The organism is Stenotrophobium rhamnosiphilum (genome assembly GCF_003052265.1).
GTDB classification, from domain to species: Bacteria; Pseudomonadota; Gammaproteobacteria; order Nevskiales; family Nevskiaceae; genus Stenotrophobium; species Stenotrophobium rhamnosiphilum.
Genome location: NZ_QANS01000005.1, coordinates 288358 through 346028 on the forward strand (window position 1 = coordinate 288358; position 57671 = coordinate 346028).

52 protein-coding genes and 1 other RNA gene (2 of these 53 only partly in view) are annotated in these 57671 nt (G+C 54.3%); 25 read left to right on the forward strand and 28 right to left on the reverse strand.

Annotated features, from left to right (window positions below):
• Together CJD38_RS14280 and CJD38_RS14285 are read right to left on the reverse strand one after the other, a co-directional pair.
• On the reverse strand, positions 1-237 hold the 5' portion of the coding sequence (locus CJD38_RS14280; protein ID WP_107941029.1) for a (2Fe-2S) ferredoxin domain-containing protein. 78 nt of this gene lie to the left of the window's left edge; only the first 237 of its 315 coding nucleotides appear in the window; it begins with the start codon at positions 235-237; its stop codon lies off the left edge, out of view.
• Between the two features lie 32 nt (positions 238-269).
• The gene (locus CJD38_RS14285) at positions 270-989 is read right to left on the reverse strand and encodes a DUF481 domain-containing protein (protein ID WP_107941030.1); all 720 of its coding nucleotides are present in this window, start codon (positions 987-989) and stop codon (positions 270-272) included.
• A gap of 62 nt (positions 990-1051) precedes the next feature.
• Between CJD38_RS14285 and CJD38_RS14290 the strand changes: the two genes are divergently transcribed.
• On the forward strand, positions 1052-2287 hold the full coding sequence (locus CJD38_RS14290; RefSeq protein WP_107941031.1) for a (Fe-S)-binding protein: 1236 nt from the start codon (positions 1052-1054) through the stop codon (positions 2285-2287).
• Here CJD38_RS14290 and CJD38_RS14295 read toward each other — a convergent pair.
• On the reverse strand, positions 2235-2807 hold the full coding sequence (locus CJD38_RS14295; RefSeq protein ID WP_170107374.1) for an LPS-assembly lipoprotein LptE: 573 nt from the start codon (positions 2805-2807) through the stop codon (positions 2235-2237). The two genes, CJD38_RS14290 and CJD38_RS14295, sit on opposite strands and share 53 nt — an antisense overlap.
• Positions 2808-2827: 20 nt before the next feature.
• Entirely contained in the window at positions 2828-5284 is a 2457-nt protein-coding gene (gene leuS / locus CJD38_RS14300) for a leucine--tRNA ligase (protein WP_107941033.1), read from the reverse strand.
• A 396-nt stretch (positions 5285-5680) separates the two neighbouring features.
• Between leuS and CJD38_RS18805 the strand changes: the two genes are divergently transcribed.
• From CJD38_RS18805 to CJD38_RS14380, 16 genes are all read left to right on the forward strand, one after another.
• Positions 5681-6112 (forward strand): pilin, encoded by a 432-nt coding sequence (locus tag CJD38_RS18805; protein ID WP_107941034.1) that lies wholly within the window; start codon positions 5681-5683, stop codon positions 6110-6112.
• A 243-nt stretch (positions 6113-6355) separates the two neighbouring features.
• Entirely contained in the window at positions 6356-6796 is a 441-nt protein-coding gene (locus CJD38_RS14310; RefSeq protein WP_107941035.1) for a pilin, read from the forward strand.
• Positions 6797-6898: 102 nt separating this feature from the next.
• Positions 6899-8884 carry a hypothetical protein gene (locus tag CJD38_RS14315; protein WP_107941036.1) on the forward strand — a complete coding sequence of 662 codons (1986 nt, stop codon included), beginning with the start codon at positions 6899-6901 and terminating at the stop codon, positions 8882-8884.
• Positions 8874-10811: a hypothetical protein gene (locus CJD38_RS14320; protein WP_206363012.1), complete on the forward strand. Its 1938-nt coding sequence runs from the start codon at positions 8874-8876 to the stop codon at positions 10809-10811. Before CJD38_RS14315 ends, CJD38_RS14320 begins: the two co-directional genes overlap by 11 nt.
• Before the next feature lie 103 nt (positions 10812-10914).
• Positions 10915-12087 (forward strand): DegT/DnrJ/EryC1/StrS family aminotransferase, encoded by a 1173-nt coding sequence (locus CJD38_RS14325; RefSeq protein WP_107941155.1) that lies wholly within the window; start codon positions 10915-10917, stop codon positions 12085-12087.
• 13 nt (positions 12088-12100) lie between these two features.
• A complete protein-coding gene (locus CJD38_RS14330; protein ID WP_107941037.1) occupies positions 12101-12331 on the forward strand; it encodes an acyl carrier protein in 231 nt (76 codons plus the stop codon).
• Positions 12328-13386 (forward strand): ketoacyl-ACP synthase III, encoded by a 1059-nt coding sequence (locus CJD38_RS14335; protein WP_107941038.1) that lies wholly within the window; start codon positions 12328-12330, stop codon positions 13384-13386. The genes CJD38_RS14330 and CJD38_RS14335 overlap by 4 nt, the downstream gene beginning before the upstream one ends.
• Positions 13373-14419, forward strand: coding sequence for an aromatic ring-hydroxylating oxygenase subunit alpha (locus tag CJD38_RS14340; RefSeq protein ID WP_107941039.1), 1047 nt, complete (start codon positions 13373-13375; stop codon positions 14417-14419). The genes CJD38_RS14335 and CJD38_RS14340 overlap by 14 nt, the downstream gene beginning before the upstream one ends.
• Entirely contained in the window at positions 14334-15146 is an 813-nt protein-coding gene (locus CJD38_RS14345; protein WP_146165994.1) for an SDR family NAD(P)-dependent oxidoreductase, read from the forward strand. The genes CJD38_RS14340 and CJD38_RS14345 overlap by 86 nt, the downstream gene beginning before the upstream one ends.
• Positions 15143-15769: an acetyltransferase gene (locus CJD38_RS14350; RefSeq protein WP_107941041.1), complete on the forward strand. Its 627-nt coding sequence runs from the start codon at positions 15143-15145 to the stop codon at positions 15767-15769. The genes CJD38_RS14345 and CJD38_RS14350 overlap by 4 nt, the downstream gene beginning before the upstream one ends.
• Positions 15762-16736 (forward strand): 3-oxoacyl-ACP synthase III family protein, encoded by a 975-nt coding sequence (locus CJD38_RS14355; RefSeq protein WP_107941042.1) that lies wholly within the window; start codon positions 15762-15764, stop codon positions 16734-16736. Before CJD38_RS14350 ends, CJD38_RS14355 begins: the two co-directional genes overlap by 8 nt.
• An 18-nt stretch (positions 16737-16754) precedes the next feature.
• Positions 16755-18212, forward strand: coding sequence for a lipopolysaccharide biosynthesis protein (locus CJD38_RS14360; RefSeq protein ID WP_107941043.1), 1458 nt, complete (start codon positions 16755-16757; stop codon positions 18210-18212).
• Positions 18209-19246 (forward strand): glycosyltransferase family 2 protein, encoded by a 1038-nt coding sequence (locus tag CJD38_RS14365; protein WP_107941044.1) that lies wholly within the window; start codon positions 18209-18211, stop codon positions 19244-19246. The genes CJD38_RS14360 and CJD38_RS14365 overlap by 4 nt, the downstream gene beginning before the upstream one ends.
• On the forward strand, positions 19243-20169 hold the full coding sequence (locus tag CJD38_RS14370; protein ID WP_107941045.1) for a glycosyltransferase family 2 protein: 927 nt from the start codon (positions 19243-19245) through the stop codon (positions 20167-20169). Before CJD38_RS14365 ends, CJD38_RS14370 begins: the two co-directional genes overlap by 4 nt.
• A 25-nt stretch (positions 20170-20194) precedes the next feature.
• Positions 20195-21292, forward strand: coding sequence for a UDP-galactopyranose mutase (gene glf, locus CJD38_RS14375; RefSeq protein WP_107941046.1), 1098 nt, complete (start codon positions 20195-20197; stop codon positions 21290-21292).
• 2 nt (positions 21293-21294) lie between these two features.
• Complete coding sequence (locus tag CJD38_RS14380) at positions 21295-22419, forward strand: glycosyltransferase family 4 protein (protein ID WP_107941047.1); 1125 nt, start codon at positions 21295-21297, stop codon at positions 22417-22419.
• Between the two features lie 127 nt (positions 22420-22546).
• Here the strand turns inward: CJD38_RS14380 and CJD38_RS14385 are convergent, their stop codons facing one another.
• Positions 22547-23749 carry a glycosyltransferase gene (locus CJD38_RS14385; protein WP_206363013.1) on the reverse strand — a complete coding sequence of 401 codons (1203 nt, stop codon included), beginning with the start codon at positions 23747-23749 and terminating at the stop codon, positions 22547-22549.
• Positions 23742-24596, reverse strand: coding sequence for a glycosyltransferase family 2 protein (locus CJD38_RS14390; protein ID WP_107941048.1), 855 nt, complete (start codon positions 24594-24596; stop codon positions 23742-23744). The genes CJD38_RS14385 and CJD38_RS14390 overlap by 8 nt, the downstream gene beginning before the upstream one ends.
• A 263-nt stretch (positions 24597-24859) precedes the next feature.
• On the opposite strand from CJD38_RS14390, the gene pilB reads away from it, so the two are divergent.
• The 6 genes from pilB to CJD38_RS14420 all read left to right on the forward strand — a co-directional run bounded on the left by pilB (position 24860) and on the right by CJD38_RS14420 (position 30484).
• Positions 24860-26578: a type IV-A pilus assembly ATPase PilB gene (pilB, locus tag CJD38_RS14395; protein WP_206363014.1), complete on the forward strand. Its 1719-nt coding sequence runs from the start codon at positions 24860-24862 to the stop codon at positions 26576-26578.
• A 25-nt stretch (positions 26579-26603) separates the two neighbouring features.
• Positions 26604-27845: a type II secretion system F family protein gene (locus CJD38_RS14400; RefSeq protein ID WP_107941049.1), complete on the forward strand. Its 1242-nt coding sequence runs from the start codon at positions 26604-26606 to the stop codon at positions 27843-27845.
• Between the two features lie 100 nt (positions 27846-27945).
• Entirely contained in the window at positions 27946-28815 is an 870-nt protein-coding gene (locus CJD38_RS14405; protein WP_107941050.1) for a prepilin peptidase, read from the forward strand.
• A 7-nt stretch (positions 28816-28822) separates the two neighbouring features.
• Positions 28823-29431, forward strand: a complete 609-nt coding sequence (gene coaE / locus CJD38_RS14410) for a dephospho-CoA kinase (protein WP_107941051.1) — start codon at positions 28823-28825, stop codon at positions 29429-29431.
• Between the two features lie 69 nt (positions 29432-29500).
• Entirely contained in the window at positions 29501-30277 is a 777-nt protein-coding gene (gene zapD, locus CJD38_RS14415) for a cell division protein ZapD (RefSeq protein ID WP_107941052.1), read from the forward strand.
• A 24-nt stretch (positions 30278-30301) separates the two neighbouring features.
• Entirely contained in the window at positions 30302-30484 is a 183-nt protein-coding gene (locus CJD38_RS14420; protein ID WP_107941053.1) for a DNA gyrase inhibitor YacG, read from the forward strand.
• Here the strand turns inward: CJD38_RS14420 and CJD38_RS14425 are convergent.
• The 22 genes from CJD38_RS14425 to rnpB all read right to left on the reverse strand — a co-directional run bounded on the left by CJD38_RS14425 (position 30457) and on the right by rnpB (position 56641).
• The gene (locus CJD38_RS14425) at positions 30457-31407 is read right to left on the reverse strand and encodes a Nudix family hydrolase (RefSeq protein ID WP_161554252.1); all 951 of its coding nucleotides are present in this window, start codon (positions 31405-31407) and stop codon (positions 30457-30459) included. The genes CJD38_RS14420 and CJD38_RS14425 overlap by 28 nt on opposite strands.
• The gene (gene argJ / locus CJD38_RS14430) at positions 31404-32624 is read right to left on the reverse strand and encodes a bifunctional glutamate N-acetyltransferase/amino-acid acetyltransferase ArgJ (RefSeq protein WP_107941055.1); all 1221 of its coding nucleotides are present in this window, start codon (positions 32622-32624) and stop codon (positions 31404-31406) included. The genes CJD38_RS14425 and argJ overlap by 4 nt, the downstream gene beginning before the upstream one ends.
• A gap of 240 nt (positions 32625-32864) precedes the next feature.
• Positions 32865-35600 (reverse strand): preprotein translocase subunit SecA, encoded by a 2736-nt coding sequence (secA, locus tag CJD38_RS14435; RefSeq protein ID WP_107941056.1) that lies wholly within the window; start codon positions 35598-35600, stop codon positions 32865-32867.
• A gap of 133 nt (positions 35601-35733) precedes the next feature.
• Complete coding sequence (locus CJD38_RS14440) at positions 35734-36663, reverse strand: M23 family metallopeptidase (protein WP_240783637.1); 930 nt, start codon at positions 36661-36663, stop codon at positions 35734-35736.
• A 390-nt stretch (positions 36664-37053) separates the two neighbouring features.
• The gene (gene lpxC, locus CJD38_RS14450) at positions 37054-37971 is read right to left on the reverse strand and encodes a UDP-3-O-acyl-N-acetylglucosamine deacetylase (RefSeq protein WP_107941058.1); all 918 of its coding nucleotides are present in this window, start codon (positions 37969-37971) and stop codon (positions 37054-37056) included.
• A gap of 121 nt (positions 37972-38092) precedes the next feature.
• Positions 38093-39298 (reverse strand): cell division protein FtsZ, encoded by a 1206-nt coding sequence (ftsZ, locus tag CJD38_RS14455; protein WP_107941059.1) that lies wholly within the window; start codon positions 39296-39298, stop codon positions 38093-38095.
• A 216-nt stretch (positions 39299-39514) separates the two neighbouring features.
• Entirely contained in the window at positions 39515-40750 is a 1236-nt protein-coding gene (gene ftsA, locus CJD38_RS14460) for a cell division protein FtsA (protein WP_107941060.1), read from the reverse strand.
• On the reverse strand, positions 40747-41505 hold the full coding sequence (locus tag CJD38_RS14465) for a cell division protein FtsQ/DivIB (RefSeq protein WP_107941061.1): 759 nt from the start codon (positions 41503-41505) through the stop codon (positions 40747-40749). The genes ftsA and CJD38_RS14465 overlap by 4 nt, the downstream gene beginning before the upstream one ends.
• The gene (locus CJD38_RS14470; RefSeq protein ID WP_107941062.1) at positions 41495-42439 is read right to left on the reverse strand and encodes a D-alanine--D-alanine ligase; all 945 of its coding nucleotides are present in this window, start codon (positions 42437-42439) and stop codon (positions 41495-41497) included. Before CJD38_RS14470 ends, CJD38_RS14465 begins: the two co-directional genes overlap by 11 nt.
• Positions 42432-43313 (reverse strand): UDP-N-acetylmuramate dehydrogenase, encoded by an 882-nt coding sequence (murB, locus tag CJD38_RS14475; protein ID WP_107941063.1) that lies wholly within the window; start codon positions 43311-43313, stop codon positions 42432-42434. The genes CJD38_RS14470 and murB overlap by 8 nt, the downstream gene beginning before the upstream one ends.
• Positions 43313-44746 carry a UDP-N-acetylmuramate--L-alanine ligase gene (murC, locus tag CJD38_RS14480; RefSeq protein ID WP_107941064.1) on the reverse strand — a complete coding sequence of 478 codons (1434 nt, stop codon included), beginning with the start codon at positions 44744-44746 and terminating at the stop codon, positions 43313-43315. Before murC ends, murB begins: the two co-directional genes overlap by 1 nt.
• Positions 44740-45822, reverse strand: a complete 1083-nt coding sequence (gene murG, locus CJD38_RS14485; RefSeq protein ID WP_107941065.1) for an undecaprenyldiphospho-muramoylpentapeptide beta-N-acetylglucosaminyltransferase — start codon at positions 45820-45822, stop codon at positions 44740-44742. The genes murC and murG overlap by 7 nt, the downstream gene beginning before the upstream one ends.
• Positions 45819-47054 (reverse strand): putative lipid II flippase FtsW, encoded by a 1236-nt coding sequence (ftsW, locus tag CJD38_RS14490; protein WP_107941066.1) that lies wholly within the window; start codon positions 47052-47054, stop codon positions 45819-45821. The genes murG and ftsW overlap by 4 nt, the downstream gene beginning before the upstream one ends.
• Positions 47051-48385 (reverse strand): UDP-N-acetylmuramoyl-L-alanine--D-glutamate ligase, encoded by a 1335-nt coding sequence (gene murD, locus CJD38_RS14495; protein WP_107941067.1) that lies wholly within the window; start codon positions 48383-48385, stop codon positions 47051-47053. Before murD ends, ftsW begins: the two co-directional genes overlap by 4 nt.
• Before the next feature lie 6 nt (positions 48386-48391).
• Positions 48392-49477: a phospho-N-acetylmuramoyl-pentapeptide-transferase gene (gene mraY / locus CJD38_RS14500; protein ID WP_107941068.1), complete on the reverse strand. Its 1086-nt coding sequence runs from the start codon at positions 49475-49477 to the stop codon at positions 48392-48394.
• Positions 49477-50844, reverse strand: coding sequence for a UDP-N-acetylmuramoyl-tripeptide--D-alanyl-D-alanine ligase (locus tag CJD38_RS14505; RefSeq protein WP_107941069.1), 1368 nt, complete (start codon positions 50842-50844; stop codon positions 49477-49479). The genes mraY and CJD38_RS14505 overlap by 1 nt, the downstream gene beginning before the upstream one ends.
• A complete protein-coding gene (locus CJD38_RS14510; RefSeq protein WP_107941070.1) occupies positions 50841-52337 on the reverse strand; it encodes a UDP-N-acetylmuramoyl-L-alanyl-D-glutamate--2,6-diaminopimelate ligase in 1497 nt (498 codons plus the stop codon). Before CJD38_RS14510 ends, CJD38_RS14505 begins: the two co-directional genes overlap by 4 nt.
• On the reverse strand, positions 52334-54097 hold the full coding sequence (locus CJD38_RS14515; protein ID WP_107941071.1) for a peptidoglycan D,D-transpeptidase FtsI family protein: 1764 nt from the start codon (positions 54095-54097) through the stop codon (positions 52334-52336). The genes CJD38_RS14510 and CJD38_RS14515 overlap by 4 nt, the downstream gene beginning before the upstream one ends.
• Entirely contained in the window at positions 54094-54390 is a 297-nt protein-coding gene (ftsL, locus tag CJD38_RS14520) for a cell division protein FtsL (RefSeq protein ID WP_107941072.1), read from the reverse strand. The genes CJD38_RS14515 and ftsL overlap by 4 nt, the downstream gene beginning before the upstream one ends.
• Positions 54387-55328, reverse strand: a complete 942-nt coding sequence (gene rsmH / locus CJD38_RS14525; RefSeq protein WP_107941073.1) for a 16S rRNA (cytosine(1402)-N(4))-methyltransferase RsmH — start codon at positions 55326-55328, stop codon at positions 54387-54389. The genes ftsL and rsmH overlap by 4 nt, the downstream gene beginning before the upstream one ends.
• A gap of 57 nt (positions 55329-55385) precedes the next feature.
• Positions 55386-55829 carry a division/cell wall cluster transcriptional repressor MraZ gene (gene mraZ, locus CJD38_RS14530; protein WP_107941074.1) on the reverse strand — a complete coding sequence of 148 codons (444 nt, stop codon included), beginning with the start codon at positions 55827-55829 and terminating at the stop codon, positions 55386-55388.
• A 452-nt stretch (positions 55830-56281) separates the two neighbouring features.
• Positions 56282-56641, reverse strand: an RNA gene (gene rnpB, locus CJD38_RS14535) — RNase P RNA component class A.
• Positions 56642-56709: 68 nt separating this feature from the next.
• On the opposite strand from rnpB, the gene CJD38_RS14540 reads away from it, so the two are divergent.
• Positions 56710-57150, forward strand: a complete 441-nt coding sequence (locus CJD38_RS14540; RefSeq protein ID WP_107941075.1) for an SRPBCC family protein — start codon at positions 56710-56712, stop codon at positions 57148-57150.
• A gap of 15 nt (positions 57151-57165) precedes the next feature.
• Positions 57166-57671, forward strand: the 5' portion of a protein-coding gene (locus CJD38_RS14545) for an ABC transporter substrate-binding protein (RefSeq protein ID WP_107941076.1). 253 nt of this gene lie beyond the right edge of the window; only the first 506 of its 759 coding nucleotides appear in the window; it begins with the start codon at positions 57166-57168; its stop codon lies off the right edge, out of view.

A 57671-nucleotide genomic window follows, 5' to 3' on the forward strand; every position in this document is an offset into this window, starting at 1 on the left:
AACGTATGTGTACCAAATTTCCTGCGGGTACACGACGAGCACCGGGCCTTCTTCGCAACGCTCAAGGCAGCCCGCCATATTGATGCGGACTTTCCCTGGCGCAGCCAGACCCAACGACTTGATCTTTTTCTTGGCGTAATCACGCACACGCGTTGCGCCCTTGTCATTACAACAAGTGCGCTCGCCTGGGGCGCGCTGGTTACAACAGAAAAATACGTGGTGTTGGTAATAGCTCATCGGCGTTCTATGAAAGACATCCAGCGCGCACTTTACTTCGCGCCGAAGGCGTAAGAAAGGTTAAGCGCAGTGATGGTGTCAGTTTTGCTCGTGCCTGCTGGCACCGTTGTGTTGTTACGCAAGGTGTAGGACGCACTGGCGAAGACATTGCCGACCACATTCACCTTTAATTCCGTAATGGACTCGGTGAAGGTATTGTCATCGCCGGTTTCAACCTTAAGCACTTCGCTGAAGGTGCTGGTCTCAGAAATCTTCCAGCTGTACTTGCCCGCAAAGCGACCGATGATGTCCTTATTGCGTTCATTGGTGACGTTGACTGTCTCCTGACGAGCACCAACGCCTGCTTCCAAATCCAGAACATGCACAGGCCCAGTTAATACATGACGGCCATAGCCCAGTGATTCCACTATGCGTTGTCCAATTGGGCCTTCCAAATCTTTAGCCCACTCAACACTGGCCAGTACGTAATCGTTGGGCGTGAAGTTGTAAGCCAACTTGTCTGAAGCGCCGTATTGCTCGCCGGTGGATTCACCGTCGCTTGAGCTGCCCATGGCCGAAGCCAGAAAGGTGTTTTGCCACGCGTCCTGCGTGTAGATCAGCGACAACTTGGCGTTAGCTGTACTGGATTTTGTATTGCCATTGCTCGCGATATAACCCAGACCTGCATCGCCAGACCAACCATTCGGCGCAGCAAGCACAACACCCGGCGCGACAAGGCAAGCGATCAGCGCTAGCGCTTTAAACTTCAGCATGATTTCTCCTGCAAATAAAATGAGACAAACAACTACTCACCTACACAGATATTATAGGCGGCATGTCTTCGCTCTCCTCTATAGCTATCGCGTCCGAATTTCCTTACGCGGATGCTGACCTTTGCGTGAAGTGCGGGCTGTGTTTGCCGCATTGCCCAACGTATGAGCAAACGCAGAACGAGGCTGATTCACCACGCGGCCGCATCGCTTTGATGCAGGGACTCGCGAACGGTTTGATTCAACCGAGTAATGGATTGAACGCGCATCTCGATGGTTGCCTGTCTTGCCGCGCCTGCGAAACGGTGTGTCCGGCCAAAGTTCCTTACGGCCGCTTGATCGACTCGGGTCGCGCTTTGCTGCATCAGAAAAGTCCTCGCCAGAATACTGCAATCCGCCTGATTAGCTTTTGGCTGACGAAAGCATCTGCACGAAAATTTGCAGCGACATTTTTGTGGCTTTATCAGCGCAGCGGAATGCAAAGCGTATTGCGACACACGCATTTACTCGGCCGCGGGCGTATCGCCCGTCTCGACTCATTGCTGCCGCGCATTAGTCTTCCACGACCACTGCAAAACAACGCCAGAAAAGCTCTGACATCCGTTTCACTTTTTACCGGCTGCACCGGCGAACTTGCTGATCGACAAACGTTGCAAGACGCATTGCATGTGCTGTCGAAGCTCGGCATCAGCGTTGATATTCCTGCTCGCCAGGGTTGTTGCGGTGCGCTGCATCAACACACCGGTTATCCCGCAGAAGCTGCCAAACTCGCACAAAACAATGTGCAGGCATTTGGGAGCAATACCACCATTCTCAGCAGTGCCAGCGGCTGTGGCGCAACGTTGATGGAATATCCGGAAATACTTGGCGCATCTGGCGCGGCTTTCTCACAGCGAGTGCAGGATCTGAGTACGTTTTTACTCAGCAAGTGGCCGAATGATTTAGCACTCAAGCCCTTGAAGATGCGCGTGGCGATTCATACGCCCTGCACTTTGAAAAATGTGATGAAAGGCGGCGATGCCGTTCGCGCATTGCTTGAGAAAATTCCCGGCGTAGAAATTGTTGCACTCGATAGCAAAGACCGTTGCTGTGGCGCAGCCGGAAGTTACTTCATCACTCAGCCAGAAATGGCCGATCAACTCTTGGCAGAAAAACTGGTGATGACACGCGTATTAGTGCCCGACATCATTATCAGCAGCAACATCGGATGCTCAATGCATCTCGCCGCAGGGCTGCGGCGCGAAGGAATTAAGGCCGAACTACTGCATCCAGTGAGCCTGCTGGCTCGACAGTTGGGATAGCCGTAGTAGAAGTCTCAGCGACACTGCGGCCCAACACCGCTTCCATTCGCAGCAACAACAGTTCTGCCAACTCGTTTTGAATGAACTGGCGCAGACGCGCTTCTTCAGCGTCTTTAGCCAACACTTGCTGCGCGTTAAAACTGTAGCTGCGCGACAGGCTCAGCGTGTCGGGTGGCATCAGCACCTTATCGCCGACGTTCACTTGGTAAGTCACGCTTGTCACCAACTGGAACTCAAGCACCTTGCCGTCAACGCCAATCGACAACACCAAGCGTGACTCTTTGAGGTTGGACAGTTTGATGATCGAACGCGCGCCCTCGGGGCTGCTCTTCACGAGCCCACCGCGACGCTGAATGAGCGTACGCAGTGACACTTCTAGCGGCGGCTCCGAAACGCGGTACGGCGCAATCACGTCGATATACGTGGTCTTCAATGGCTCAGGCAGCGGTCGACTACCGGCCAGATGAAAACCGCAGCCCGCCAGCAAAGTGGCCAGCAGAATAGCTAAGGTGATGCGCACGCTTGTGGCTCGAGTGTTTTTCACACGACGAAGCTTACAAGTTTTCCGGGCACAACGATTTTCTTTTTCAGCTCCAGCCCGTCGACAAACTTGTGCACGCCAGGTTCAGCCAAAGCAGCGGCGATGATCTGCTCCTGCGTGGCGCCTGCGGCGACCTGAATCTGTCCACGCAATTTGCCGTTGACCTGCACGGCGAGCGTGATTGAATCGGACAGCAAGGCATCGGCTTCTGCCTGCGGGAAGCGTGCGTCGATCACCGCTTCTTTATGGCCCAGTTGCTGCCAGAGTTCGTGACTGAAGTGCGGCACGATGGGCGCGAGACCAGCGACGAGACCATCCAGCGCTTCTTGCAATACAGCGCGTGCATTGGGCGTACGGTCATCGAATTTGTAGATCGCGTTAACCATCTCCATCGCCGCGGCAATCGCGGTGTTGTAGCTGTAACGACGGCCCATGTCATCGCCAAACTTTTGAATGGTTTGATGCAGCTTGCGACGCAGATCTTTTTGCGGACCGGTGAGCGCAGCCTTATCCAAAGCTTGCACGGGGCCCGCAGCAACATGATCGAATACCAAGCGCCACAAACGCTTGAGGAAACGACCCGCGCCATCGATACCCGCATCGCTCCACTCCAAGCTCTGCTCGGGCGGCGCGGTAAACATCATGAACAGGCGACAAGCATCAGCACCGTGTGATTTCAGAATTTCTTCTGGATCGACGGTGTTGCCTTTGGACTTGGACATCTTGGCGCCGTCTTTTAGCACCATGCCTTGCGTGAGCAAACGCGTGAACGGCTCGTTCGCAGCAACGGGCAAGCCACAATCGCGCATCAACTTCTGGAAGAAGCGCGCGTAAAGCAAATGCAGAATCGCGTGTTCGATACCGCCGACGTATTGATCGACTGGCAGCCAGTACGCGGCGCGCTCATCGAGCATGGCCTTGTCGCTATCCGGACAAGCGTAGCGGGCGTAGTACCAGGAGGATTCGAAGAAGGTATCGAAGGTGTCGGTTTCACGACGCGCAGGCGCGCCGCACTTCGGACATGCGCATTCATAGAACGACGGCGTCTTGGTCAGCGGGCTCGCAGCGCCATCTGGCATCAAGCCTTCTGGCAATACGACAGGCAACTGCTCTTCTGGCACCGGTACGGCGTCACAAGTTTTGCAATAAACGATTGGGATCGGACAACCCCAATAACGCTGACGCGAAACGCCCCAATCACGCAGACGATAGTTGACGCGCTTGCGGCCTTGTCCAATCGCGACGAGCTTGGCGGCGATGCCATCGAAAGCTTGTTGGAAATTCAGACCGTTGAATTCAGCAGAGTTGATGCAGATGCCGTCTTCAGTGAATGCCGCAGCGCTGATATCTGGCGCTTGCGCGGAGGCATCCGCAGCAATCACCGTCTTGATCGGCAGGCTGTACGCCTTCGCAAATTCGTAATCGCGCTGGTCATGCGCAGGCACGGCCATGACCGCGCCACTACCGTAGCTCATCAACACAAAGTTGGCGGCCCACACCGGCACTTTTTCGCCAGTGAGCGGATGGATGACGTCGATGCCGAGGGCAACGCCCTTCTTCTCCATAGTCTCTAGCGTAGCCTCGGCAACGCCCATTTTCTTGGCGTCTTCGATGAACGTAGCGACTTTTGAGTCACGCTCTGCAGCAGCGAGCGCCAATGGATGCTGCGCGGCAACGCTAACGAAGGTCACGCCATACAAAGTGTCTGGGCGCGTGGTGTAGACGGTGAGATTGCCTTCGCCTGATGCGAGCTTGAAATCAATCTCGACACCTTCGCTGCGACCGATCCAGTTTTCCTGCATCGTCTTGACCGCGTCGGGCCAGCCTTGCAGCGTCTTCAGATCAGTCAACAACTCATCGGCGTAAGCAGTGATCTTGAGGAACCACTGCGGAATCTCGCGCTGTTCAACGAGCGCGCCAGAGCGCCAACCGCGGCCATCAATGACCTGCTCATTGGCGAGCACGGTGTTGTCCACCGGATCCCAATTGACGATCGAGTTCTTGCGGTAGACCAAGCCCTTTTTATAGAGCTGAATAAACAGCCACTGTTCCCAGCGGTAGTAGTCCGGCTTGCAGGTGGCGAGCTCGCGGCTCCAGTCATACGCCAGACCAAGCTGCTTGAGCTGGTCGCGCATGTAGTCCATGTTGGCGTACGTCCACTCAGCTGGGGGCACGCCCGATTTCATTGCCGCGTTTTCGGCAGGCAGGCCAAAGGCGTCAAAGCCCATCGGCTGCATCACGTTTTTGCCAAGCATGCGCTGATAGCGCGCGATCACGTCGCCGATGGTGTAGTTGCGCACATGGCCCATGTGCAGACGGCCAGACGGATAAGGGAACATCGCCAGGCAGTAAAACTTCTCGCGGCTCTTGTCCTCGACTGCTTTAAAGGACTGGCTAGATTCCCAAAAACTTTGGGCGGCGCGCTCGACGTCGGCGGGTTGATACTGCTCTTGCATGATCAGGCGTACGACTAATAAGAGGAATAGCCGCCTAGTTTATCAGCACGCTCTTTTTACCGGCTTTTAAACAATGGTTTTGGTTAATGAAGCGGAAGCGCTTTTATCACCGTAAACACTAAAGTTCTGTAAGAAATCAGACATAAAAGTTGCCCAAATGCGCTAATGACTGCCGAATTTTGTCAGCTTGCCTGAACGGATTGCGCGCTATTGCGCCGCATAAAGACGTGGGTCAGGCCCAACTATTAGCCTTACCATCATTATGTTTTATAAGTACTTTATAAAATAAACACACTTCATAAGCGCCTATTCCCGTCGAACTCCCAACCTTTGGGATTCACACGGCACAAGGCTTGCAAACTTGCACCTAAGCCGTAACTTATAAAGGGCAGTTAAATGCGCGCACTACAACGCGGTTTTACCTTGATTGAACTCATGATCGTGATTGCCATCATCGGCATTCTCGCTGCGATTGCGATTCCGGCTTATCAGGATTATGTGATTCGCTCGCAGGTTGCTGAAGGACTCTCGCTTGTTGATGGCGCTAAAGGCGCAATCTGGGACTTTGAATCGAATACAGGCGAGTGGCCGACAAACAATGACTCTGCAGGCCTAGCCAGAAACACCAGCATTAATGGCAGCTACGTAAGCAAAGTAGATGTTTCAGGCGGCATCATTGTTGTCACATACGACGGACCTAAAATTAATCGCGCAGTAGCTGGACTCACCCTCATGTTGTCGCCGGTCACAACACCCGGCAGCATTCCTTGGAAGTGCTACTCCACAACAATTACGAACAAATATCTTCCGACCAACTGCCGCAGTTAGCACACTAGGAATACGCACTTTTCAGGCCGCCTCTGGCGGCCTTTTTATTGGACAAAGCACCCGCCGAACCGAAAGTGACAATAAATGTCAGCAGTGGACTAAGTTGGCCAAATTTAACTCTTAAGATGGTTTTGTAAGTATTTGAATATAAATATAATGATATATGGCACGACATCTGCTAAAAGAACAACGGGGGGAAGGATCATCCCTTTTTACAATCCAAAAACGTTTATGGAGCAAGGCATGAAAAAGAATATGCAGAAAGGTTTTACCCTGATCGAACTTATGATCGTCATCGCGATCATCGGCATTCTGGCCGCTATCGCTATCCCGGCTTACCAGGATTATGTGATTCGCTCGCAGGTTTCTGAAGCACTGTCGCTCGCTGACGGCTCCAAGACCGCAGTTGCAGAGTTCTACAGCAACACCGGCGAACTCCCAGGCAACAACGAATCAGCTGGCCTTGCACCACCTTTAAGCATCACCGGCAACTATGTAACTCAAGTTGACGCTACGGGCGGCGTAATTGCTGTCACCTTGGGCAACAAGGTTAACAAGGCTGTGAAGGACAAAATTTTGTCTCTCTCGGCTATCACGACCAGCGCGGGTTCGACTCAGTGGACTTGCAAATCGGCCGACATCGCCAACAAGTACCTGCCAACCAACTGCCGCTCAGCGAATTAATTCGTAGCAGTTAAAGTGTTGTAGGTCTTAGAGGGCCGCTTCGGCGGCCCTTTTTATTGGGAGCACGATTTGCGTCAACGGATACTCATCTACGCCGGGTTCTTGATTGCGTTGAGCGCAATCTGGCTGGCTTATGAACCCGGTCTTGCCGGCGGTTTCCTGTTTGATGATTTTGCCAACCTTCCTTCGCTCGGCGCGACGGGCCCCATCGATAACGGTCCCGCGCTTGCGCGCTATCTGACTTCAGGAATAGCAGATCCCACTGGCCGCCCCATCACTGTTGCTAGCTTCCTGATTGACGCACAGAACTGGCCTGCAGACCCACTATCGTTCAAGCGTACAAATCTTTTAATCCATCTGCTGAACGTCACACTCCTTGCCTTTCTATTATTGGCATTAGGACGTCGCAGTGGCCTTACCGACAAACTGGCGCACAACGCCGCCCTCCTAGGCGCGACAGTCTGGGGCATACATCCCTTCTTTGTTTCAACCACGCTATACATCGTGCAGCGCGAAGCAATGCTGCCTGTTACTTTTACGCTCGCTGCATTATTGGCGTGGCTAACAGGACGAGATCGTCTAGCAAAAGGGCAGTTGGCACTCGGCATTGCACTTGAACTCACCGGGCTAGGTCTCGGCACTTTATTGGCAACGCTCAGCAAGGCCAATGGCGCTTTGCTGCCGTTCTATGCATTGCTAATTGAACATCTACTACTGCGCCCACGAGATACACAGCCTTTACCTCGAGCGCATTACGTAGTGGTTGGCTTGCTATGGCTGCCAGCACTCGCAGTAATCGGATATCTCATCCATAGCGCAGTTACCTTGCTAGGTGTCGGCAAACCTTTTGGTCGTGACTGGACAGAAGCACAACGCCTACTCACCGAACCACGCGTGATGTGGGATTACTTGCGTCTGCTCTGGCTGCCACGCCCATTCACAACTGGACTGTTCAACGATCAGTTCCGCGTATCTACGTCCTTGCTACAGCCGTGGACGACGCTACCCGCACTCCTTGGTATTTTTGCACTGATCACAATGGCTTGGTCCCTCCGAAAACGTGCGCCACTATGGTCACTGGCGTTTCTGTTCTTTTTCGCCGGGCATCTTATCGAGTCCACCTCAGTTGCTTTGGAATTGTATTTTGAACATCGCAACTACTTGCCGGCTCTTCTTCTGTTCTGGCCACTATCGATATGGTTACTTGCCCCCGGCAAAATACAACACAGCCGTATTGCGCTTGCACTAGTTATCGTGTGCGGGCTCGGATGGATGACACACGAACGGGCCAAAGTCTGGGGCAACACAACGGAACAAGCAGTGCTATGGGCAAAGCTCAATCCGGAATCGCCGCGCGCTCAATCATATGCCGCACAAATTATGATGGCGAACAACCAGCCACAATGGACTCAGGCAAGACTGCGGCCACTTTTGAAACAAGCTCCGAGCGAAATTCAAATTGCTTTTAATCTTTTGGGCACGGACTGCAGGCTTGGTGGAGTGCCCCCTGCGGATTTAGAAGCAACACGACAGGCTCTCCTAAGTACTCGGCGACTTGGCCTTCTTAGCTTTCAATGGCTATCCGACGCCATTGTGCAAGCAAGAAATAAAGAATGCAGCGGCCTCACCATGCTCGCAGTGAAAAGCCTAATCGATGCAGCTTGGGACAACCCAGCCACACGCAATCAAGCGAACTGGCAGCAAGATATTCTTAATCTGCGCGGTCAATATGCTTTGGCAGAACAACAACCGCATAGTGCATATCAACACTTTTCCGCGGCACTGTTGACTCAAGTTAAGCCTGCGGTTGCGTTAGAACAAGCAGCAACGCTTGGATCCGCTGGCCAACAAAAATTGGCGTTATGTCAATTGGAGTTATGGGAACAGCAGCCCAAAGAAAAAGCCCGCATTGGCTTTTCCATGCCAAGCCTGCATGAGTGGGTGCTGCAAAAACAAAATTATTGGTCGCATGAAATCATTAGCTTGAAAGCAGCACTACAACGCGACCTCCCCACCAATCAACGCAATATGAATTGCCCTACTTTGGCACCAACTCCAGTGCTCGCGACGATCCCAAATGCTCACTAATCAAATTGACCGCTCGTCACGATTTCAAATCACGCCTGTTGCTGGACTGATCTTAGCCCTGATCATTACCGCCGCAATGTATTGGCCTGGACTCTATGGTAGTTATTTGTTTGACGACTACCCCAATATCGTCAACAACACTGATTTACAGATCAGCGCACTCACTGTTCCAGATGTAACGCGCGCTGCACTTTCGTCACCGTCCAGTGAATTTAAACGCCCACTTGCTTCACTAAGCTTTTCTGCAAATTATTTCTTGACCGGTCTGAACCCGTTCTGGATGAAACTCACCAATCTGTTGATTCATCTTCTCAATGGCGTGCTGACTTATACGCTGGCGTTAGCCTTAATCCGAAACGCAAGCAGCCACACAGCTACAACAAGTAATGCAAGAGATCCTCGCTGGATCGCTTTGTGGATATCAGCAGCTTGGTTGTTGCTACCGATCAATCTCACTGCTGTACTTTATGTTGTGCAGCGCATGGAGAGTCTGGCGAATCTCTTTGTACTACTCGGTTTGGTCGGCTATGTGCACGCACGCCAGCAGATGCAAACGAGCAACCAAGGATTCGTCGCCGCTGTTGGTTCATTGCTCTTAGCCTCCAGCCTAGGACTTCTCTCCAAAGAAACTGCGGTTATGACGCCACTGTATGCGGCGACAATCGAGTGGGCTCTATTTGGCGCGCGCAGCGCAAACCAACGTCGCGACTACCGCATCATTGCTCTGTTCCTTATTGTATTAGCGATACCACTTGTCATCGGCCTAATTTGGCAATTGCCGAGACTGTTGAACTCCGGCGCGTGGGCGAACCGTAATTTTGATCTGCCACAGCGCTTGCTCACCGAAGCGCGCATCGTTGTCGACTATATACATTGGACGCTGTTACCCACGCCGAAAGCACTATCGTTCTATCATGATGACTACTTAGTCTCCACCGGCTGGCTAAAGCCGTGGACGACCTTGCTCTGCGCATTCATTCTTGCGGCGCTTACTGCCTTGGTAATTGGCTTACGCAAACGCGCGCCTTTGATCTCTTTGGGTCTCGGATTGTTCCTAGGCGGGCAACTGCTCACAGCAACGATCCTCCCGCTTGAACTTGTATACGAGCATCGTAATTACTTTGCTAGCTTTGGCTTACTGCTTGCTTTGATTCCACTGCTAACTGCCGGCTCGGAACATCTACCTGCAGCTAGTGCACGCTACATTTTGCTCGGAGGCTTATTGAGCCTTTGGGCCGTCGTCACTATTAGCACCGCCTCCGCTTGGGGCTCGCCACTCATCCTGTCTCAAACACTGGCTGAACGCGCGCCCAACTCACCGCGTGCGCAGTATGGCTTGGGCTACACCTACATTGTTCTATCTAAATACGACCGTCATTCATCATTCACGACAGCAGCCTATGCGCCACTAGAGAAAGCGATGCGGCTGCCTAACGCCTCTATTCTTCCCGAGCAAGCGCTAATCATGATGAATGCACGCATGCAGCAGCCAATCAAAATAGAGTGGTGGGACAGTCTCGCCGCCAAGCTCAAAGCACGCAAAGCAAGTTCGCAGGATGAAGGTTCTTTAGAAGCATTGGCAAAATGTGCTGAAAAAGCAGAATGCATATTTGACCAAGGCCCAATGCTGCAAGCATTTCTGGCAGCACTCTCTCACCCTTACCCCAGCGCGCGCCTTCTTGCGATCTACGGCACCTATGCGTGGAATGTGATGGGAGATAGAACGCTAGGGGAAAAAATGTTGGCCGAGGCAGTAGCGCTCGCCCCCAGCCAAACTCCATACCGCATTACCCTCGCAAAAATGTTGATTTTGCAGGGACGTAAAAATGACGCCGATCAAGAAATAGCCAAACTTGAATTGTTAAATCTCGGCGGTCGTCTAAATGCTGATATGGCGGCCTTACGCTCCCTGCCAGAGACTCCGTAAAAGGAACTTATCCATACACCTTTACGTAGCCAAAACTCACGTCATGACTTGTAAGTGATTGCGCTATCCTAACCGCTGATTTTTGTCCTTAAGAGTGGCATCTGTGCCCACAAAAACCATACGCAGCAAAGCTGACTTAGCTATCAACGGCGCATCGCCCGCCTTTGCTGAGCTGTTGCATGTAGGTCGCCCGAATATTGGAAATCGTGAAGAATTTTTGCGGCGTGTAAATCAGGTTTTTGACAATCAGTGGCTGACTAACAATGGCCCGATGGTGCAAGAGTTTGAACGCCACATTGCTGACCGCTTGGGCGTAAAACATTGTATTGCCATGTGCAACGGCACCATTGCACTAGAAATTGCCATTCGTGCACTCGGGCTGCAGGGCGAAGTGATCGTGCCCTCGTGGACTTTTGTCGCCACAGCGCACGCGCTGTACTGGCAAGGCATAACTCCTGTGTTTGCCGACATTGACCCCGTCACGCATAACCTAGATCCCAGCGCTGTTCGACGCATGATCACCCCGCGCACTAGTGGGATCATTGGTGTGCATCTCTGGGGCCGCGCAGCGCCCATTGATGAACTTCAGGCCATCGCCGACGAGCACAAGCTCAAACTGATGTTTGATGCTGCGCATGCCTTCGGCAGCACCTATAAGGGCCAGACAATCGGCCGCTTCGGCGCTTGCGAAGTGTTCAGCTTTCACGCCACCAAATCGTTCAACACTTTTGAAGGCGGCGCTGTTGTCACCAATGACGACACGCTGGCCGAAACCATGCGTCTGATGCGCAACTTTGGTTTTGCTGGGTTTGACAATGTGATTCACCCCGGAACCAACGGCAAGATGATCGAAATCTGTGCCGCAATGGGGCTCACCAACCTCGACTCCCACGATGAAGTTGTCGCGATCAACAAACGCAACCACGCCGCCTACACCACCGCGCTGGCCAACATCCCCGGGATCTCGGTACTTCCTTACGGGTCGACTGAAGACAATAGTCACCACTACGTCATTCTCGAAGTCCAGAAAGGCTTCGCGGCAACGCGTGATCAGCTGGTGGCAGCGCTGCAGGCCGAAAACGTCATGGCCCGTAAATACTTCTGGCCCGGGGCGCATAAGATGAAGCCTTACCGGGACCTGTATCCTAATTCCGGCCTACTGCTCCCGAACACGGAACAGCTCGCCGAACGCGTGATCGTCCTACCAAACGGGGCCAACGTAACGGACGAGATCATTGATATCATCCGTAGCGTCATCACAATAAATATTCATTAAGGGCAATCAACGCATGACCATCGAAAATTTTGTTGAAAAATTCGCATTTGCCATCGAAGTCGAAACGGTTTCTTTGACCGCTGACACTGAATTCAAAGCGCTTCCTAACTGGGATTCACTGAACGCACTGTCGGTGATTGCAATGGCCGACGCAGACTACGGCGTTGCACTCAGCGGTGAAGACGTCCACTCGTCCACCACGATCAACGACGTCTGGAAAATTGTGAGCGCACGCAAGCAATGAGCGCTATTGCAGGGATCGCAGTTCGTGGCATCGCCGCAGCTGTGCCAACCAAGGTCGCGCTGACTCAGGATTATGAATTCTTAAAACCTGAAGAACGCGCGCGCCTACAAAAGGCAACCGGCATCGGCGCACATAGAATCAGTCCAACGGAACAATGCACATCCGACCTTTGTGCCGCCGCCGCTGAACGCGTCATCTCGCATCTGGGATGGCAGCCTGACAGCATCGGCGCACTGATCCTGATCACGCAAACACCCGACCAGCCTATCCCGGCAACTGCGATCACCCTGCAAAATAAATTAGGCCTGCCGCAGGCATGCGCCGCCTTTGATGTAAATCTTGGCTGCTCAGCGTATCCGTACGGCCTCGCAATCATCAGCTCGCTGATGAAGTCGCTCAACATCAGCCGCGCGCTTTTGCTGATGGGGGATTTGAGCCGCGTCTGCGCACTCACAGACAAAAGCGCATGGCCTTTATTTGGCGATGCAGGAACAGCAACTGCACTGGAACTGGACAATGATGCGCCGCCAATCTTTCTGGACTTGATGTCAGATGGCTCTGGCAAGGATGCCATCATTATCCCGGGCGGAGGTTTGGCATCGCGCAGACCACCTGGAGATGGCCCAATCACAGAAGAAATCGGCAGCGACGGCATTGCTCGCCGTCCCGACAACCTTTTGCTGCGTGGCGCTGACATTTTCAGCTTCGCCATTTCCAAAGTGCCTCCAAGCATTCATCGTGTACTTGAAATGGGTGGCCATTCAGCTGATCAAGTTGATTTCCTGGTGCTGCATCAGGCCAACAAAATGATCAACGATACGATCACAAAGAAGGCTGGCTTTACACCTGAAAAAGCGATCTCAACATTAGCTCAGTACGGAAATACTTCTTCGGCATCCATTCCACTCACTCTGTGCGCACACGCGGATCGCTTCAGCGACGATCGTCTGGTCACAGTTTGTGGATTTGGGGTAGGCCTGTCGTGGGGCAGCGCAACCTTGAAGATTCCTGCCAACGCAGTACTACCGGTCATTGAGAGTGATGCCGTCTATTGATCCAGCCGCATACTCAAGCGAATCGATCTTTCAATTAGAGCTCGAGCGGATTTTCTCTGAGCGCTTGTTTATCGGTACGACTGCAGACTTTCCAGAAGTTAATAGTTACAAGAGCCTGCGCCTTGCGAAAAATGCTTTTACTGTTCGCCGCACGGATGTCGGCTTTAAGTCGTTTAACAATGTCTGCCTGCATCGTTCTGCACTAATCGACCCGTTGGGCTCTGGCCAGCGACCCTTTCGTTGCGGGTATCACGGCTGGGCATACGACAACGATGGCTCGCTGAGAGTAGCCCCGCTGACAGATGAAAAATGCATCAGCCGTCGCGTGCTGTCCGAGTACGGCATTGGCCAAGCTGGCGACTTATTGTTTGTTGGTCTGAATGGTAGTAAGCCACAACTCGACAAAGTCGAAGCTGCCTTGAATCAGATTGGAGTTCCACAAGCACCACCGCCTCCGTTTCATACAGATACGTTGATGCAGGAATGCAATTGGAAGTTGCTTGTAGAAAATAACATTGAGGGCTACCACTTAAGTTTTGTGCACCCGCAATCATTCATTCCTGCCGGGTTCAATACTTCATCCCGATACGAATGGGACAGCGACGAGTACACCTGTTGGTCTGCCTGCATCCCTAATGAGAACACCAGCAAACTAAAGTATCTGCAGAAATTATCTGCAGCTGCAACGCACGACTTCCGCCATGCGTATGTTTTCCCTAATCTCTTTTTGACGACCACCAATCAGTTTGTGGGATTTCGCAGTTACATGATCCCTCTCTCTGCGCAAAGAACGATTTTGAAGTGGGAGCTTTTTGAACTTCCCGCGCTGCTCAAGCTAGCTCCGGCTGTGCGCGAAGAAATGAAAAAAGAAGCCATTAGATTCACGGCAACATCCTTAGCGGAAGACAAACCGTTAGTGGAGTCCTGCCAAGTTGGTTTATCGAGTATTGAGCCAAATCTGCAACTGCAGCCAGCCGAACCCCGCATCAGTCGCTTCCATCAATATTATTCAGGCCGAATGCAAAATGTTTAAAGGGAAGACCATTCTGGTTACCGGTGCTACATCTGGCATCGGCTACAAAGTTTGTCTGGACCTGCTTGATGCAGGAGCCAAGATTTTTGCGGTTGGCAGAAATCAGGATCAGCTCGCCGCACTCCAGAAACTACAACCAGAAAATGTACAGACGCTGGCGTTTGATCTGACCCAATTTACAAAGTATTCCGAAACGTTTGCCTCCGTCCCCGGACTTGATGGCGTTGTCTGTTCAGCAGGTATCGCAGATAGCAATCCACTGCGCTTTTTTTCCTTAGAAAAATATCAGCGCACCGTTGATATCAACCAAACTGCACCAATCGCGCTCGTTGCGGAATTGGCTCGTAACAGAAAACTGAATGCCGGCGCTTCCATCGTTCTGCTTGCATCAATAATGGGCACAAAGATCGGACGCAATGGCGGCGCCGCCTATGCCGGAACCAAAGCCGCATTAACCGGCTTCGCAAAAGTGATGGCGCTTGAACTCGCGAACAAATCAATTCGCGTCAATTGCGTATCACCGGGCATGGTCAATACCGAACTCGCCGACAATCAATCTGAAGTGTCTACAGAAGCGCGTCAGGTTGACATGCAGCGCTACCCGCTTGAGAAACGCTATGCAGAAGCAGCGGAAGTCAGCTCTGCCATTCGCTTTCTACTTTCAAATCAATCGTCCTTCATGACCGGTGAAAATCTTGTCGTTGATGGCGGCTATTGCGCGCAATGACTCCACAAAAACTCATCCTCATTGGATACGGTGGCTTTGGTCGCGAAGTTTCCGCATGGATCACCGCTTCAAAAATGCCCTTTGAAGTCATCGGTCATGTTGATGATGAAAAAAGTGGCGAGCACGTCCTCGGCACAATTGTGGATCACACTCCTCGCGCAGACGTCCTGTACCTCACCTGCTTTGGCACTGGCGCCCCACGTAAAGTAGTGCGTGAGAGATTGCAGGGACTAGGAGCAAAATTTGCGACGCTGATTGCTCCATCCGTACTTCATGCTTCACCGCTGGACAAAGCCACGAACAATATCTTCCTGGGTCTTTGCACCATTTCCAATAACGTTACGCTCGGAAATGATGTGTTGATTCAGAGTCACGCTTGCATCGGACATGATATTGAGATTGGAGATGGCGTAACCATTAGTGCCAATGCCTTCATTGGCGGCAACGCAAAACTCGGCGCCTTCAGCACCATTCATCCTGCGGCAGTCGTTTTGCCTAAAGTTACGATTGGTGAAGGTGCAATCGTGGGTGCCGGAGCAGTAGTGCTCAAAGACGTTGCACCCTACACCACCGTCTTCGGCTCTCCAGCCAAAGTAATCGCCTTTGGCAAACCGAATGACTGACATTTATCTCAATTTCATCGCTTCTGCGCTTGGCTCAGGCATCGAACGCAATGATCAAAAAACCCTGGGGCAAGATGCCGCCGATTGCGAACGCATCGTCAAGAAAACCGGAGTACTCAGTCGACCCATTGTTGTTGAGGGCGAGTACACCAGCGATCTGGCGATCCGCGCGACACAACAATTGCTTCAGAAAGGCGACAACACCAGCGCTGAATTCGGGGCGCTTGTGGTGTGCACTCAAACACCAGATCACTTGATCCCCGGCGTCTCATCACAGGTGCACGGAAAGCTGAGCTTCCCTAAAAATTGTTACACCGTCGACATCAACCAAGGTTGTTCAGGCTTTGTCTATGGCGCGCACCTTATGGGCGCCATGATCCGAGGCGGTGCTTTGGAGCAAGGCATTTTGGTCAATGCCGACTGCTACACGCGTCTGATTCGCCCAAATGATTTAACCACACGCGTTCTATTTGGTGACGCAGCGACCGCCACCTCGATCTCGAAAAAGCGTAGCGGCTTCAGGTTAATTGACTCTCGTTGCTATTCTGATGGCACCGGCTACGATGACTTTGTCGCACGTGGCTCGGCCATTCATCCAGATGAGCCCATCGCGTCCGGCATCTACATGAATGGCCCTGGCATTCTGACTTTCGCCTTACGAGTAGTGCCAGAGTCCGTGAATGATGTGCTTGCACAGCATGGATTAAAAACGGCCGACATCCGCATGTTTGCTTTTCATCAAGCCAACAGCTTCATACTCGGCAAGCTTGCTTACAAGATGGGACTCAGCAGTGAACAAGTCCCACAAAACTGCGCAGAGTTGGGCAATACCGTCTCCGCATCCATCCCTCTGCTTTTGATGGATCAACAGCAGCACCTCAAGCGCGGTGATTTGATCGTGGCTGCGGGCTTTGGCGTTGGTTTATCGTGGGGCACAGCGCTACTCGAATACGTTGGCAACGACTGATCAAGGAAATCTGAAGTCATGTCGGACTTAAGCGTACGTGCTGCCGGTGCAGCCTGGTGGAGTGCCTTAGAAATTTTGGCGCGCTACGGCATGCAATTCGTCGTCATGGTGATTCTTGCGCGCCTGCTGACCCCAGAAGACTTCGGCCTAGTCGCCATGCTGCTGGTATTTATCAGCATCGGAACACTGTTTGTCGACGCTGGCTTTGGCGCTGCCCTTGTGCAACGTCAGAACATCACCGTCAACGATGAAACTACCATTTTCATTTTCACCACATGCGCCAGCTTAATCGTCGCTGGAATTCTGGCACTGTCAGCTCCATGGATTGCCGCATTCTTCGATCAACCCAAGCTGATTGACCTTACGCGGTTCATGGCTTTAGCACTGCCACTCGGCGCACTCGCCTCAGTGCCTGACGCGATTCTGACCATCAAACTTGATTTCAAATCCCGTGCGCGCGCAGAAGTCATTGCGTCAATATTGTCTGGGATTATTGCTATTACGCTGGCCCTGCATGGCGCGGGAGTATGGAGCCTGGCGTGGCAGGGGCTGATATCGATTGGCATTCGTGGGCTTCTGCTGTGGTCCTATACAAGCTGGCGCCCACGTGGCGTCTATAGCCACGCATCGTTCCAAAGTCTATTCAGATTTGGCGGTTACATGCTGTTGTCTAACCTGCTCAACACCATTGCAGTAAGGCTACAGTCGCTCGCCATCGGAAAATTATTTGATGCTCGACAGCTTGGTTTTTACACGCTGGCACAAAACACACAATCAGCTCCAGCAACGTTCATGGGGAGCCTTCTGACTCGCGTAGGCTTACCTGTGTTTTCGACCATTGCAGATGACCGCGAACGCCTGCTGGGCGCTTTACGCTCCTCACTACGAATGGCGATGTTCTTGTTCGTGCCTTGCATGGTCGGTATAGCAATTGTTGCGCGACCGCTTATTGAGCTGTTGTATGGCGAAAAGTGGAGTTCCGCTGCACCCATCCTGAGCCTACTATCACTGAGCTCAACGTTGTGGCCTATTCACGTTCTGAATCTCGCCGCCATTAGCGCGCAAGGCCGCTCAGATCTTTTTCTTCGCCTTGAAGTCATTAAACAGTGCATTGGCATCGCCCTGATTATCGCATTCGCAGCGTGGGGACCGCTTGCGATTGCTAGTGCCGTGCTGACTTCTGGATTATTTGCAGCGATGCTCAACACCTATTACTCAAAAAAAATGCTTGGCTATGGCCTAATGGCACAGCTACGCGATCAATGGCCAACATTTGCCCTGTCACTTGTGGTCGCAGGCATTGGCTGGGCCATTCTGCACTGGACTAAAGCGAGCATATTTACCATGCTCGTTGCTGTCATCACGTGTGCATTCACTTATTTGCTACTGGCCGTCCTCACAAAAAATGAGGCGCTTCGAGAGCTGAAGCACACCCTTCAGACGCTACGCCCCAAGTCGTCAACGATCAGTTCATGAACACTCAATCGCTAAACTACCGAGAAATATCCGACTCGGCTGTGATGGCAAAGCAGCCAGTCGTCAGCGTTTTCATGCTCGCATATAAGCATGAGCGTTTTATTGCCCAGGCTATTGAAGGTGTTGTTACGCAGGTCTGTGATTTTCCGTTTGAGCTCATCATTGCCGAGGACTGCTCACCTGATAACTCGCTCTCGATTGCGCTCGATTATCAGCGACGTTATCCGCACATAATTCGGGTACTCACTGGCGACAAGAACGTCGGCATGAATGCGAATGCTGCACGTGGCGAAACTACGATGCGCGGCAAGTATGCAGCTGGATGTGAAGGCGACGATTTCTGGCATCATCCGCGCAAACTTCAAATGCAGGTAGACCTCATGTCCGCTAATCCGGACATGGTGTTTTGTCACACCGACTTTGATAGAAAAACCCGCTTCCGTACTTGGCATAGCAAACATAAAAGCCACCCATCTCCATGGTTGGCAAAAGACAATGCTTATGTAGCGCTACTACATCACTGGTCCGTGATGACAGCAACGACTATGCACAGAAATGACATGCTGCGCGCATTCAAAGGCACTGAATTTGATCGGCCAGATTGGCCGTTTGGCGACTACAACCTTCTGCTGTTCTCCAGCCTGAGAGGCACCGTAGGTTATATCGACGAATCTACTGCGACGTTTCGAAAAGTAAGAGGCTCTGCTGGCAACAGAGATCCTAAAGCGAACCTAAGAATGGTACTGGCGGCCAAAGAGTGCGCTGAAATGTTCATGTCCAGACATCCTGTTCCTGCGGAAACAGCACGCATAGTTAGCGCTCGTTTTATTAGTGCAATCTATAGAGCGGCATATTTTTCAGAGCGCTTAGACCTCATGCGCAGCAATCACGAATGGTTAAAAGAGAACGGATTCAATCCAAGTGAAGCATCACATCAAGCACGAATTTTCGCGGTATCTAGCAAGCTGCCAATACGCGCAATACTCGCAGTTAAAAATTTCATTGATCTTCGCTTGAGTTCGATCCCCGCATGAAATCCAGCCTGCACATCACCGCCGTAGTGGTTAGCTTCAGTCGGATAAAGCTTTTAAAGCGCTGTCTGGCGGCGCTAAGCAATCAGACTCTGTCCCCAGACTCCATTCTGATTGTTGATAACGCGTCCACAGACGGAACACAGCAATGGCTAAGGGATTGGCTACCTGAAAATCTTCCAAGAGCCGAATTGGTATCACTCACCGACAACCGCGGCGGAGCAGGTGGTTTTTCTGAAGGGTTACGAATAGCCGTCGAAAGAAACTGCAGTTGGACATGGATGATGGATGATGATGCCGAGCCTCATCCGACTGCACTGGCTGAGTTGATGAAGGTCGCGAGTGACTCCAACAATGTATATGGCTCACTCGCTACCAAAGGCGCAGATACCTCTTGGACGACAACCCTTCTCGACCCACCAAAACGTGTTGTAGATCTTGCAGCCGATGTCCCCAACCAGTCTCGCGTACAGTCTTTGCCGTTCTTAGGCTTCCTAGTTCACAGGGATCTAGTGATGAAGATTGGCTTGCCTGATGCCGACTACTTTATTGCTGCCGACGATATTGAGTACTGCATGCGAGCCGAGCGCGCGGGATCAAAACTGATCATTGCAGGCCGTAGTCTGATTGAGCATCCAAAATCAGATCGCTACACCGCCAAACTGCCAGGGCGCGATCTGATTTGCCTGAAGCTGGCGCCATGGAAACGCTATTACGACACACGCAATCGGCTTCTGATTGCCCGCAAATATTATGGGATCAAGCTGTTTACGCAGACTATCCCCGGTTCATTTGTGCGCCTCATTGCCGCGCTTATTTATGAACCTCGTAAGCTCGCACAACTTTGGGCATTCACCGCGGGCATGATCGATGGCTTGCTCGGCATCAAAGGGCGCCGCCATCAGAAATGGGGCATCCCGCAGTGATAACCGCCAATAACAATCACCACTCATGACGCAAGAAAATACTACTCTCATCGTTGGCGCAGGCTTTGCCGGTAGCGTCATGGCACGCGAACTGGCCGAGGCGGGTCGCCACGTTCATCTCATCGATAAGCGTCCACACATCGGCGGCAATGCTTATGATGAATACGATGAACATGGAATTTTGATTCATCCGTATGGCCCGCATATTTTTCATACGAATAGCGAGCGTATTTACGAATATCTTTCCCGCTTCACCGAGTGGCTACCTTACGAGCATCGAGTACGTGGTGTACTCGAAGGCGTTTCTTACCCCTTCCCAATCAATCGCGATACCTTGAATCTGCTTTATGGCCTCGATCTTGATGAAGCGGGCGCTGCAGATTTTTTTGAGCGTGTACGCGAACCGCGCGATCCGGTCATCACTAGCGAAGATGTGGTTTTAAATTCCGTAGGTCGCGATCTATACGAAAAATTCTTTCTCAACTACACGCGTAAACAATGGGGACTTGATCCTTCCGAACTAAAAGCTGGCGTCGCCGCACGAATCCCTGTGCGCACGAATTCAGACGATCGCTATTTCACCGACACATATCAGGTGATGCCGCTGCATGGCTACACTAAAATGTTTGAGGCGATGTTGGATCACCCGAATATTTTTGTTGAAGTCAGTGTGGATTTTGCAGGTGTGCGCAAACAGAATAATTACTGCCACGTCATTTATACAGGCCCGATCGATGCGTACTTTGACTACTGCTACGGCCCGCTACCTTATCGATCTTTACGGTTTGAGCATGAGCATCTGTCAGACGTTAAGCAGCTCCAGGAGACTGGCACGATCAATTATCCGAACGATCACGCTTACACACGCATCACTGAATTCAAGCATCTAACGGGACAAGAACACGCAGGAACCTCCATCGTGCGCGAATATCCGCAGGCAGAGGGTGACCCTTACTACCCAGTGCCTAGAGCAGAGAACGAAGCTTTGTTTAAGCGTTACGAAAGTTTGGCCAAGCTGGAAAAGAACGCCACGTTTGTTGGCCGTCTTGCGCAGTATCGTTATTACAATATGGATCAAGTGGTTGGCGCTGCGCTGGCCACCGCAAAACAACTCATCGGCTAAAAATGCGCATCGCTTTTATCTGCAAGCGTCAGTACATGGGCAAAGATGTTATTGCTGATCGTTATGCGCGCCTTTACGAGATACCGTCTCAACTAGCCAAGCTCGGCCACACGGTGAGCGGATCTTGTTTGAGCTACCAAGGCCACGAAGAAGGTCTATGGCAACATGATGCACTGCCGGGCAAGCTCACATGGGAGTCTCGTTCGCTGGGTCGCACATACGTCCCTGCATTGCTCACATACCCACAAAACTTGCTGCGCCGTCTACGTGAATTTGCACCAGACATTGTGATCGGCGCTTCAGATATTCCACATGTCGCGCTCGCTGGATGGCTGTCGAAACGACTCGCCGTACCTTTTGTTGCGGATCTTTACGACAACTTTGAAGGTTTTGGCCAAGCGCGAATTCCTGGCATGGTGGCCGCATTGCGACGTGCCGTACGCAATGCCGACTTGGTCACCACGACTAGCGAGCCCTTACGAGAATTGGTTGTTGATGGCTACGGCGCGCGAGGCCTTGTCATCGCCATGCCAAGCACTGTCGACAAAACTGTTTTTCGTTCGCGTGAACGCATCGCATGCCGTCAGTCATTAGGGCTACCAGAGTCAGTGCGTTTAATCGGCACTGCCGGCGGTCTCTATCGCGACAAAGGTGTCGAAACACTTTATGAGGCTTGGAAGATCGTTTCGGAGCAGCGCAGCGATGTGCACCTTGTATTGGCCGGGCCTACGGATCCGCGCTTTCCACCACCTACTGGCGATCGCATTCATACCCTTGGCATGCTACCCCACGCCCGAACTGCAGAGTTGTTTAACGCATTAGACGTGGGCGCCATCTGTATTCGCGACACCCCTTTTGGGCGCTACTGCTTTCCACAAAAAGCTTATGAAATGTTGGCCTGTGGTTTGCCCGTTGCCGCAGCAAGCGTCGGAGCAATGACACATTTGTTGGCGGATGTACCTTCTTGTTTATATCGCGCCGATGATGCAAAAAGTCTTGCAACTACGCTGCTCTCGCAACTTGATCGACCCGTTGTTGCCAATGTTGGAATTGAGGATTGGGTTCAGCTCATAGGTTCACTAGAGCCGCAACTACAAAAATTGCTTGCCATCAGCCTGCGCACTTAACTCAGCAAGTGCCCAAATTCAAGAAAAATACGCGTCGTACACCACCCATGCCAACACTAATCTCGACAAAGCGTTCTGCACGCCATGTCGTGCTCACATCATGCACACTGTTTTACGTGAGATCTTTTCAGATACAGCTGCTGATTAAATCAGCGTAGCCATTAGCAATTACTTTCCAATCGATGCGGCCAGCAACAGCATGCCGAATGCTTTGAGCCCGACTCAATGCCTGCTGGGGATCCTCTAACGTCGCAAGCAAGCTAGATGCGAGTGCGGCTGTGTCTTGAGGATTGACACAGATATCGTCTGCGGCCTGCCCCAGTAAATCACGAACGCCTGCCACATCGCCCACCACCACAGGGCATCCGCAACCAATCGCTTCCATCAATACAACCGGCAGTCCCTCTTGATCTCCGGCAGCATCGCGAATAAACGGCGCAACAAAAACACTGGCCCGGCGATAGAGCTTGGGCAAATCCTGCTGCGGCATCGCGCCCAGAAAATTAACCTGAGACTCAATGCCTAGCTTGCGAGCTTGCGTACGCAGCGCCGTTTCTTCTGGGCCAAATCCTGCGATGTTGAGGATGGTTGCAGGCCGTTGCGCCAACACTTGAGGCATAGCGTTTAACAGATACACCAGTCCTTTTTTGGCAACCAGTCTGCCTACAAAAAGTAGTTGGTTTTCTGCACGCTGAATATCAGGATCGACGACAAAGCGCTGATGCAGATCAACACCCATAGGCAGTACTGCTAATTTTGGTGGCTTCAATTTAATGCGCTGCGCTTCATCTCTCATTGCTGTACTTACAACGGTCATAGCAGACGAGGAATCGGCAACCAATCTCTTGAGCGCCTCTAACGCTCGCCCACGCAGACTAAACAAATCTCCGCCATGCGAGGTGACGAGATACGGCGTCGCAGTCTTACGTTTCAACTGCCATGCAATTAACCCTTGTGGGATTAACCAATGCGCATGAATGAAGTCAACGCTGCGCTTCTGCAAAAGACGGCATGCAGCAAAATATTGTCCCAGCACGAATCCTGGAACCAATAAGAATTTCCATGGAGACTGGCGTAGGTTGGCAACGATGCCGCCGTTATTAACCAAGGTTTGGCACGCCCGCGGTGCATAGCGAAACCGCACTACTTCGACACCATCAAGCAAGCCATCGCCGTCAGCTCCAGGAGCATCCGGCACCAAGGCGATTACATTGAAGCGATCCGTTAATCGGTGACACAGCTCATGGACAAACCCGGGCTCTGGATCATTCCGCCAACGCGGATAGGTCGAGGCCAACACTAAAATCGTAGGCCGATTCAGCTCACTCATCGCGTCTATAGGTCAGCGCTGTGATTTGCTCAGAGATTAAACCGATTAAGAATACGATCACCGATGCGCTTAAGAGCAGCGCGCTCATATTGGTGAAGCGATGCAGCGTAACGAATGTATAGATGTAGTGCCCCAATCCGAGCATGAAAAACAACACACTGGCAGGCACAAAAAGTTTAAGCGGTGAATACAATGTTGCAATCTTGAAAATGATCAACAGAAACCGCAGACCATCGCGCAACGGTTTGATATGGCTCTTGCCTACGCGCTGAGCAACCTTGATCGGCAGATAAGCCACAGAATAAGCACTACGGAAAAAGGCCATAGTGCTGGTCGTTGGATACGAGAATCCGTTTGGCAATAAATAGAGAAACTCGCGGAACTTGTTTGCACGTACAGCGCGGAAACCTGAAGTAAGGTCTGCCACATTGAAGCCAGTGATACGTGAGGCCAGCCAGTTGTAGAAGGCATTAGCCATGCCGCGGCTAACGGTAGCCTGACCATCCCAGTCACGCGCACCGACCACCATGTCGTAGCCTTCATCCAATTTACTGAGGAGTCGCTGGATATCTACAGGGTCATGCTGATCGTCTGCATCCATAAACACGATCACATCGCCCTGTGCAGCCCGCGCGCCACGTTTGATCGCGGCACCGTTGCCCATCGAATATGGGGCAGACAGACAAACCACACCATGCTCTGCACAGAGCTCGCGCGTATTATCGGTGGAACCGTCATCAACAACGATAATCTCTGCTTGCGGCTGATTTTGGCGCAAACGCGGCAGTAACTTAGCTAATGCTGCGCCTTCGTTTTTGGCAGGCAAAACGATACTAATCCGGTCCAAGTTGTCCCCGATATTTATAATAAAAAATTAGATGGCGACAGTAGCACAGCTCTACGTAATTTGAGGCCATCAAAAGAGCGGATTTCCGGTGCTATCGGCCCTAAATATCTGTGTATCTGTCAGACAACGACTACACAGCCACGCAGGGGCTAGGAGAATTACCGTCCACTTAGTCTGACTGGTGGTTGACTACAGTGTCACTGCAAGCACAATATCCATCAGTTCAACAAACTCAGTAACTTGCAGTGGCCATTAATCCTCAAATGTCATCACCCAGCGGCTTCATCGGCGGCCTCGCCAGACGGCTGGTTGCTGACGGTCTGATTGCTGAGGACATCGCGCGCGAGCATCAACAAAAAGCGCTTAAAAACGGCGTTCAATTTGTTTCGCTCCTCGTTGAATCTAAGTTAGTTACTGCCGCAAAGATCGCAGAAGCCGCCAGCATCGAATTCGGTGTGCCGCTGATTGATATGCGTGCGATTGAAATTGATCTGACAGTTGCCAAAGGCGTTAACGAAAAAGTCCTTAAAAAAGCCCACGCTCTGCCGATTTTTGCGCGTGGCAAGAAAATTTTCGTTGCAGTTTCAGACCCCACAAATCTGCAAGCACTAGACGACATCAAGTTTGCAACGGGCAGCACCACCGAAGCGATCCTAGTAGAAGAAGACAAGCTCACCAAAGCGATTGAAGCCACGCTGCAGGCGATTGAATCGTCCAGCATGAAAGTTTCGGGAGATACTGATCTCGATAATTTGGATTTTGTCGACACCAGTGAAGAAGACACCCCCGACGTCAGCCGTAGCGATGCAGATGACGCACCGATTGTTCGCTTCGTTCACAAAATCATGATTGATGCGATTAACCAAGGCGCATCTGATATTCACTTTGAGCCTTACGAAAAGATTTATCGCATCCGCTACCGCAGAGATGGCGAGCTAAAAACCGTCGCCACGCCACCGGTGGCGATGGGCGGACGCTTGGCAGCGCGCGTCAAAGTGATGTCACGTTTGGATCTTGCTGAGCGTCGCGTACCACAAGACGGTCGCATCAAACTGCAGATATCAAAAAACAAAGCTATCGACTTCCGTGTCAGTAGCTGCCCGACGCTATTTGGCGAAAAGATTTGCTGTCGTATTTTGGATCCTTCCAGCGCACAGTTGGGTATCGATGCGCTGGGCTACGAGCCAGAACAAAAAGACGCATATATGAAAGCCTTGGGTCGTCCACAAGGCATGATTCTGGTGACCGGCCCCACAGGCTCGGGTAAAACCGTTTCGCTTTATACCGGCCTCAACATCCTCAACACCGAAGACATCAATATTTCGACCGCGGAAGACCCGGCCGAAATCAATTTGCCGGGTATTAATCAGGTCAACGTCTATCCCAAGGTCGGCCTGACCTTTGCGGCCGCTCTCAAAGCCTTCTTGCGCCAAGATCCTGATGTCATCATGGTCGGCGAAATTCGTGACCTCGAGACTGCCGAAATTGCGATCAAGGCTGCGCAGACGGGACACTTGGTGCTTTCAACACTGCACACCAATGATGCGCCACAAACTTTGGTGCGCCTGATGAATATGGGCGTTCCGGCATACAACGTTGCCTCGACACTGAACCTGATTATTGCTCAGCGTCTGGCACGCAAACTGTGCCCACACTGCAAGCGTCCAGCCAGCATTCCAAAACCCGAGTTGGTTCGCCAAGGCTTCAAGCAGGAAGAAGTTGATGCGCCTGGCTTCACGGTTTACGAAGCGGTTGGCTGCGATCAGTGCGACCTAGGTTACAAAGGCCGTACCGGCATCTACCAAGTGATGCCATTTTCAGACGCCATGGGCCGCATCATGATGGAAGGCGGCAACGCCATTGAAATTGCGGATCAGGCTCAGAAAGAAGGCATCAAAGATTTACGTCAATCGGCTTTGGTCAAAGTAAAGGCCGGCAGCATTGACCTCGCGCAAGCTAACGCTTGTACGATGGGCGAATAAAACATAATAAGAATTAGGGGTTTATATGGCAAAGGCAAAGGCTGCAGCCGCTATTGTGATCAAGGAGTACACCTTCGCGTGGGAAGGCACCGACCGTAAAGGACAACGCGTCAAAGGCCAGAGCATGGGCCCTAGTGAAAGCATGATTAAAACCCAGTTGCGCAAGCAAGGGATTAATCCGTTAAAAGTCCGCAGACAGTCGACTATGTTCGCTGCTGCGAAAAAGAAAAAAATCACCAGCAGCGATATCGCAATCTTCAGTCGCCAGATGGCAACGATGATGTCGTCAGGCGTGCCCTTGGTTCAATCGCTCGAGATTATTGGACGCGGCCACGACAATCCCGCGATGTGCGACATGATTCTTGGCATTAAAGCCAATATCGAAAACGGTTCATCTTTTTCGGAGAGCTTGGGCAAGTATCCGCTCTACTTTGACGACCTATTCGTCAACCTGGTTGAGGCTGGCGAAAAATCCGGTGCACTCGAAACACTTCTCGGCAAAGTCGCTACCTACAAAGAGAAAACCGAGGCCATTAAAAAGAAAGTTAAGAAGGCTATGACTTACCCTGCAGCCGTTATGGTTGTGGCGGTAATTGTGACCACCATCTTGCTGATTTTTGTGGTGCCTCAATTTGAAGAGCTGTTCAAAGGCTTTGGAGCCGACCTGCCCGCTTTCACGATGATGGTGGTCGGCATGTCGCGGTGGATGACAGCCAATTGGGTGACGATGGGCTTGATCATCGGCGGCTCGGTTTTTGGGCTCATTAACTTGCATAAACGCTCAGCAAACTTCCGCCGCTTAACAGATCGTGTACTGCTCAAAGTTCCTATCGTCGGCGACATTCTTTATAAGTCGGCTGTTGCGCGCTTTGCGCGTACCCTGTCAACCATGTTCGCTGCCGGTGTGCCGCTGGTTGAAGCCATGGAATCAGTCGCCAAAGCAGCCGGCAACATCGTTTTCACCGAAGCGATTCTGGTTATGCGCGATCAGGTTTCGACAGGTCAGCAGTTACAGCTGACGATGCAGCAAGCAGGCCTCTTTCCCAACATGGCCGTGCAGATGGTGGCTATTGGCGAAGAGTCCGGCTCACTCGATCAGATGTGCGCAAAAGTCGCCGACTTTTATGAAGAAGAAGTCGACAACCTTGTCGATTCGCTCTCCAGCTTGATGGAGCCCATGATCATGGCCGTACTGGGCGTGCTAGTGGGCGGCCTGGTTGTGGCCATGTACCTGCCAATCTTCAAACTCGGCGAAGTTGTCGGATAATCGATCAAGCGCAAACGCGCACCGTCGTTATTCTTGCCTCATCAACATCACCCGCAGCACTCCTGCGGGTGATTCTTTTCCGCCTCACTGAGCTTTACGCATGATTCTGTTTGACGCCCTACGCGATAACCCAGGATTTCTGTTGTTTGCCACTGGCCTGCTCGGGCTGTTGGTGGGCAGCTTTCTCAACGTTGTGATCCTGCGTTTGCCGCGCATGATGGAGCAGGCGTGGAAGAGTGAATGCCGCGAGATTCTGGAACTGCCCGCAGTTGAGGAGCAGAAAATCTCTTTGATGCTGCCGCCCTCTTGCTGCACCAACTGCGGCGCCAGTATTCGCGCTTGGCAGAACATTCCGGTGATCAGTTGGGTGTTGCTACGCGGCAAATGTGCGGGCTGCAAAACGTCAATTTCGATGCAATATCCCTTGGTTGAAGCGGCCACGGGCATCATGTCTGCTGTCTGCGCATGGCACTTCGGCTGGAGCCTCGACCTCTTAGCCGCACTGCTACTGACCTGGACACTGATCACGCTCGCCGTGATCGATCTGCGCACCCAGTTACTGCCCGATAGCATCACCCTGCCTCTGCTCTGGCTGGGCTTAGCGCTGGCCTTGGTGCCGGTTTCTGTCAGTCTGCAAAATGCTGTGGTCGGCGCGATTGCCGGCTACCTGAGCCTCTGGTCCATGTTCCACCTGTTCCGCCTGCTGACCGGCAAGGAAGGCATGGGCTACGGCGACTTCAAGCTGTTTGCGGCACTCGGCGCTTGGCTGGGCTGGCAGATGCTGCCGATGATCATCCTGCTGTCTTCATTGGTGGGCGCAGCCGTTGGCGGCGCAATGATCGTGTTCCGCCGTCAGGGCAAGGACATCCCGATGGCCTTCGGCCCTTATCTGGCCGCCGCAGGCTGGATCGCGCTGATTTGGGGTCAGCAGATCACCGACGCATACTTGGCTTACTCGGGCATCCACTGACACCGCCATGTCGCAACTCACTGTAGGCCTCACCGGCGGCATCGCCAGCGGCAAATCGTTGGTGGAGTCGCAGTTCCGCGCGCTCGGCGTGCCGGTGCTGGATGCGGATCAGGTTTCGCGCGATGTCGTAGCCCCGCCCTCACCCGCACTGGATGAAATCGCTGAACGCTTCGGTGCCGAATTCATCACCGCAGAAGGCACGCTAGACCGCCGCCGCATGCGCGAACTGGTGTTTAGCGACGCCGGCGCCAAGCAGCGACTAGAGGCGATCCTGCATCCCCATATTCGCCAGCGCTTGAAGCAATGGCGCGATGCCCAAACCGCGCCCTACTGCATCATCTCCGTCGCCATTTTGCTGGAGACCGGCATGCGCACGCTGGTCGACCGGGTGCTGGTGGTTGATGTGCCCGTCGAAACACAAATGACGCGGCTCACCGTTCGCGATGGCATTGCAGAAACACTGGCCAGCAGCATGATTGCTGCACAAACACACCGCCAGGTTCGGCTCGATGCTGCTCATGACGTGATCCAAAATATCGGCACACCCGAGCAAACGCAGCGCGAAGTTGCACGACTCCATCAGCTCTATCTGCAATTAGCTGGGACACAGAGCTGAAATTTCGCATTGCACACGCATGCGACACAGTTCACAATCTTGTCTGTTATTCATGCGGCTAGGAAATTCGTGACACAAGGGGCAGAGTTCGTTGTTTATGAACAGCCGCTCACCGAGCGTGTACGTACTTTTCTGCGCCTCGAATTCCTGTTCTCTGAGCACGCTTACTACCGCGCTGGACAAGGGAACTTGGCCGTTCGCAGCACACTGCAGTCGCTGCTGGATATTCTGACCGTGCTGTCGCGTTCAGACCTGAAGAACGACATCCTCAAAGAACTCACCGATCAGCACAACGCGCTGACCAAGCTGGCCGCGCGTCCGGGCATTGATGCGAGCAAGCTCCAGGGCGTTCTGTCTGAGATTACGCAGGCCATCAATGGCATGCAGCAACTCACAACCCACTTTGCCGCATCGCTTCTGCGCGGCAACGACTTTCTGACATCGCTGCTCAACCGCTCGGGCATCCCCGGCGGCACCTGCGCGTTTGATCTGCCGGCGTATCACTTTTGGCTCTCGCAGCCTTGCGAGAACATCAAACGCGATCTCGATGCATGGTTCGCTGATCTGCGCCCGTTCGAGAAAGCCATTGGTCTATATCTGCGTTTGCTGCGCAATAGCATCGAGCCAGAAACCAGCGTCGCTACGGGCGGCATGTACGTGTACACGCCGCAAGGCCCCTGTGTGTTAGTTCGCGTGACTGTGCCGGTCGCCGCTGCGGTTTATCCGGAAATCAGCGCCGGACGCCATCGCTTCACAGTGCGCTTCATGAGCGTTCGCGACGTCAATGTGCGCAGCCAACAGGCCACCGCCAACATCAGCTTTCAGATGCAGTGCTGCACGCTTTAAACCGGTCTGAGTTTTAAATAAGCCATGGCCCTCTGCCCGCAGTGCAATCAAGCCACATCGCTCAGCAGCGATAACGCATGGCGCCCGTTCTGCTCAGAGCGCTGCAAACTCTTGGATTTGGGTGAATGGTTTGGCGAGCGCTACACCGTTCCGGTAGACAACCTCGAAGGCGATCTCCTTCAAGACGAAGACGGCACGCTCCAGTAAGCGGAGATACCCGCAACACCTTGCGCGTAATGCGCAAACGCCTGTTCCCGATCACGCGGCCTGACGCCACCAATGGCATAGACCGGCCGATTCGCCTGATCTGCCAAAGCCGCGAATCCTGACCAACCCAGCACCTTGCCTTGCGGGTGACTTGGCGTTGGATTCACCGAACCGACAACTAGAAAATCTGCACCAGCTTTTTGCGCCTGTGCCAGTTCCGCCTCGTTGTGAACCGAAGCGGCAAACCAGAATTCTTCAGCCAACGGGCGCGATGTTTGCGCACTAAGCGCAGCAGCCGATGCATGCCAACCCGCAGCACCCAATTCCGCCACCATCGCGGGATCACGATCCAGCATCAGGAGCAGTCCTAAGCGCTTGCACGCGGGCGCCAATCGCCCAGCCAAAGCTTTGTAGGCTGCATCACTTAATGCAGGCTGACGCAGCCGCAGCAATGCGCCCTTCGGCAGCAGCGGCAAGCCCGAGACGAGCGCAGCCTCGTCTATGCCTTCCGGCGTAAACACGTAGTCCTGCGGCAGCCGCAGCGAGGCCACGATGGGGCCGTCAGCGCCAAGCAGCGGATAGTCGAATAAGCGCTCAGGCCGAACCCAAGCAAACGCCTGCTGTTCACGACCATGGGGCTCACCGCTGAATGCAGTGACCAACCAAGTGTCGAGAACAACCTTGCGATCGCTGTAGTCGTGAGTAATGCGAACCAACGGACGGAACGCGCTGGCATGCACGCCAAGCTCTTCTTCCAACTCGCGCACAAGCGCCTGATCAGCACGCTCACCCACCTCGATCTTGCCGCCAGGAAACTCCCACTTACCCGCCGCAATTTTCCCTTCGGGACGTTGCGCAATCAGCACTTCGCCGGCTGCATTCACAATGCAGCCAGCAGCGACGGCAATTGAGCGGCGAATCAAGTGCGGTATTCGGCGTTGATCTTCACATAGTCGTAGCTGAAGTCGCAGGTCCACACCGTGGTCTGCGCGTTGCCGCGACCCAGACCAATGCTGATCGCGAACTCTTCTTTAGCGACGACCGCTGCACCCTTGTCTTCGTGATAGCTCGGATGCGGTTCGCCCTTTTCGATGAGCTGCACATCATCCAGCGCCACGCTGACCTTGGCGGCATCCAGACCTTCAACGCCTGCTTTACCGATGGCCATGACGATACGGCCCCAGTTGGCATCGGACGCAAACAGCGCCGTCTTTACCAGCGGCGAATGTGCGACAGACAAAGCCACCTGCCGCGCTTCCGCAGCCGTGGTCGCGCCACCGACATTGATCGTGACGAACTTGGTCGCGCCTTCACCGTCACGCACGATCGCGTGCGCGAGCTCGCGGCAGACCGATTCAATCGCGCTGCTGATTGCAGCGTAATCCGCATGGCTGGCATCGACATCGCTGCTGCCGACCTGTGCCGTGGCAATCAACACGCAGGAATCATTGGTCGAGGTATCGCCATCGACCGTCACGCAATTGAAGCTGCGCGAGACGGCATCTTTCAGAATGGCACTCGTTGCTTCAGCGCTGAGCCGCGCGTCAGTCGCGATGAACGACAGCAACGTCGCCATATCCGGATGGATCATGCCCACGCCTTTGGCAATGCCAGTCACAGTGACTTCGCCCTGAGAAGTCTGCACTCGACGCGTCGCGCCTTTCGGCAGCGTGTCGGTGGTCATAATCGCGCGCATCGCGTCCGGCCAATGATCAGCATTGAGCACAGCCGCAGCATTCGGCACGGCATCAACCATGCGCTGCACTGGCAAGCGCTGGCCAATCACACCGGTAGAAAACGGCAGCACTTGCTCAGGCTTGCAGCCCAAAGCTTTGGCCACCACGACAGACGTCAGCCGCGCATCTTCAATGCCGCCACTGCCTGTGGCCGCATTCGCATTGCCCGAGTTCACCAGCAGCGCGCGCATCTCACTGCCAGCAGCGAGACGCTCGCGGCATAGGATTACCGGCGCAGCCGAAAAGGCATTGCGCGTAAACACGCCCGCAACGCGCGAACCCGGCGCCAGTTCAATCAGCAGCAAATCCTTGCGGCCCGGTTTCTTGATCGCAGCCTCAGCCACGCCAAGGCGGATGCCTTTGACCGGATGCAGAACTTCGGGAACCTTGAGATTGACGGCCATGTGCACATTTCCGAGTGAGACTAAAAAAGAAAGACGCTAGGCGAACCTAGCGTCTTTCTTATTTTAAAGCCTTTTTATGTACAGGATGTACGGTATGTGGATGGGCGCATGGATGCGCAGGAATCCACAAGATGTACAAGGATGTACGGTACCTCCGCGGGCGCATGGATGCGCAGGAGCGGAGGTCTCGCCACCTTAGCCACTATCACTCATGGTGCGCGCAGCGCACCCTACAAAGCATCAGACCAACGCACCGTGACACTGCTTGTATTTCTTGCCCGAACCGCAAGGACAAGGATCGTTACGGCCAACCTTGGGCTGATCGCGCATGATTGGTGCGGTTTTGATCGGCTCCGGTGCAGCTTCTAACGAACGCGGAGCGCTTGGTTCTGCCGCAGCAGCCTGCTCAACTGGACTAGCAGCCTCAGCATGCTGGAACTGAAGTTCACGAGGCTTGCGGCGTTCTTCTTCCATCGCTGCCACTTCTGCTTCTGACTGCACGCGAACGCGCGCCAGCAGCGTAATAACTTCGTGTTTGAAGCGCGCAAGGATGTCGTTGAACATCGTGAAGGCTTCGCGCTTGTATTCCTGCTTGGGATCTTTCTGCGCATAACCGCGCAAGTGGATACCCTGACGCAGATAGTCCACCGCGGCCAAATGCTCGCGCCAGAGGCCATCAAGCACCTGCAGCATGATCGACTTCTCGAAGTGCTCCAAAACGCTGGCGCCAATCTGTTCTTTCTTCAGGTTGTAGGCCGCGTCCGTTTCTTTGATCAGGCGCTCGCGCAGGCCTTTTTCATTGAGTGAGACTTCGTCGTCCAGCCACTTCGCAATCGGCAGATCCAAGCCAAAGTCGCGGCGGAAAGCTTCTTCCAAGCCCGGCACATCCCACAGTTCCACCACGCTCTGTGGCGGAATGTTGGCGTCGACAATTGCATTGATAACGTCAGGGCGGATGCGATCAACCATCGCGGTCACGCGCTCGCTGCCCATCAACTCATCGCGCAGATCGTAAATCGCTTTACGCTGATCGTTGGCAACGTTGTCGTAGTCGAGCAGGTTTTTACGAATATCGAAGTTATGCGCTTCAACCTTGCGCTGCGCCGTTTCAATCGCGCGCGTTACCCAGCGGTGTTCAATCGCTTCGCCTTCAGCCATGCCCAAGCCTTGCAGCATTGAGCGCATGCGTGGTGGCGTGAAGATGCGCATCAAGGTGTCGTCTAACGACAGATAGAAACGCGTTGCACCCGGATCACCCTGACGACCTGAACGGCCGCGCAGCTGGTTATCGATACGGCGTGATTCGTGGCGCTCAGAACCGATCACCAACAAACCACCGGCTTGCAGCACTTGATCGTGTCGAATCTGCCAGGCTTTCTTGGCAGCTTCGCGAGTAGCGACGTCATCTTCTGTGATCTGATGCAGCTCAGCTTCCAAGCTACCGCCGAGCACGATGTCCGTACCACGACCGGCCATGTTGGTCGCGATGGTCACACCACCCTGACGACCAGCCTGCGCAACAATTTCTGCTTCGCGCTCATGCTGTTTAGCGTTAAGCACTTCGTGCTTGATGCCCTCTTTCTTCAACAGTGAAGAGAGCAGTTCCGAAGTTTCAATCGATGCCGTACCCACCAGCACCGGTTGCAGCTTGGCATGTGCTTCTTTGACGTCGCGAATCACGGCGTCAAACTTTTCCTTGGCGGTCATGAACACCTGATCACCGCGATCGAGGCGCAGCATCTTGCGGTTCGACGGCACCATCACAACTTCAAGGTTGTAAATGCTCTGGAACTCAAACGCTTCGGTATCGGCGGTGCCGGTCATGCCCGAGAGTTTGTTGTACAGACGGAAATAATTTTGGAATGTGATCGACGCCAGCGTCTGGTTTTCCTGCTGGATCTGCACGCCTTCTTTGGCTTCAACAGCCTGATGCAGGCCATCGCTCCAGCGACGACCCGACATCATACGGCCGGTGAATTCGTCGATGATCACGACCTGACCATCACGCACGATGTATTCAACATCCTTGTGATACAGGGTGTGCGCGCGCAGCAGCGCGTTGAGGTGATGCATCAAGATGATGTTGGAAGCGTCGTAGAGGCTTTCTTCTTCGCCAAGCAAACCGGCTTGACGCATATAGCCTTCAACGCTCTCGTGTCCCTGCTCGGACAGATGAACCTGCTTACCCTTTTCGTCGGCGTAATAATCGCCTTCGGTTTCTTCGCCTTCCTGGCGCTTGAGGCGCGGCACGATCGCGTTGATCTTGCGGTACAGCGCAGGATCATCATCGGTCGGACCGGAGATGATCAGCGGCGTACGCGCTTCGTCGATCAGGATGGAGTCGACTTCGTCGATGACCGCGTAGAACTGACCACGCTGCACCTTGTCGGTGAGCGCAAACGCCATGTTGTCGCGCAGGTAATCGAAGCCAAGTTCGTTGTTGGTTGCGTAGGTGATATCAGCGGCATAAGCCTGACGCTTTTCTTCTTGCGACTGGCCGGAAACAACAACGCTGACCGTCATGCCGAGGAAGCGGAAAATGCTGCCCATCCACTCGGAGTCGCGGCGTGCAAGGTAATCGTTGACGGTAACAATGTGAACGCCCTTGGCGGGCAGCGCATTGAGATAAGCCGACAACGTTGCAACCAGCGTTTTACCTTCACCGGTTTTCATTTCTGCAATCTTGCCGGCGTGCAGCACTGCACCACCGACCAGCTGCACGTCGAAGTGACGCATGCCCAGCACGCGCTTGCCGGCTTCACGCACTACGGCGAAAGCTTCAGCTTTGAGCTTATCGAGTGCTTCGCCCTTGGCGAGACGATCGCGGAATACCTGCGTTTGACGCGCAAGCTCTTCATCGCTCAACGCAGCAAATTTAGGCTCTAAAGCGTTGACTTGAGCAACCAGTCCTTCGAGGGCTTTAAGGTTGCGCTGATTGCGGCTCCCAAAGATACGAGCCAGCAGATTATTAAACATAAGTTTTAGGCACTATGAGCTTCGACCAGCGAAGCCGGGATGGGGGCGCGGTTAGGCAACCAGATTGGGCGCGTATTATGCATCGCCCACAGAGTCGATGAGGGCGTTGCGATACGAATTCAAGGGGACCAGCTTAGTGAGAAGCCTGAATATACTGCTCAGGGTTCACAAGTGCGCCATTGAACAGCACTTCAAAGTGCACATGCGGGCCAGTAGAACGACCAGTTGAACCCATCAAAGCAATGCGCTGGCCCTTGTTAACCTTGTCGCCAACTCTGACCAGAGCTTTCTGGTTATGGCCATAACGCGTGACATAGCCATTGCCATGGTTAATCTCAACCAAAATGCCGTAGCCCGAACGCTCGCCTGCGTCGGTCACAATGCCGGTGGCAACAGACAACACATCTGAGCCATTACGAGCCGCAAAATCGATTCCGTAATGGTTGGCATACCGGCCCGTGAATGGATCCGTACGCGTACCGAAGGTCGATGAAATCCAGCCGTCCGCAATCGGCCAACCAGAAGGGCGGACTTTTTGCTGCAAGCGACTGGCGAGCAGCAGATCTTCCAAAACGCGCATTTGGCGTTCGCGATCGGTCAGCTGTTTTTCGAAACTGTCCAAAGAAGTCAGCACATCGCCGAGCACAGGCTCTTGCCCAGGCACGAGTTCTTCGGGGCCACCGACAGGTGGAGGTGCGTTGAAATTGAATTCGCCTTTATCCAAACCGGCGATCTGAGTCAGGCGTTGACCGGCTGCGTCGAGACGCAAAACATGGGCCTGCAACTCGGCAATACGGCGTGCCAATGCGCGGGCATTTTCACCGGCGGAGACACGGGTCTGACTGATTTCTTCGCGTTGCGCGGTGGCTTCTTTAGCCCAGGCAGCAACCAATCCGGAGGGGAGAACTTCGCCGTCGCCGCGCGCCATGTAACCAATGGTGCCGCAAAGCACGCAGATCAAGGCCACGAGCGTAGCCAAGGGCAGCCAGCCAAGAACATTGCGCGGATGCAGATGGAATCTCCATGTGCGTCCCCGTTCTTTACTGACGACTATAATGTCCATACATGGTGCATCAAATTAAGCCCACCGACGCCGAACCTTTGCAGAACTGGCTAAGCCAGCAACCGCAAACTGTGCGTGAGCTTTTGTCTCGCGCCCAGCGGCTAACCGCTATAAATAACGAACTACAAGAACAGTGGTCTTCCGAGCCTTGGATCAAATCCATTCGTATTGCCAATATCCGCGGCAATACGGTTGTGATCTTTGCCCAAACCGCTGCTAGTCTAGTTCCCCTTCGCTACCGTAAAGCATCTCTGCTCGGGCTCCTTAAGGAGCGATTTAATCTGACCTGCACCGAAATTGACGCAAAGGTTAGGCCAGACTTCTAGCGTATTCACCGCAGTCTAATCAGGAATCAAAGGCTTAGGCAAGAAATCGCCTAGGAAAATGAGCTCAGGCAGTTGCCAGGCTGCCGCGAACGAAGGAAATCGGCGCAGGTGCGGCCGCATCGTCAAACGTCACCAATTCCCATGCCGCCTGATCCGCCAGCACTGCACGCACCAGCTTGTTATTGAGCGCGTGGCCAGACTTATAAGCGTTGTAAGCACCAATGACACTGTGGCCGAGCAGGTACAGATCGCCGACCGCATCCAGAATTTTGTGACGAACGAATTCGTTCTCGTAGCGTAGGCCGTCGTGGTTGACCACGCGGAACTCATCCAGCGCTACAACGTTGTCTAAGCTCGCGCCTAAACCAAGGTTGGCCGCACGCAGCTGATCCAGCTCGCGCATAAAGCCAAAGGTGCGAGCACGGCTCACTTCTTTGACATAGGTGGTGGTCGAGAAATCGACCACAGCGGTCTGGCCGCTGGCCTTCAGGACCGGGTGCTTGAAATCGATGCTGAAGTTGAGGCGATAGCCATCAAATGGCTCAAAGCGCGCAAATTTGTCACCTTCTTCCACTTGCACTGGCTGCTTGATGCGGATGAATTTCTTTAGCGCGTCTTGCTCGTGAATACCGGCAGACTGAATCAGGAATACGAATGGGCCGGCGCTGCCGTCCATGATCGGCACTTCAGGTGCCGAGAGTTCAACAATGCAGTTGTCGATGCCCAAACCCGCAAGCGCCGACATCAGATGCTCGATGGTCGCGATTTTGACGTCGCCTTCGACCAGCGTGCTGCACATGATCGCTTCGCCAACGAGGTGAGCCTGCGCTTTTACTTCTGGAACAGGGCTAAGGTCGGTACGGCGGAAAACGATGCCCGTATCAGGACCAGCAGGCAGCAGCGACATATACACCTTACGGCCAGAGTGAAGGCCGATGCCGGTGGCACGTACTGCTTGTTTAAGTGTGCGCTGCCTGATCATTGCGCTAAAGCTACCTGATTTTCGGATCTGTATTAGTACTGCGGCGCCCTATAGGCGCCGCAATAGTGACATCAGATTGTAACATGGGTTCCGAAGGCCTACGCCCGAGGAACCGCTACCTTTAGTCAGCTTGGTGACGCAGGAAAGCCGGGATGTTGATGATGTCTTCATCCAGTTCCTGCAGATACGCAGCTGCCGTACCTACTGAGCCCTGACGGATGTTGCGGTTGTAGGCTGGACGATCCAGATCTGGCTGACGCTGTGGCATCGGCTGAGCCACTGGCATTTCCGGACGGATGAACGAGGCAACGCGCGGATTGATTGGCTGAGCCGTCGGTACAGCAACCTGAACCGTCGTCTTCATGCCGTGCAGACCCGTCGCAACCACGGTCACGCGCAGCTCGCCGTTGAGGTTCGGATTAACCGACATACCGCACTTGGCATCAGCTTCGTCAGAAGCGATTTCATGTACGCGTTCGTTGATCAGCGAATACTCTTCCATCGTCAGCGAGTCGTCGCAGGTCACGTTAACCAGCAAGCCGCGAGCGCCGCGCAGTTCGATATCGTCGAGCAGCGGGCTGGACAGAGCCATTTCAACAGCCTTCAGCGCGCGGTCTTCACCACTCGCCACGCCCACGCCCATCATCGCCATACCGCGGTTGCTCATAACCGTCTTAACGTCAGCAAAGTCGACGTTGAGTTGGCCCGGGCAAGTAATCAGCTCGGAGATGCCGCGCACTGCGTTCTGCAGTACGTCGTTCGCTGCCTTGAAGGCATTGGTCATGGTGATCTTGGTGCCGAGCACCAGACCGAGCTTCTCGTTAGGAATCACGATCAGCGAGTCGGTGAACTCACGCAGCTCTTCCAGACCCTGCATCGCAATGTTCATGCGCTTCTTGTTCTCGAACAAGAAAGGCTTGGTTACCACGGCAACGGTGAGGATGCCCAGTTCTTTAGCAACCTGTGCAATCACTGGTGCAGCACCCGTGCCCGTACCGCCACCCATACCAGCGGTGAGGAACAGCAGGTCGGTGCCTTCCAGCATTTCGCGGATGCGGTCACGATCTTCTTCAGCCGCCTGACGGCCTACGCGCGGATCAGAGCCAGCGCCAAGGCCGCGAGTGATCTCGGGACCGAGCTGCAGCTGGTTGGTCGGAACGCAGCGTTCCAAATGGTCACGGTCGGTATTAGCGACGATGAACTCCACATCTTGGATATCAGCCTGAGCCATCTGGTTGACGGTATTGCAGCCACCGCCGCCAATGCCGATAACGCGGATGACCGCTTTGCGACTGTGTCCATCCGTAAATTCAAAGTGATCGTTCATTGTGCTTCTCCTGCGTTGTGCCTGCGCGAATTAAATGTGGTAACCCTGAAAAAAATGCTTCTTACCGTTCGCTTTGCATTGCACAGTGCATTTGTTATGAATTATTACCAGCTTCTCAGCATGTAACGTATTTAATAACAGTGCCTGTGTCAATATGTATATAAGCGATTTCGTTAATTTAGTTTTAAAACTTCGACATTCCGCTCGAAATTCGAGCTAAAAATTGCCCTTAAACCAGCTACTGACCCGGTTCAACAAATAGCCCGGACCGCCTGAATCGCCACCCCGTGAAACCAGCTTGGGTTGGTCCTGAATGCCGTACAGCAGTAGTCCCACCGCGGTTGAATAAACCGGGTTTCGGACCACGTCTTTGAGCCCTTCGATGTTCTGCGGAACGCCGATACGAACCGGCAGTTCAAACACCGCTTCAGCCAATTCGCGCACACCGGGCATCTGTGCCGAGCCGCCGGTGAGGACGATGCCGCTGGCGATCACGTCGTAAAAATCGCTGCGATGCAGTTCTTTGCGAATGAAGCGGAACAGTTCGTCGTAGCGCGGCTTGATCACTTCTGCGAGCGTGTGGCGCGACAAAGTGCGCGAAGGCATTTCGCCAACACTCTTCACTTCAATCATCTCGTCACTCGCCGCGAACTCTGGCAGCGCGCAACCAAACTGAATTTTGATTTCTTCTGCATAAGGCACTGGCGTGCGGAAAGCGACCGAGATGTCGTTGGTCACTTGATCGCCAGCAATCGGCAGCACTGCGGTGTGACGCACCGAGCCACCTTTGAAGATTGCGATGTCGCTCGTACCACCACCGATATCGACCATGCATACGCCAAGATCGCGCTCATCTGGCATCAACACAGCGTGGCTAGATGCAAGATGCTGCAAGATCAATTTGTCTACGCGCAGACCGCAGGATTCAACACATTTCTGAATGTTCTGCGCAGCGCTCAAGCTGCCAGTGACCATGTGCACATGTGCTTCAAGACGTACGCCCGACATGCCAACCGGTTCGTGAATTCCGTCTTGTCCGTCCACCACAAATTCTTGTGGAACGACGTGCAGAATTTTTTGATCCGCAGGAATCGCAATCGCGCGTGCAGCGTCGATCACCGATTCCACATCGCGCTCATTCACTTCGCGATTACGCACTGGCACCACGCCAGTGGAGTTGAAGCTCTTGATGTGTGAGCCAGAGACGCCGACGTAAACCGACTGCGCGCGGCAACCAGCCATCTGTTCTGCGTTCTCAACAGCGCGGCGAATCGATTGCACGGTGGCATCGATATTCACCACCACACCTTTCTTGAGACCGCGCGAGGGAGCGGAGCCTTCACCAACCACTTCGATGCGACCGTCGGGGAGAATTTCTCCAACCACGCACACCACTTTCGAAGTACCGATGTCGAGACCGACCAACAGGTTTCTCACTTCTCTCTTGCTCATTGTTTTTTCTCCTCGGCAGCCGCACCCGGCGCACGCCAAGCCACTGCAAAACCATTGGTGTAACGAAGGTCCACGTAATTCACTTCACTCAAGCGCGGGCCCAGCGCGCGCAACATTGGCCCCGTAATCATGTCGAGCTTGCTGTCTGGCGCGCCTTGGCCCAGTCGCAACTCAATGCCCGACGCAGTACGTGCCAACCACTCGCCGCGAACATCCATATCCAATTGCGCCAAGGGCAAAGGCGTTTCGGCCAAGCGCTGACTCAACTGTTTGTAGGCGTCCATCACTTCTTGTTCATGCCCATCAGGACCGGAGAGTTTTGGTAAACCTTCTGGAATTTCTTTGGCATCTGGCAAAAACGAAACTGCTTTCGTGCTGAGCAATTCATTGGCGTGCCAACGCGAATACGCTTCGCGCTCCCAGATACGCACACGCAAATCACCGGGCCATACACGCTCAACGCGTGCGTGCTCTACCCAAGGCAAACGCTCAAGACTCGCGCGTGCCGCTTCCAGGTCCATCGTCAAAAAGCCTTCGGGCAATTGATTCGCTACTGCAATGCGTACCAACTCGGGTGACACACGCTTGAACGGTCCTTCAATCTGCAAATGCTCAACCACATGATTGCCGCGCGCCGCGCCATACAAACCACCACCACCCAAAATCAACAGCAACGCCGAGACCCCAGCCAATACAGGCTTGAAGTCAAAGTTGGCGGTGCTGAATCGATCGAAGGTCATGGTGTTAGCCGACATCGCCCTGCCCCAGCGTGGTTTCGAGCAGCGCCCAGCACAGATCGGCGTAGCTCAAGCCACTCACCTTGGCGGACATCGGCACCAATGAGTGCGAAGTCATGCCTGGCAGCGTGTTGATTTCCAGCAACCAAGGTTTGCCCTGCGCGTCCATCATGAAATCGACGCGACCCCAGTCTTTGCAACCAATGAGATCGAAAGCCTTGGCGCAAATCTGCTGCAAGATTTTTTCGTGCGGCGCTTCAAGGCCTGCGGGGCAGTGATAGCTGGTTTTGTCTGAGATGTACTTGGCGTTGAAGTCGTAGAACTCGCCATCGGGTTCGATACGAATGATCGGCAACGCAACGCCATCGAGAATCGGGCAGGTGTATTCACCACCCGAAATAAATTCTTCAGCGATCACAACGCGGTCATCGCCGAGTGCATCAGCAAACGCTTTGTCGACTTGATCAACCGACTTCACTTTCGACACGCCAACGCTGGAGCCATCGGCTGCAGGTTTGATGATCAGCGGATAGCCAAAGCGCTTGGCAGCTTCGTGCGCGTCATCAGCATTCTTCAGCACCATGAAATCTGGCGTCGGCAAACCTTCAGCCTTCCAGATGCGCTTAGTGCGCAGCTTGTCCATCGCCAGCGATGAAGCGAGCACGCCACTGCCGGGATACGGCAAACCATGCAAATCCAGAACCGCCTGCACCGTGCCGTCTTCACCACCAGTGCCGTGCATGATGTTGAACACACGGTCGTAGCCTTGCGCGCCGAGGTTCAGCACGGTGTTCTTGTCAGCATCTACTGCCGTGACGTCGACACCTTTTTCCTTCAGCGCTGCAACCACGCCTTCACCGCTCCACAAGGAAACTTGGCGTTCTGCGGACCAGCCGCCCATAAGCACGGCGACGCGGCCGAACGCCTTAGGGTTTTTGACGAGCTTACGCATGGCGAGGCTCTCCGATGACTCTGACTTCTGGTTCCAATTCGATACCCTTCTGTTGTTTCACCTCGGCGCGCAAAAACGCGATCAAGGCTTCGACGTCAGCCGCAGTCGCGCTGTCGTCGGTGATGATGAAATTTGCATGCAGCGTTGAGACCTGCGCACCGCCGATGCGATGACCTTTGAAGCCACAGGCTTCGATCAAACGCGCTGCGTGATCGCCTGGTGGATTACGGAAGGTGCTACCCGCGCTCGGTTTTCCCACCGGCTGTGTTGCCTTACGGCGTGCGAGCCAAGCTTTCATTTCTTGCTCGGCATTGCCTGCTTCATCGCGCTCAAAACGGAAGCGCGCAGCGACAAAACCAATCATGTCTTTCGGAAATTCAACATGGCGATAGCCGTAGGTGAATGCGCTACGTGGCAGCCATTCGCAGCGACCGTCATGGAACATCACTTCGACTTCTTTCACGCTGTCCCAAGTCTCGCCACCATGTGCACCTGCATTCATTGCGAGTGCGCCGCCAACTGTTCCTGGAATGCCTGCAAAGAAACCGGCACCTGCAAGCTTTGCATTGACCGCAAATTTGGCCATACGTGCGCAATGCACGCCGGCTTCAGCGTAAATTTCTTGCTCGCCGTTCATCTCTAATTTTTCGAGTGCGCCGTGCAGACCAATGACGGAGCCACGCACGCCACCATCACGCACCAATAAGTTGCTGCCTAAACCAATCCAATAAATTGGTTCAGACGCAGGGCGGCTGCTAACAAACGCCGAGAGATCTTCTCGGCTCTGCGGTTCGTAATAACGATCCGCAGGACCACCTACACGCCACGAGGTGTGGCGTGACAGCGGTTCATTCATGAGCAGGGTGCCGTTCATCACACCGCCCGTTTAAAGTGTTGTGTGAGTGCAGCAGGCACGCTGCCAACATCGCCTGCGCCCAGCGTCAGCACGAGATCACCGTCTTTCACCATGGCTTCGAGTGCGGCTGGAACTTCCTGCACGCTCTTGAGGAAAATCGGCTCAACCTTGCCGCGCGCACGAATCGCGCGTGCCAAGGCACGGCCATCAGCACCTTCAATTGGCGCTTCGCCTGCTGCATAGACTTCGCACAGCAACAGCGCATCGGCCTGCGACAGAATTTCGCTGAAGTCTTCGAACAGATCGCGCGTACGTGTGTAGCGATGCGGCTGGAACACAACCACCATGCGGCGCGTCGGATGCGCAGCGCGCATCGCTTGAAAAGTCGCAGCCACTTCGCGTGGGTGATGGCCGTAGTCATCGACCAACAAGGCCGAGCCCTTGGCCAATTGCAGATCAGGATGTGGCTCGCAGCGACGACCCACGCCTTGGAAATTACTCAGCGCGCGACGAATCGCATCGAAGCTCACACCGAGTTCGCGACCAATCGCAATCGCGACCAACGCGTTCTGCACATTGTGCTGACCGGGGAGATTTAAATGGAATTCTTCGCGAACTCCGCCTGCCATCGTCAAAGTGAAATGCGCGCCGGAACCTTCAGGACGAATATCCGTCGCACGCACGTCAGCGTCTGCCGCCATGCCATACGTCAAGATCGGGCGACCCACTTGCGGCAATAGCTCACGCACCACCGGATCGTCGATGCACATCACTGCCAAACCGTAGAAGGGCAGGTGATGCAAGAATTCAATGAAGGTTGCCTTCAGGCGCTTGAAGTCGCCGCCGTAGGTTTCCAGATGATCTGCGTCGATGTTGGTGACGGCCGACATCATTGGCATCAGATGCAGGAACGAAGCATCGCTCTCGTCAGCTTCTGCAACCAAATAAGGGCCTTCACCGAGTCGTGCATTCGTGCCCGCGCTCTTGAGCTTGCCGCCGATCACGTAGGTTGGATCGAGTCCACCTTCAGCCAATACGCTCGATACCAAGCTCGTCGTCGTTGTTTTGCCGTGCGTACCGGCAATCGCAATGCCATAACGGAAGCGCATGATCTCAGCCAGCATCTCTGCGCGACGCACAATCGGAATGCGATGTTCGCGTGCGTATTCCAGTTCTGGATTGCCCGCTTTCACCGCGGTCGACACGACTACAGCATCAACGTTATGTGCATTCTCGGCGCGATGGCCGAAATGAATCTTGGCGCCCAGCTCCGTGAGGCGATTCGTTGCAGCGCTCTCTTTAAGATCGGTGCCACTCACTTCATAGCCGAGGTTCAGCAACACCTCTGCAATGCCGGCCATGCCAGAACCGCCAATGCCGAGCATATGAATGCGACGCACACGACGCATCGGCGCGGTCATCATGTTCTTCATGCCACTGGAACTCACCATGCCGTCCTCCTCGCCTGCGCACACGTCAGGCACTGCTCAACAATTTTTTCGACCGCATCGGGAACTGCTTTCGAGCGTGAGGCTTGCGCCATGCGCACCAAGCGTTCGCGATCACCCAGCAAGCTGCTGAGCAACGCGGATAATTTTTCGGCATCGATATCGCGCTCTTGCGCAATCACCGCGCCGCCTGCTGCAACGAGAAACTCACCGTTGCGGGTTTGATGGTCATCAACCGCCGCTGGGAATGGCACGAGCAAAGCTGCGCAACCTGCGGCTGCAAGTTCAGCAACGGTTGATGCGCCAGAGCGGCACACCACCAGATCTGCTGCGGCATAAGCGGCAGGCATGTCCGTGATGAACTGTTCGACAGAAGCCTGCACCTGCGCCTGTGCGTAAGAGGCCTGCGCAACTTCCAGCGTGCGACCCGCTTGATGACGAACCTGCGGACGCTGCGCTTCAGGAATCAAGGCCAGCGCTTTCGGAATTAATTCATTCAGCGCACGCGCACCTTGGCTGCCGCCAATCACCAACATGCGTGCTGCACCGCTATGCGCCATCCGTTGTTCTGGCGCAGGCAGTTCAGCAAACCCTGCACGAACCGGATTGCCCACCGTGAGTGCGTTGGCAAAAGTATTGGGGAAGGCTTGCAGCACACGCGTTGCAATGCGCGCAAGCAAACGGTTGGTCAGGCCCGCAGCAGCGTTCTGTTCATGAATCAACAGTGGGCATCGCATCAACCAGGCCATCAAGCCACCTGGGCCTGCAGCGAAGCCGCCCATGCCCATAACGACATCTGGTTTTTGACGACGCAGTACCGCGCGCGCATCCAACAAGGCGCGCGCCAACAACAGCGGCGCTTTAAGCAATTTGACGACGCCCTTGCCACGCAAGCCGCTGACGCGCACGAACTCCATCGGAATACCGTTCTGCGGAATCACGCGCGACTCAAAACTATCCGGCGTGCCCATCCAAACAATTTCGTGGCCTTGTTCGCGCATCGTCAATGCGACAGCCAGCGCAGGGAAAACATGTCCGCCGGTGCCGCCTGCCATGATCATGACTTTAATCGGCTTCATGGAAACATCTCCGCCGCTTCTGGCTCAGCCAATGGCGAGACACGTGAAGGACGCGATACGCGATCTGCACGTTTACGCGGTGCGGCCTGCAATCCAGCCGCGACACGGTTTTCATAATCAACGCGCAAGATCAGCGCGAGAATCAGGCAGACCGACACTAGCGATGAACCACCGTAGCTAATCAGCGGCAAGGTCAAACCCTTGGTTGGCAAAATGCCCATGTTGACGGCCATATTGATCAGCGCTTGAAAGCCGATCCAACTCGACAGACCGTAGGTCAAATACGCGCGGAAGCGTGCATCCAATTCTTCTGCACGACGACCAATCACAAAGCCACGCCAGACGATGACGCCGAACAAGGTCATCAACAGCGCGATGCCGACAAGACCAAACTCTTCCGCGAGAATTGCGAAGATAAAATCGGTGTGCATTTCTGGCAGGTACAACAATTTCTGCACGCTATTGCCCAGACCAACACCAGTCCATTCGCCACGGCCGACGGCAATCAGTGACTGCGCCAACTGCCAACCGCCGTGCTCGATATCAGCCCAGGGGTTGGTGAAATTCAGGATACGGCGCATGCGATAGGGTTCGATCAAAACCAGCAGCACAGCTGCGCCAACAGCAATCGCGACCACGCCGCCGAAGTAGCGCAGTCTTGCGCCGCCAAGGAACAGCATTAAGAAAGCGACCATAAACAACACGACGGTGGCACCGAAGTCTGGCTCAAGCAACAACAGCAAAGCCGGAATCATCAGTAAACCAATCGGATTAATCAGCCCACGGAAAGAGTTCTGCAATTCGGCCTGACGTCGGGTGATGTAACTGGCCAGATACAGGATGAGTGCGAGGCGCGCTGGCTCAGAGGCCTGCAAGCGGAATACGCCCAGATCAATCCAACGACGTGCGTGATTGATCTTGAGACCAAGCCCTGGGATCAACACGAGGATCAACAGAAACACTGCAAACAACAGCAGCCACATGCGACTGTTTTCCCATTGCTTCATCGGCACGAGATAAATCACGCTGCCAGCGAGCAAGCCCAAACCAACAAAGAATAGCTGGCGATAGAAGAAGTGGAACGGCGCGCCCGTCATTTTGTCGGCCTGCGCGACCGATGCTGAGGCAACCATGATCAAGCCCCAAGTCAGCAGCACGAGCGAGGTGCCAACCAAGATGCCGTCGAGGCCGTAGCGTGCAGTTGGGAATTCGATGGAGCGCAGGAATTTCATAGCGCTTTCACCGCTGCGCGGAATTGCTCGCCGCGATCCACATAGCTCTTGAACTGGTCAAAGCTCGCACAGGCTGGCGACAGCAACACGCGATCACCGCTGACAGCAATGCCATGTGCGCGCTTGAGCGCTGCGAACATATCGACTTCGCGATACACCGGCAGCGCACCGGCAATATCCTGCTCGATCTTCGCAGCGTCTTCACCAAACAAAATTGCGACGCGACCCTTACGTGCCAATGGCTCACTCAGCTCGGAGAAATCTTGTCCTTTGCCCTGACCGCCTGCGAGCCAGACTATCGGCGCAGGCAAGCCATTGATGGCCGCCACTGTCGAACCGACATTGGTGCCCTTGGAATCATTGAAGTAGGACACGCCCGCGACTTCAGCCACAAACTCACAGCGATGCGACAAGCCCGCAAAAGCCTTGAGCGCAATCACACTGGCTACACGTGGAATACCTGCTGCGTCAGCCAGCGCCAAAGCCGCGAGCGCATTGGCAGCGTTGTGCAGACCAAAAATCTTGAGTTCGGACTGTGGCAACACCACTTCATCACCACGAACCAAGCTCAAGCCTTGCGCCGTTTCAGCAAGGCCATATTGCTGTGCCGCAGGCTTGTCGATGCCAAAAGTCGTCGCGCTCTTAGGCGACAAGGCCATCACCGCCGCATCATCGCGATTGGCAATGCTGTGTTCGCAGTGATTGAAGACCGTCGCCTTGATGCGGCCGTAATGCTCCATCGTCACATGGCGATCAAGATGATCCTGCGACAGATTCAGAATGGTTGCGGCCTTGCAGCGCAGGCTGCTCGTGGTCTCAAGCTGGAAGCTCGACAGTTCCAACACATATAACTGTGCATCAGGCTTGAGCAAGTCCAACGCAGGCGGGCCAAGATTGCCGCCAACGCCAACGTTCAAGCCTGCGGCTTTGGCCATTTCACCGACCAGCGTCGTCACCGTGCTCTTGCCGTTGGAGCCGGTGATGCCAATTACTGGCACGTCAGCATCGTTGGCAGCGCGCGCGAATAGTTCGATGTCGCCGATGATTTCGACGCCTGCGACTTGCAGCGCAACAGCAAGATCTGAAGCCAGCGAAATGCCTGGAGACAGGACGGCGGTTTGATACGTCTTGAGCGACAGCGCATTGACTGCTTTACCGCAAAGATTATTGTCCACGGAAATCTTGCTGCTGATTTCTGCAAGCTTAGGCGGCGTACCCGTCGCATCCCAAACGCTGACATCCGCACCTTCGGACAGCAGGTAGCGCACAGCCGCGACGCCACTGGCGCCCAGCCCTGCTACCAACATCTTCTGTCCGTTATAGCGTTTCATTTTTCCTTAGCGAATCTTCAGTGTTGCCAAACCAATCAAGACGAGAATCAGTGTGATGATCCAGAAGCGCACGATGATCTTCGGCTCCGGCCAACCTTTCAGTTCGTAGTGGTGATGCAAAGGCGCCATGCGGAAAATTCGTTTTCCGCCGCTGTATTTGAAGTAACCCACTTGCAGTGCAACCGACACCGTCTCGGCGACAAACACGCCGCCCATCACTGCAAGTACCAATTCCTGACGAACCAGAATCGCAACAACGCCGAGCGCAGCGCCCAGTGCGAGCGCGCCAACGTCGCCCATGAAAACCTGTGCGGGATAAGCGTTGAACCAGAGAAAGCCGAGACCCGCACCGGCAATCGCCGTGCAGAAAATCGCAAGCTCACCAACGCCGTTAATAAAAGGAATACCGAGGTAAGTAGCCATCTTGATGTTGCCGGTCACATAGGCGAACACTGCCAATGCAGACGCCACCAACACGCAAGGCATGATTGCCAGACCATCCAAACCATCGGTGAGATTCACCGCATTGCTGGAACCGACGATGACGAGATAGCTCCACAACACAAAGAAGCCACCGAGCGGAATCACGACGTCTTTGAACACCGGCAGAATCAACGACGTTTCCATCGGTGTTTTTGCGGTGAAATAAATCATCAGCGAAACGCCAAAGCCCGCTAGCGAAAGCCAGAAGTATTTCTGCTTCGCAGGCAAGCCTTTTGGATTTTTGTTTTTGATCTTGATGTAGTCGTCCGCGAAACCAACCGCACCGAACGCCAGCATCACAACCAGTGCGAACCAGACAAAACGGTTTTGCAGGTTGGCCCACAGCAAGGTTGAGATCGTCACCGCCGCAATGATCAGCACACCACCCATCGTTGGCGTGCCGGTTTTCTTTAGATGCGACTGTGGGCCATCGCTACGAACCGGCTGACCGAATTTGAAGCGATACAGTCGCTCAATCAGGATCGGTCCGAAGACGAAGGAGAAGATCAGCGCGGTCAGGATTCCAAGCACTGCACGCATCGTCAGATACGTCAGAGCATTGAATCCGCTGATGTGTTCTTTGAGTAGTTCGGCCAGATATAGAAGCATTAGTGATCTCCCTTGACGCTTTCGCCCGTCAGCGTTGCAACCACACGCTCCATGCGCGAAGAGCGCGAGCCCTTCACCAATAGCGTGACTTTCTTATTGAGGTGCGGCCGCAGAGCAGTCGCGAGTTCGTTGAAATCTTCAAATGCATGCGCGCCTTCGCCAAAGCCTTTTGCAGCTTCGGCAGCGAGTGCGCCCAGTGTGTAGAGACGATCAATGCGCAGCGCTTTAGCCGCGACGCCAGCATCGTGATGCAGCTGTGTCGCATTCGCGCCGAGTTCAGCCATGCCGCCGAGCACCAACACGCGCTCACCAGACAGAGAAGCCAATAACTCCATGCCTGCTTGCAACGAAGTGGGATTGGCGTTGTAACTGTCATCAAGCAAACGCGCGCCTTCGCGTGTGTTCTTCCAGCTCAAGCGACCTTGCGGTGCATCCATGCGCGCAAGACCCGCAGCGATGTCTTTCAAATCCATCCCCAGTGCAACGGCGCATGCCGAAGCAGCGAGCGCATTGAAGATGTTGTGACGACCTGGCAGTGGCAGGTTCACGGTTTGGCGGCCTTCTGGTGCACGCAGCTCAAAACGCGTACCCACTGGTGCTTCCACCGGGAATGGCTGCACATGCAGCGCACGCACATCAGCCTGTTCGCTAAAACCAAATGTAATCGTCGAAGCGCTTTTCGTAAGCTCGTGCCACAGCGGTGCATAAGCGTCGTCGGCATTGATCACAGCGACACCACCACCGAGGCCTACAAACAACTCGCCCTTGGCACGCGCCACGCCTTCACGCGATCCAAAGCCTTCGAGGTGCGCATCACCCGCCTGTGTAATCACGCCGATATTCGGACGCGTGAGACGTGTCAGCAATTCGATCTCACCCGGATTGCTAGCGCCCATTTCAATCACGGCGGTAACGTGTTCACGACGCAGTGACAGCAAAGTCAGCGGCAAGCCGATGTGATTATTGAAATTGCCCTGCGTCGCCAACACTGGGCCGCGCGTGACGAAGATCGACGAAAGCATCTGCTTGGTCGTGGTCTTACCGTTGCTGCCGGTGACGGCAACAATCGGCAGATTGAAATCATTGCGCCAAGACGCAGCGTATTCCTGCAGCGCGATCAGTGTGTCGTTAACGACGATCTGTGGCAGTGGGCAATCGATGTGACGCGAAACAATCGCGCCGACAGCACCAGCAGCGGCCGCACGAGCTACAAACTCGTGGCCATCAAAGTTTTCACCCTTGAGCGCAACAAACAAATCGCCCTGCGCCAAAGTGCGCGTATCCGTCACCACGCGACTAAAGCCGACGTTTGCCCCTTCAAGGCGAGCGCCGATTCGCTGAGCCACTGCGTAGAGTGTTTCCATCATGGCCGTGGCTCCACGCCAACCAGATGGGCAACAAAATTTCGATCACTAAACTGACGCACATCTGCACCGTAAATTTGATAGTCCTCGTGGCCCTTGCCTGCCACGACCACTGAATCGTTTTTTCCCGCCGCGCGCACAGCAGCGGTGATGGCCTGCGCGCGATCGTGAATCACGCGTGCTGAATGACCATTTGGGAGGCCAGTGCGAATTTCCGAAACGATCGCTTCTGGGTTTTCGCTGCGCGGGTTGTCATCCGTAATGACCAACTCGTCTGCATAAGCGGCTGCAGCTGCGGCCATCAACGGACGCTTACCGCGATCGCGATCACCGCCACAGCCAAACACACACCAGAGCTTGCCTGTCGTGTGCGCGCGCACTGCTTTCAGAATCTGTTCGAGGGCCTGCGGTGTGTGTGCATAGTCAACCACGACCAAAGGCATGGCTTGCGCGCCGCGATAACCTTCAATGCGACCCGGCACAGTCTGCGATTGATTGAGTGCAGCAACTGCGTCTTGCAATGAGACGCCGCCTTGAAGAATTGCAGCCAATGCGGCGAGCAAGTTGTAGGCGTTAAAGCGGCCAAACAACTGACTCTGAATACGCGCCTGCCCCCAGCTGCTGTCGATATCGAAAGCAAGTCCGGTACTCAGCAGTTCTAATTTGCGACCCAACACATAGCGATGCGATGCGGGTACTTCGCCATCAAGGCCATAGGCAATTGAGATATCGCTGAACTCTTCAAGCCACTGCGCACCGCGTGCGTCATCACGATTGAAAATCGCGGCTTTAAGGCCCGGGCGTTCAAAAAGTTTGCGCTTGGCAGCAGCGTAGTTCTCGACCGTGCCGTGATAATCGAGATGATCACGCATGACATTGGTCAACACGGCGGCATCAAAATTCACGCCAGAGATGCGATCTTGATCGAGTGCATGCGATGACACTTCCATCGCGGCCGAGCGTGCGCCCTGCGCGTGCATCTGCGAGAAGTGACGCTGTAGTGTCACGGCATCTGGCGTTGTATGCGTCGCAACATCGAGCTTGCCGATGCGGCCATAGCCCAAGGTGCCGAGATAAGCGCAGGGCTGATCGAGACGATCGAGTGCTTGTGCGATCAAATAGGCGGTTGAGGTTTTTCCGTCGGTTCCGGTGACGCCAACGGTGAACATCTCGCGTGTCGGTTCGCCGTAATAGCGGCTGGCGATTTCGCCCGCATGTCGTGCGAGCTTCTCGACTGCGATTGCAGGAATCTTTGTTTCTGGACGCGTCCAATCTGCGGCAGGTTCCCACACAATTGCAGCCGCACCACGCTCCAAGGCTTGATGCAGATGTGCGAGGCCATGATGCTGACCCTGCCCTTTGCAAGCGAGGAACAAATTGCCCGGCGCAACGCGGCGGCTGTCCATTTCTACGCCCGTCACTGAAAGATCAGCGACAGAAGCAGAAAACCCTGCGAGCAAGGTTTTTACTGAATGTTGTGTTTGCTGAGCCGTCATGTGCGCGGCTCCCGAATCGGCAGCGCGACGGTTTGACGCGTTGGGATTGGCGCTGCAATTGGCGACGTCGGCAGATTCATCTGGCCCGGCGGAATTCGCAGCAAACGTGCGGCGCCCTGCATCACCGTTGAAAAAACCGGAGCAGCAACAAGACCGCCGTAGTAATCGCCTGCACCCGGCTCATCAATCATGACGAGACCCACCAGACGTGGATGCTCTGCTGGCAGCATGCCGATGAATACGGATTGATGACGTTTGTCTGCATAACCGCCGCTATCGGCAACTTTGCGAATCGTGCCGGTCTTGCCAGCAACGCGATAACCCGGAATGGCTGCGCGCTGTGCAGTACCGCCTTCTTGCACGACGCCTTCCATCAGCTCGCGCATCTCACTCGCAACCACGGCAGAAACTGCACGCTGTGGCGGAACTTGTGGCGCGCTGGCCAGCAAGCGCAACTGCGGCATCAAGCCATCATTGGCCAACGCAGCATACGCACGCACCAGATGCATGGCGGTGAGCGAGAGTCCATAACCGTAAGAAGCTGTTGCTGTAGCGATCTGGCCCCACTCGCTGTAATGACGCAGCACGGGACTCGCTTCACCGGGGAAGCCTGAATAGATCGGTTCGCCAAAACCAAAACGCTGATAGCCGGACCAAACTGATTCCGCGCCGAGTGCCAATCCAATTTTTGCTGCACCAACGTTGCTGGATTTGCTCAGCAATACTTTGAGATCGACATCGCCTTGCGGATGTTCATCACGCACGGTTAGCGCACCGACCTTGAAAAATCCTGGCGTGGTGTCGATGTGGCTGGTGGGCTGATAAACGCCCAGCTCCAATGCTTGTGCGACCAGCAAAGGTTTTACCGTCGAGCCAGGCTCAAAACCATCCGTGATGCCGCGATTGCGCGAACCGCCGCCTTTGCGATCTTCAACGTTGTTCGGATTAAACCCAGGCTGACTCGCCATCGCGAGAATCTCGCCTGTGGTGCTATCGGCCACCACGACTAACCCGCCGCGTGCATTGTTGCGTGCAACAGCGGCTTTCAATTCGCGATAAGCGAGATACTGGATGCGCAGATCAATCGTCAGCGCGAGATCTTTACCCGACAGCGCATCTTTGCTTTCAAGATTGTCTTCAACCACACGGCCCGTGCGATCACGAATCACACGACGTGCGCCTGCCTTGCCTGCAAGTGCTGCTTCCTGAGCCAGCTCCAAACCTTCTTGTCCACGACCATCACGGCCGCAGAAACCAACGACCTGTCCAGCCACTTCGCCCGCTGGGTAATAGCGTGCGTAAGCAGCTTCTGAAAATACGCCCGGCGCTTTGAGTGACAACACGCGCTCGGCTTCTGCGGGGCTGATTGCGTCACTGATGTAAACGAACTTGCGATCTTTGCGGTTGCGCAAAAAGTCCTGCAAATCTTTTGGATTGCGGCCAAGCAGTTTGGCGACTGCATAAACATGCTGTGGCGATTCCAACAACGCGGCAGGCACAGCCCAAATCATTTCGACTGGAGCAGACAGCGCCAGAGGCTCGCCGCGGCGATCACGAATTGCACCGCGATGACCGGGAATCACCAACGTACGGATGTGGCGCTTGTCGCCTTCTTGCACCAAGAAATCACGCTGCAAAACCTGCAACTGAAACGCGCGGCCAAATACCACCACAACGCCCAGCCCCAACAAACCGAGGACTGCCCACCGACGCCAGACCGGCACCGTTTGCGTCACATAGTTTGGACGCGCGCTACTCATGGTTTGGAACTCACAACCACGTAGTCATGTGGCTCGGTCATGCCGAGCTGCTCGCGCGCATTTTTTTCCACACGGGCGTGATGCGAGAGCGTGGCTTCTTCAAGCTGCAGCTGTGCCCATTCCATGTTGAGACGTTCTTTTTCCGAACGCATGCCATTGAGTTGATTCACCAGCACACGGTTTTCATGCTTAGTGCGCACAACAGCAAGTGCAGAAATCACCACTAAGAAAATCAGCGCCAGCGGCAACAACATGCCACCGCGACCTTCAATGAGTTCGCGGAAGCGTCTCATGAGCGGCGCTCCGCAACGCGTAGCACAGCACTACGAGCACGCGGATTCACAGCGCTCTCTTCGTCTGTTGATAGTTGCTTTTTGCCGACTAGATTCAGCGGAAATGTAGCAGCGGATTGCGGCAACATTGGCAAGCGGCGGTCATACACTTCGGCTTCGCGTGAAGCGTCGCGCATGAAGCGTTTAACGATGCGGTCTTCCAGCGAGTGGAAACTGATCACCACCAAACGACCACCAGGTGCGAGTACATCCAACGCTTGCTTGAGCACTGATTCCAACACTTCAAGTTCACGATTGATGTGAATGCGGATTGCCTGAAAGCTACGCGTAGCCGGGTGAATGTGATGGCTTCGTGGGCCCGGCACGGCTGCGATCAACGCAGCAAGCTGTGACGTCGTCGTGAATGGTGTTTCTACGCGCGCTTCAACAATGCGACGTGCAATGCGGCGACTGTTGCGCTCATCACCGAACTTCCACAGCACGTCAGCGAGATCACGTTCACCGACTTGTGCAATCCACTCAGCAGCAGATTCACCTGCCAGCGGATTCATGCGCATGTCGAGCGGGCCATCTTTGCTAAAGCTGAAGCCGCGCGATGCATCATCAAGCTGCGGCGATGAAACGCCGAGGTCCAACAAGATTCCACTAACGCGACGCGTGATGCCTTCGCTCTCAGCTACCGCAGCGAGCTGCGAAAAGTTTTTGTGATGAATGCGGAAATTTTTGCGCGCGCCGTAGAGCTGCGTTGCTTCTGCGACGGCCTGCGGATCTTGATCGAGGCCATGCAACATTCCGTCGCCGCCTGCAGCATCAAGCGCTTCGAGAATCGCACCGGAATGTCCACCGCGTCCGAAGGTGCCATCGATGTAAATGCCACCCGCAACGACTCCGAGGCCGGCGAGGGCTTCTGTGAGCATCACCGGACGATGGGAGAACATCGGGGCGCTAGCCCTGACCGTTATGGCAGGGGAGGCGGCGCTGACAGACATGGCGCCTCACCGCTTGAGATGCTTGAAGGCGGCCGAGAGCGCAGGCAACACGCTCTCTGGGCCTGAGCCAAACATGGTGTCCCAGATTTCCTCGGCGAACAGTTCCAAGCGATTGATCTGTCCCACCAACACTGCGCCAGTTTCCAAGCGCGCTTGTTTGCGAAGGAACTGCGGCAGCATCACGCGTCCTTGCTTGTCGATTTCTGTTTCCACCGCACGACCAACGAAGGCGAGCTTGAGCAGCTCTGCGGCTTCGCGATCTTCAAGATTCTGGATTTGCTCAGCGATGCTGTTGAACACCGCGACTGGATAAATTTCGAGCGAAGCGCGCGGCCCCATCGTGATCACAATTTGCAGGCCATACGTATCGACGAGTTGCGCACGAAAGCGCGCCGGGATCGCGATGCGTCCCTTGTCGTCAACCGTTGAATGATGAGCGCCTGCAAACATGTGCTTGTGCGACGGCAGAACCGTCTATTCCTCTCAGTTTCTTCCACTGTGAGGCACTTTAATCCACTTCATACCACCACGCAAGCATTTTTACAGGAAAAAACTGAGTAACGACAAGCACTTAGGTCTATTTGCGACAGTCGATTAGGCACTTCATTTAAAACAAAGAGTTACAGCTAATACTTAAAGTAAAAATGAGCTGTTTACTGGGGATTTTGAGCTCAGCCGCCCGTTAACCACGGTTTTGGACGTGAATTGGGGGTTGGAGAGTGTTTGTTGGTCAAAAAAGCAGCAAGATTCAAACCGAAACAGGCTGCCATATCGATGGGCCCCGCGCTTGGTGCGAGGCGCCGCTCCTGCGCATCCTGCGCCCGCGGCGTACCGTACATCCTGTACATAAAAACAGAAACGGCTTGGTTTTAGCCAAGCCGCCGGTAAAACCTACACGGTGTTTAACGAGTCAGCCGTTAAGCCGGGTTCTGTCGTGGACAACCATTCCTCTAGGCGTACCGTCGCCGGCACGCTCAAGCAACCTACCCGGAAGGCATGCGGGCCGCATGTTGCCTTTCGGCGTCCTTCCCTATTTGGTCTTGCTCCAAGTGGGGTTTTCCGTGCCGCCACTGTTGCCAGTGACGCGGTGCGCTCTTACCGCACCTTTTCACCCTTACCGTCGCCTTGCGGCGCTTAGGCGGTTCATTCTCTGTGGCACTTTCCGTAGGCTCGCGCCTCCCAGGCATTACCTGGCACTTCGCCCGATGGAGCCCGGACTTTCCTCCCCCACTTGCGTGGCGGCGATTGTCTTGGCCGACTCACGATCATTTTAACAGGGCAGCCCTAGTGCAAACGGTATGATGGCGAACTAATTTTCAGGAGCAGGCCCATGTCACGTTACGAAGTCAGTTTTGATGAGGTTTTCCCAGCGCCACGCAGCAAAATCTTCAAGTTCTTCGGCACGCACAAAAAAGTCGGCCTGATCTTTGGCGGCCAGTTTGATCGCATCAAAGATGGCGAAGACGCAACAAACCCAGATGGTCTCGGCTCCGTCCGTCGCATCAAGCTGCCCCTGCCCGGCCCTTCGTTTGAAGAAACCATCATCACCTTCCAGCCAGAAACGCTGATCGAATACACCGTTACTCGCGGCAGCCCGATCACGAACCATCTCGGCCATATTGAATTCAGCGACGCCGCAAACGGCGGCACGCGCGTGAAGTACACCATTGGTTTTGAGCCACGCATTCCCTGCACCGGCTTAGTGATCAAAGGCATTCTCGCTGCCGGCTTCAAAATCGGCATTCCTCGCGTGATGAAGAATCTCGACTAATTCGATTCCTTAGTCGTGCGCGTTTTTAGTCACACCTGTTCCAACACCGAAATCATGTGCGCGCTCGGATGCGCGCACATGATTGTTGGCATTGATACCGACTCCGACTATCCGCCGGAAATCGTCGAGCCTCTGCCGAAACTCGGCCGCGATCTCGATCTGGCCGCCGAGCAAGTCAAAAAATTCAAACCAGATTTAGTACTGACCTCACTCACCGTGCCCGGTCACGAACGCATCGTCGACGCACTCCGCGCAGACGGCTTGCCGATATTGGTCTGTGATCCGCTCAGCCTCGACGACGTTTACGCCAACATCATCGAAATTGCCGAAGCCGTCGGAGTGCTCTCACGTGGTCGCGCACTCGTTTCAGAGATGCAAGCGCAGATGCCGCGCGTTGAACGTACACAACGTCCGCGCGTGTTGGTGGAGTGGTGGCCCAAGCCCGTGATTGCAGCGGCACAGCAATCTTGGGTGACAGATTTGATTGAACTCGCTGGCGGCGAGAATCCTTGGAAAGACAC

Excerpts from the sequence above, each read along its gene's own strand:
- ftsL (WP_107941072.1), bottom strand. The coding sequence starts at position 54,390 with ATGAGACGCTTCCGCGAACTCATTGAAGGTCGCGGTGGCATGTTGTTG.
- CJD38_RS14350 (WP_107941041.1), top strand. The coding sequence starts at position 15,143 with ATGACTCCACAAAAACTCATCCTCATTGGATACGGTGGCTTTGGTCGC.
- glf (WP_107941046.1), top strand. The coding sequence starts at position 20,195 with ATGACGCAAGAAAATACTACTCTCATCGTTGGCGCAGGCTTTGCCGGT.
- CJD38_RS14510 (WP_107941070.1), bottom strand. The coding sequence starts at position 52,337 with ATGACGGCTCAGCAAACACAACATTCAGTAAAAACCTTGCTCGCAGGG.
- CJD38_RS14380 (WP_107941047.1), top strand. The coding sequence starts at position 21,295 with ATGCGCATCGCTTTTATCTGCAAGCGTCAGTACATGGGCAAAGATGTT.
- CJD38_RS14285 (WP_107941030.1), bottom strand. The coding sequence starts at position 989 with ATGCTGAAGTTTAAAGCGCTAGCGCTGATCGCTTGCCTTGTCGCGCCG.
- CJD38_RS14465 (WP_107941061.1), bottom strand. The coding sequence starts at position 41,505 with ATGTCGGCTAACACCATGACCTTCGATCGATTCAGCACCGCCAACTTT.
- CJD38_RS14470 (WP_107941062.1), bottom strand. The coding sequence starts at position 42,439 with ATGCGTAAGCTCGTCAAAAACCCTAAGGCGTTCGGCCGCGTCGCCGTG.
- CJD38_RS14370 (WP_107941045.1), top strand. The coding sequence starts at position 19,243 with ATGAAATCCAGCCTGCACATCACCGCCGTAGTGGTTAGCTTCAGTCGG.
- ftsW (WP_107941066.1), bottom strand. The coding sequence starts at position 47,054 with ATGAAATTCCTGCGCTCCATCGAATTCCCAACTGCACGCTACGGCCTC.
- mraY (WP_107941068.1), bottom strand. The coding sequence starts at position 49,477 with ATGCTTCTATATCTGGCCGAACTACTCAAAGAACACATCAGCGGATTC.
- CJD38_RS14355 (WP_107941042.1), top strand. The coding sequence starts at position 15,762 with ATGACTGACATTTATCTCAATTTCATCGCTTCTGCGCTTGGCTCAGGC.
- CJD38_RS14330 (WP_107941037.1), top strand. The coding sequence starts at position 12,101 with ATGACCATCGAAAATTTTGTTGAAAAATTCGCATTTGCCATCGAAGTC.
- leuS (WP_107941033.1), bottom strand. The coding sequence starts at position 5,284 with ATGCAAGAGCAGTATCAACCCGCCGACGTCGAGCGCGCCGCCCAAAGT.
- CJD38_RS14360 (WP_107941043.1), top strand. The coding sequence starts at position 16,755 with ATGTCGGACTTAAGCGTACGTGCTGCCGGTGCAGCCTGGTGGAGTGCC.
- CJD38_RS14290 (WP_107941031.1), top strand. The coding sequence starts at position 1,052 with ATGTCTTCGCTCTCCTCTATAGCTATCGCGTCCGAATTTCCTTACGCG.
- CJD38_RS14400 (WP_107941049.1), top strand. The coding sequence starts at position 26,604 with ATGGCAAAGGCAAAGGCTGCAGCCGCTATTGTGATCAAGGAGTACACC.
- CJD38_RS14340 (WP_107941039.1), top strand. The coding sequence starts at position 13,373 with ATGCCGTCTATTGATCCAGCCGCATACTCAAGCGAATCGATCTTTCAA.
- ftsA (WP_107941060.1), bottom strand. The coding sequence starts at position 40,750 with ATGAGCAAGAGAGAAGTGAGAAACCTGTTGGTCGGTCTCGACATCGGT.
- rsmH (WP_107941073.1), bottom strand. The coding sequence starts at position 55,328 with ATGTTCTCCCATCGTCCGGTGATGCTCACAGAAGCCCTCGCCGGCCTC.
- pilB (WP_206363014.1), top strand. The coding sequence starts at position 24,860 with ATGTCATCACCCAGCGGCTTCATCGGCGGCCTCGCCAGACGGCTGGTT.
- argJ (WP_107941055.1), bottom strand. The coding sequence starts at position 32,624 with ATGGCCGTCAATCTCAAGGTTCCCGAAGTTCTGCATCCGGTCAAAGGC.
- CJD38_RS14385 (WP_206363013.1), bottom strand. The coding sequence starts at position 23,749 with ATGAGTGAGCTGAATCGGCCTACGATTTTAGTGTTGGCCTCGACCTAT.
- CJD38_RS14320 (WP_206363012.1), top strand. The coding sequence starts at position 8,874 with ATGCTCACTAATCAAATTGACCGCTCGTCACGATTTCAAATCACGCCT.
- secA (WP_107941056.1), bottom strand. The coding sequence starts at position 35,600 with ATGTTTAATAATCTGCTGGCTCGTATCTTTGGGAGCCGCAATCAGCGC.
- CJD38_RS14420 (WP_107941053.1), top strand. The coding sequence starts at position 30,302 with ATGGCCCTCTGCCCGCAGTGCAATCAAGCCACATCGCTCAGCAGCGAT.
- CJD38_RS14540 (WP_107941075.1), top strand. The coding sequence starts at position 56,710 with ATGTCACGTTACGAAGTCAGTTTTGATGAGGTTTTCCCAGCGCCACGC.
- ftsZ (WP_107941059.1), bottom strand. The coding sequence starts at position 39,298 with ATGAACGATCACTTTGAATTTACGGATGGACACAGTCGCAAAGCGGTC.
- CJD38_RS14365 (WP_107941044.1), top strand. The coding sequence starts at position 18,209 with ATGAACACTCAATCGCTAAACTACCGAGAAATATCCGACTCGGCTGTG.
- mraZ (WP_107941074.1), bottom strand. The coding sequence starts at position 55,829 with ATGTTTGCAGGCGCTCATCATTCAACGGTTGACGACAAGGGACGCATC.
- coaE (WP_107941051.1), top strand. The coding sequence starts at position 28,823 with ATGTCGCAACTCACTGTAGGCCTCACCGGCGGCATCGCCAGCGGCAAA.
- CJD38_RS14505 (WP_107941069.1), bottom strand. The coding sequence starts at position 50,844 with ATGATGGAAACACTCTACGCAGTGGCTCAGCGAATCGGCGCTCGCCTT.
- murG (WP_107941065.1), bottom strand. The coding sequence starts at position 45,822 with ATGAAGCCGATTAAAGTCATGATCATGGCAGGCGGCACCGGCGGACAT.
- CJD38_RS14440 (WP_240783637.1), bottom strand. The coding sequence starts at position 36,663 with ATGGACATTATAGTCGTCAGTAAAGAACGGGGACGCACATGGAGATTC.
- CJD38_RS18805 (WP_107941034.1), top strand. The coding sequence starts at position 5,681 with ATGCGCGCACTACAACGCGGTTTTACCTTGATTGAACTCATGATCGTG.
- lpxC (WP_107941058.1), bottom strand. The coding sequence starts at position 37,971 with ATGATCAGGCAGCGCACACTTAAACAAGCAGTACGTGCCACCGGCATC.
- CJD38_RS14310 (WP_107941035.1), top strand. The coding sequence starts at position 6,356 with ATGAAAAAGAATATGCAGAAAGGTTTTACCCTGATCGAACTTATGATC.
- murC (WP_107941064.1), bottom strand. The coding sequence starts at position 44,746 with ATGGTGAGTTCCAGTGGCATGAAGAACATGATGACCGCGCCGATGCGT.
- CJD38_RS14515 (WP_107941071.1), bottom strand. The coding sequence starts at position 54,097 with ATGAGTAGCGCGCGTCCAAACTATGTGACGCAAACGGTGCCGGTCTGG.
- CJD38_RS14335 (WP_107941038.1), top strand. The coding sequence starts at position 12,328 with ATGAGCGCTATTGCAGGGATCGCAGTTCGTGGCATCGCCGCAGCTGTG.
- murD (WP_107941067.1), bottom strand. The coding sequence starts at position 48,385 with ATGAAACGCTATAACGGACAGAAGATGTTGGTAGCAGGGCTGGGCGCC.
- CJD38_RS14405 (WP_107941050.1), top strand. The coding sequence starts at position 27,946 with ATGATTCTGTTTGACGCCCTACGCGATAACCCAGGATTTCTGTTGTTT.
- murB (WP_107941063.1), bottom strand. The coding sequence starts at position 43,313 with ATGAACGGCACCCTGCTCATGAATGAACCGCTGTCACGCCACACCTCG.